52 protein-coding genes are annotated in these 51,889 nt (G+C 59.7%); 45 read left to right on the top strand and 7 right to left on the bottom strand.

The genetic code is table 11. From position 1 onward, the window contains the following. From IT585_01865 to IT585_01815, 11 genes are all read left to right on the top strand, one after another. A partial coding sequence (locus tag IT585_01865; protein ID MCC6961979.1) for a DUF3108 domain-containing protein occupies positions 1 to 516 on the top strand: 516 nt, incomplete at its 5' end. A gap of 1 nt (position 517) precedes the next feature. After that, the gene (locus IT585_01860) at positions 518 to 1,450 is read left to right on the top strand and encodes a hypothetical protein (GenBank protein MCC6961978.1); all 933 of its coding nucleotides are present in this window, start codon (positions 518 to 520) and stop codon (positions 1,448 to 1,450) included. A 24-nt stretch (positions 1,451 to 1,474) separates the two neighbouring features. Further along, the gene (ftcD, locus tag IT585_01855) at positions 1,475 to 3,028 is read left to right on the top strand and encodes a glutamate formimidoyltransferase (GenBank protein MCC6961977.1); all 1,554 of its coding nucleotides are present in this window, start codon (positions 1,475 to 1,477) and stop codon (positions 3,026 to 3,028) included. Further along, on the top strand, positions 3,013 to 3,864 hold the full coding sequence (locus tag IT585_01850) for a PHP domain-containing protein (protein MCC6961976.1): 852 nt from the start codon (positions 3,013 to 3,015) through the stop codon (positions 3,862 to 3,864). Before ftcD ends, IT585_01850 begins: the two co-directional genes overlap by 16 nt. Continuing rightward, complete coding sequence (locus IT585_01845) at positions 3,861 to 5,738, top strand: gliding motility-associated C-terminal domain-containing protein (protein MCC6961975.1); 1,878 nt, start codon at positions 3,861 to 3,863, stop codon at positions 5,736 to 5,738. Before IT585_01850 ends, IT585_01845 begins: the two co-directional genes overlap by 4 nt. Continuing rightward, a complete protein-coding gene (locus tag IT585_01840; GenBank protein ID MCC6961974.1) occupies positions 5,735 to 6,256 on the top strand; it encodes a hypothetical protein in 522 nt (173 codons plus the stop codon). The genes IT585_01845 and IT585_01840 overlap by 4 nt, the downstream gene beginning before the upstream one ends. 41 nt (positions 6,257 to 6,297) lie before the next feature. Continuing rightward, positions 6,298 to 8,220 (top strand): TonB-dependent receptor, encoded by a 1,923-nt coding sequence (locus tag IT585_01835; protein ID MCC6961973.1) that lies wholly within the window; start codon positions 6,298 to 6,300, stop codon positions 8,218 to 8,220. Between the two features lie 10 nt (positions 8,221 to 8,230). Beyond that, a complete protein-coding gene (locus tag IT585_01830) occupies positions 8,231 to 8,779 on the top strand; it encodes an HD domain-containing protein (GenBank protein ID MCC6961972.1) in 549 nt (182 codons plus the stop codon). A 63-nt stretch (positions 8,780 to 8,842) separates the two neighbouring features. Further along, positions 8,843 to 10,189, top strand: a complete 1,347-nt coding sequence (locus IT585_01825; protein ID MCC6961971.1) for an MFS transporter — start codon at positions 8,843 to 8,845, stop codon at positions 10,187 to 10,189. Positions 10,190 to 10,267: 78 nt separating this feature from the next. Continuing rightward, positions 10,268 to 11,716, top strand: a complete 1,449-nt coding sequence (locus IT585_01820) for a peptidoglycan DD-metalloendopeptidase family protein (GenBank protein MCC6961970.1) — start codon at positions 10,268 to 10,270, stop codon at positions 11,714 to 11,716. Positions 11,717 to 11,805: 89 nt separating this feature from the next. Continuing rightward, positions 11,806 to 12,150: a carboxymuconolactone decarboxylase family protein gene (locus IT585_01815; protein ID MCC6961969.1), complete on the top strand. Its 345-nt coding sequence runs from the start codon at positions 11,806 to 11,808 to the stop codon at positions 12,148 to 12,150. Positions 12,151 to 12,159: 9 nt separating this feature from the next. Here the strand turns inward: IT585_01815 and IT585_01810 are convergent, their stop codons facing one another. Together IT585_01810 and IT585_01805 are read right to left on the bottom strand one after the other, a co-directional pair. After that, positions 12,160 to 12,903, bottom strand: a complete 744-nt coding sequence (locus IT585_01810) for a CPBP family intramembrane metalloprotease (GenBank protein ID MCC6961968.1) — start codon at positions 12,901 to 12,903, stop codon at positions 12,160 to 12,162. Then, positions 12,843 to 13,031 carry a hypothetical protein gene (locus IT585_01805; protein ID MCC6961967.1) on the bottom strand — a complete coding sequence of 63 codons (189 nt, stop codon included), beginning with the start codon at positions 13,029 to 13,031 and terminating at the stop codon, positions 12,843 to 12,845. The genes IT585_01810 and IT585_01805 overlap by 61 nt, the downstream gene beginning before the upstream one ends. Positions 13,032 to 13,188: 157 nt before the next feature. On the opposite strand from IT585_01805, the gene IT585_01800 reads away from it, so the two are divergent. Together IT585_01800 and IT585_01795 are read left to right on the top strand one after the other, a co-directional pair. Beyond that, the gene (locus tag IT585_01800; GenBank protein ID MCC6961966.1) at positions 13,189 to 13,692 is read left to right on the top strand and encodes a hypothetical protein; all 504 of its coding nucleotides are present in this window, start codon (positions 13,189 to 13,191) and stop codon (positions 13,690 to 13,692) included. Then, positions 13,689 to 13,979 (top strand): ribbon-helix-helix protein, CopG family, encoded by a 291-nt coding sequence (locus tag IT585_01795; GenBank protein MCC6961965.1) that lies wholly within the window; start codon positions 13,689 to 13,691, stop codon positions 13,977 to 13,979. Before IT585_01800 ends, IT585_01795 begins: the two co-directional genes overlap by 4 nt. Here the strand turns inward: IT585_01795 and IT585_01790 are convergent. Together IT585_01790 and IT585_01785 are read right to left on the bottom strand one after the other, a co-directional pair. Beyond that, positions 13,939 to 16,083 (bottom strand): hypothetical protein, encoded by a 2,145-nt coding sequence (locus IT585_01790; protein MCC6961964.1) that lies wholly within the window; start codon positions 16,081 to 16,083, stop codon positions 13,939 to 13,941. The two genes, IT585_01795 and IT585_01790, sit on opposite strands and share 41 nt — an antisense overlap. Before the next feature lie 149 nt (positions 16,084 to 16,232). Continuing rightward, on the bottom strand, positions 16,233 to 19,277 hold the full coding sequence (locus tag IT585_01785) for a hypothetical protein (GenBank protein ID MCC6961963.1): 3,045 nt from the start codon (positions 19,275 to 19,277) through the stop codon (positions 16,233 to 16,235). A 528-nt stretch (positions 19,278 to 19,805) separates the two neighbouring features. On the opposite strand from IT585_01785, the gene IT585_01780 reads away from it, so the two are divergent. After that, positions 19,806 to 21,167, top strand: a complete 1,362-nt coding sequence (locus IT585_01780; protein ID MCC6961962.1) for a sigma-54-dependent Fis family transcriptional regulator — start codon at positions 19,806 to 19,808, stop codon at positions 21,165 to 21,167. A 326-nt stretch (positions 21,168 to 21,493) separates the two neighbouring features. Further along, on the top strand, positions 21,494 to 22,759 hold the full coding sequence (locus IT585_01775; GenBank protein MCC6961961.1) for a T9SS type A sorting domain-containing protein: 1,266 nt from the start codon (positions 21,494 to 21,496) through the stop codon (positions 22,757 to 22,759). A gap of 1 nt (position 22,760) precedes the next feature. Here the strand turns inward: IT585_01775 and IT585_01770 are convergent, their stop codons facing one another. Then, on the bottom strand, positions 22,761 to 23,174 hold the full coding sequence (locus tag IT585_01770) for a hypothetical protein (protein MCC6961960.1): 414 nt from the start codon (positions 23,172 to 23,174) through the stop codon (positions 22,761 to 22,763). Between the two features lie 94 nt (positions 23,175 to 23,268). Here IT585_01770 and IT585_01765 point away from each other — a divergent pair, with 94 nt between their 5' ends. Further along, positions 23,269 to 24,492, top strand: a complete 1,224-nt coding sequence (locus IT585_01765; GenBank protein MCC6961959.1) for a hypothetical protein — start codon at positions 23,269 to 23,271, stop codon at positions 24,490 to 24,492. Between the two features lie 8 nt (positions 24,493 to 24,500). Here IT585_01765 and IT585_01760 read toward each other — a convergent pair whose 3' ends face one another. Further along, positions 24,501 to 24,896: a hypothetical protein gene (locus IT585_01760; GenBank protein ID MCC6961958.1), complete on the bottom strand. Its 396-nt coding sequence runs from the start codon at positions 24,894 to 24,896 to the stop codon at positions 24,501 to 24,503. 109 nt (positions 24,897 to 25,005) lie between these two features. Beyond that, the gene (locus IT585_01755) at positions 25,006 to 25,386 is read right to left on the bottom strand and encodes a hypothetical protein (protein ID MCC6961957.1); all 381 of its coding nucleotides are present in this window, start codon (positions 25,384 to 25,386) and stop codon (positions 25,006 to 25,008) included. 171 nt (positions 25,387 to 25,557) lie between these two features. On the opposite strand from IT585_01755, the gene IT585_01750 reads away from it, so the two are divergent. The 29 genes from IT585_01750 to IT585_01610 all read left to right on the top strand — a co-directional run. Continuing rightward, on the top strand, positions 25,558 to 26,067 hold the full coding sequence (locus tag IT585_01750; GenBank protein ID MCC6961956.1) for a thioredoxin fold domain-containing protein: 510 nt from the start codon (positions 25,558 to 25,560) through the stop codon (positions 26,065 to 26,067). A 112-nt stretch (positions 26,068 to 26,179) separates the two neighbouring features. After that, on the top strand, positions 26,180 to 26,464 hold the full coding sequence (locus IT585_01745; protein MCC6961955.1) for a GIY-YIG nuclease family protein: 285 nt from the start codon (positions 26,180 to 26,182) through the stop codon (positions 26,462 to 26,464). Between the two features lie 210 nt (positions 26,465 to 26,674). Further along, positions 26,675 to 27,379, top strand: a complete 705-nt coding sequence (locus IT585_01740; protein ID MCC6961954.1) for a methyltransferase domain-containing protein — start codon at positions 26,675 to 26,677, stop codon at positions 27,377 to 27,379. Positions 27,380 to 27,636: 257 nt separating this feature from the next. Next, positions 27,637 to 28,128 carry a helix-turn-helix transcriptional regulator gene (locus IT585_01735; protein MCC6961953.1) on the top strand — a complete coding sequence of 164 codons (492 nt, stop codon included), beginning with the start codon at positions 27,637 to 27,639 and terminating at the stop codon, positions 28,126 to 28,128. Then, complete coding sequence (locus IT585_01730) at positions 28,118 to 28,906, top strand: hypothetical protein (protein ID MCC6961952.1); 789 nt, start codon at positions 28,118 to 28,120, stop codon at positions 28,904 to 28,906. The genes IT585_01735 and IT585_01730 overlap by 11 nt, the downstream gene beginning before the upstream one ends. Before the next feature lie 77 nt (positions 28,907 to 28,983). Further along, the gene (locus tag IT585_01725; protein ID MCC6961951.1) at positions 28,984 to 29,388 is read left to right on the top strand and encodes a hypothetical protein; all 405 of its coding nucleotides are present in this window, start codon (positions 28,984 to 28,986) and stop codon (positions 29,386 to 29,388) included. Between the two features lie 109 nt (positions 29,389 to 29,497). Then, a complete protein-coding gene (locus IT585_01720) occupies positions 29,498 to 30,001 on the top strand; it encodes a hypothetical protein (protein MCC6961950.1) in 504 nt (167 codons plus the stop codon). 513 nt (positions 30,002 to 30,514) lie between these two features. Next, a complete protein-coding gene (locus IT585_01715) occupies positions 30,515 to 31,570 on the top strand; it encodes a hydroxymethylglutaryl-CoA synthase (GenBank protein ID MCC6961949.1) in 1,056 nt (351 codons plus the stop codon). 10 nt (positions 31,571 to 31,580) lie between these two features. Next, positions 31,581 to 32,738, top strand: coding sequence for a thiolase domain-containing protein (locus tag IT585_01710; GenBank protein MCC6961948.1), 1,158 nt, complete (start codon positions 31,581 to 31,583; stop codon positions 32,736 to 32,738). After that, positions 32,735 to 33,130 (top strand): Zn-ribbon domain-containing OB-fold protein, encoded by a 396-nt coding sequence (locus IT585_01705; GenBank protein ID MCC6961947.1) that lies wholly within the window; start codon positions 32,735 to 32,737, stop codon positions 33,128 to 33,130. Before IT585_01710 ends, IT585_01705 begins: the two co-directional genes overlap by 4 nt. Before the next feature lie 6 nt (positions 33,131 to 33,136). Continuing rightward, positions 33,137 to 34,744 carry a methylcrotonoyl-CoA carboxylase gene (locus IT585_01700; GenBank protein ID MCC6961946.1) on the top strand — a complete coding sequence of 536 codons (1,608 nt, stop codon included), beginning with the start codon at positions 33,137 to 33,139 and terminating at the stop codon, positions 34,742 to 34,744. A gap of 73 nt (positions 34,745 to 34,817) precedes the next feature. Continuing rightward, positions 34,818 to 35,609 (top strand): enoyl-CoA hydratase/isomerase family protein, encoded by a 792-nt coding sequence (locus tag IT585_01695; GenBank protein ID MCC6961945.1) that lies wholly within the window; start codon positions 34,818 to 34,820, stop codon positions 35,607 to 35,609. A 479-nt stretch (positions 35,610 to 36,088) separates the two neighbouring features. Further along, positions 36,089 to 37,570 carry an acetyl-CoA carboxylase biotin carboxylase subunit gene (accC, locus tag IT585_01690; GenBank protein MCC6961944.1) on the top strand — a complete coding sequence of 494 codons (1,482 nt, stop codon included), beginning with the start codon at positions 36,089 to 36,091 and terminating at the stop codon, positions 37,568 to 37,570. Continuing rightward, positions 37,558 to 38,076 (top strand): hypothetical protein, encoded by a 519-nt coding sequence (locus tag IT585_01685; protein ID MCC6961943.1) that lies wholly within the window; start codon positions 37,558 to 37,560, stop codon positions 38,074 to 38,076. The genes accC and IT585_01685 overlap by 13 nt, the downstream gene beginning before the upstream one ends. A gap of 101 nt (positions 38,077 to 38,177) precedes the next feature. Beyond that, on the top strand, positions 38,178 to 38,378 hold the full coding sequence (locus IT585_01680) for a hypothetical protein (protein MCC6961942.1): 201 nt from the start codon (positions 38,178 to 38,180) through the stop codon (positions 38,376 to 38,378). Between the two features lie 161 nt (positions 38,379 to 38,539). Continuing rightward, positions 38,540 to 39,268: a flagellar basal-body rod protein FlgF gene (gene flgF / locus IT585_01675; protein MCC6961941.1), complete on the top strand. Its 729-nt coding sequence runs from the start codon at positions 38,540 to 38,542 to the stop codon at positions 39,266 to 39,268. A 14-nt stretch (positions 39,269 to 39,282) separates the two neighbouring features. Continuing rightward, entirely contained in the window at positions 39,283 to 40,071 is a 789-nt protein-coding gene (gene flgG / locus IT585_01670; protein MCC6961940.1) for a flagellar basal-body rod protein FlgG, read from the top strand. 7 nt (positions 40,072 to 40,078) lie between these two features. Then, a complete protein-coding gene (gene flgA, locus IT585_01665) occupies positions 40,079 to 40,873 on the top strand; it encodes a flagellar basal body P-ring formation protein FlgA (protein MCC6961939.1) in 795 nt (264 codons plus the stop codon). Further along, positions 40,845 to 41,459 carry a flagellar basal body L-ring protein FlgH gene (locus IT585_01660; GenBank protein ID MCC6961938.1) on the top strand — a complete coding sequence of 205 codons (615 nt, stop codon included), beginning with the start codon at positions 40,845 to 40,847 and terminating at the stop codon, positions 41,457 to 41,459. The genes flgA and IT585_01660 overlap by 29 nt, the downstream gene beginning before the upstream one ends. 15 nt (positions 41,460 to 41,474) lie before the next feature. Beyond that, positions 41,475 to 42,593, top strand: coding sequence for a flagellar basal body P-ring protein FlgI (locus tag IT585_01655; protein ID MCC6961937.1), 1,119 nt, complete (start codon positions 41,475 to 41,477; stop codon positions 42,591 to 42,593). 245 nt (positions 42,594 to 42,838) lie between these two features. Beyond that, positions 42,839 to 43,513, top strand: a complete 675-nt coding sequence (locus IT585_01650; protein MCC6961936.1) for a lytic transglycosylase domain-containing protein — start codon at positions 42,839 to 42,841, stop codon at positions 43,511 to 43,513. 50 nt (positions 43,514 to 43,563) lie between these two features. Then, positions 43,564 to 44,067, top strand: a complete 504-nt coding sequence (gene flgN / locus IT585_01645) for a flagellar export chaperone FlgN (GenBank protein ID MCC6961935.1) — start codon at positions 43,564 to 43,566, stop codon at positions 44,065 to 44,067. Between the two features lie 3 nt (positions 44,068 to 44,070). Further along, the gene (gene flgK, locus IT585_01640) at positions 44,071 to 45,453 is read left to right on the top strand and encodes a flagellar hook-associated protein FlgK (protein MCC6961934.1); all 1,383 of its coding nucleotides are present in this window, start codon (positions 44,071 to 44,073) and stop codon (positions 45,451 to 45,453) included. An 18-nt stretch (positions 45,454 to 45,471) separates the two neighbouring features. Then, positions 45,472 to 45,810, top strand: coding sequence for a carbon storage regulator CsrA (gene csrA, locus IT585_01635; GenBank protein MCC6961933.1), 339 nt, complete (start codon positions 45,472 to 45,474; stop codon positions 45,808 to 45,810). A gap of 10 nt (positions 45,811 to 45,820) precedes the next feature. Beyond that, a complete protein-coding gene (locus IT585_01630) occupies positions 45,821 to 45,961 on the top strand; it encodes a hypothetical protein (protein MCC6961932.1) in 141 nt (46 codons plus the stop codon). A gap of 3 nt (positions 45,962 to 45,964) precedes the next feature. Further along, positions 45,965 to 47,893 carry a flagellar hook-associated protein FlgL gene (gene flgL, locus IT585_01625; GenBank protein ID MCC6961931.1) on the top strand — a complete coding sequence of 643 codons (1,929 nt, stop codon included), beginning with the start codon at positions 45,965 to 45,967 and terminating at the stop codon, positions 47,891 to 47,893. Between the two features lie 6 nt (positions 47,894 to 47,899). Further along, complete coding sequence (locus IT585_01620) at positions 47,900 to 48,382, top strand: flagellar assembly protein FliW (GenBank protein MCC6961930.1); 483 nt, start codon at positions 47,900 to 47,902, stop codon at positions 48,380 to 48,382. A gap of 66 nt (positions 48,383 to 48,448) precedes the next feature. Further along, entirely contained in the window at positions 48,449 to 50,041 is a 1,593-nt protein-coding gene (locus tag IT585_01615; protein ID MCC6961929.1) for a glycosyltransferase, read from the top strand. Beyond that, positions 50,038 to 51,889 (top strand): glycosyltransferase (locus tag IT585_01610; GenBank protein ID MCC6961928.1); only part of this gene is annotated, 1,852 nt, incomplete at its 3' end. The genes IT585_01615 and IT585_01610, both read left to right, overlap by 4 nt.

The raw sequence follows: 51,889 nt of genomic DNA, 5'->3' as shown, positions 1-51,889 counted from the left end.
GTGCGGGACACGATCATCGCGCAGATCGACGCGGAAGGGATTTTCGCGCACTACTCGAAGCGGATGCTGCACGAGGGGAGTTATAATTCGGAGCGGGAGATTATCTTCCAGCCGGAGCTGAGCCGGGCGATTACGCGCAAGGGCACGGACGATATCGACACGGTAGCGATCGGTGCGTTTTTCCATGACGTGATATCGGCGTTCTACTATGTGCGGTCGCTGCCACTGGAAGTGGGGCAGACGGTTCGGCTCAATTACGTTGGGCACGATTCGGTGTCGGTGTTGAACGTCAATGTACTCAAGCGGGAAACGGTGTCGGTACCGGCAGGAGAATTCAAGTGCATCGTGGTGGAGCCAATGTTGACCTCGGCGGGGGTGTTCAAGCAGGAGGGCGAGGTCAAGGTGTGGCTGACGGATGACCGGTTGAAGATGCCGGTGCTGATGAAGAGCAAGGTGATCGTGGGGTCGATTCACGCCGAGTTGACGGAATTCAAGCTGGGCAATCTGAACTGGTAACATGAAGCAGATCGATCTTGGCCGGCTCAAGGTGCGCTCGATCAAGGGGCGCCATTCGAAGGTGCATCGTTCACAATTCGACCTGAAGCTGGCGAGTGCGGGGGTCGCGGAGTTCGTCGAGTCGTTACCGGAGATTTTGAAGGGCGCCGATTTAAAGAGGCTGGCTGCGGCCTTGGTGACGGCGCAGCGCAAGAAGAAACCGATACTGTGGATGTTCGGCGCGCACGTAATCAAGGTCGGTCTGGCGCCGCTATTGTGCGAGATGATGCAACGCGGCTGCGTGCAAATGCTTTCGACGAATAATGCCGCGTTGATCCACGATCTGGAGCTGGCGTTTTTCGGGCAAACCTCGGAAGATGTCGAAGCGGCATTGGCGGAGGGGGAATTCGGGATGACGCAGGAGACCTGCCAGCACTATGCCGGCGTCTTGGCGATCGCCCGGACAGAGAAGACGGGACTCGGCGAAGCGGCCGGGCGCTATATCAACGGCCGGAGGGCCAAGTACCGGCAGCGGTCGGTTTTTGCGGTGGCGCAGCAACTGGGGATTCCGGCAACGGTGCACGTGGCAGTGGGGACGGATATCGTAAATGCGCACGATTCGTATGACGGCGCGGTGGTCGGGGCGGCCTCGCAGATCGATTTCAAGATTCATTGTCACCATGTCACGCGGCTGAAGAACGGCGGGGTGGCGCTGAATTTCGGGTCGGCGGTGATCATGCCGGAGGTGTTTTTAAAGGCGCTGGCAATTGCACGCAACCTTGATCCGAAGTTCACCCGTTTCACCTGCGCGAATTTCGACATGATCGGGCTTTACCGCCCGCGGAATAATTTTGTAACGCGCCCGCGTTTGCTGGGCGCGACGACATTCGATTTCTCCGGTCACCACGAGATCATGCTGCCTTTGTTATGGGCGGCCGTGCGCGACCGGATCTGATTATCGGCTCGGGAGTTTCTCGTTATGGCAAAGATCGTGGAGTGCGTTCCGAATTTCTCCGAAGGGCGGCGACCGGAGGTGATCAAGCAGATCACCGATGCGATTACCTCGGTGCCGGGGGTGGTGCTGCTGGACGCCGAAATGGACAAGGATCACAATCGCGCGGTCGTGACCGTGGCGGGCGAGCCGACGGCGGTCAAGAACGGCGTGTTCCTGGGGATCAAGAAGGCGGCCGAGCTGATCGATTTGCGGACGCATCAGGGTGAGCATCCGCGGATGGGTGCGACCGATGTGTGCCCGTTTGTGCCGATCAGCGAAATCACGGTGGAAGAATGCATCGAGCTGGCCAAGTCGCTGGCGGAGAAAGTGGGAAGCGAGCTGCAAATTCCGGTCTATCTTTACGACCAGGCGGCGACCCGACCGGATCGAGTGAGCCTGCCTGACATTCGCAACAAGCACGGGCAGTACGAGGGGATCAAGGCGACAATCGCGACCGACGACACGCTGGTCCCGGACTACGGGCCGCGGCGGGTGCATGAACAGGCGGGAGCGATTGCGATCGGCGTGCGGCAGTTCTTGATCGCGTTTAACGCTTACCTGGGCACGAATGACATCAAGGTAGCGCAGCGGATTGCCAAGGCGATTCGGGCTAACTCGGGCGGGTTTGCGTATTGTCGCGCCCTCGGATTCGAGATCAAGGACCGCAATTGCGTGCAGGTGTCGATGAACCTGATCAACTACCAGTTGACGCCGATTTACCGGGTGCTGGAGACGATCAAGTCGGAGGCGGCGCGCTGGGGAACGAATGTGACCTCGACCGAGATTGTCGGGCTGGTGCCGCTGGATGCGATATCGAACAGCGCGCGCTGGTACCTGATGCTGGAGAATTTCAGCAAAGAGCAGATTCTTGAGGCCAAGCTGCAAAAGTCCGCGGAGGAGCAGGGGAGTCGCGGCGGCTTGAGTACGTTCGTCGAGAGCGTGGCGTCGTCGGCGCCGGCGCCGGGCGGCGGTTCGGTGTCGGCGGCGGCGGGTTCGCTGGCGGCGGCGCTGGCGGCGATGGTGTGCCGGCTGACATTGGGGAAGAAGAAGTACGCCGAGGTGCAGGACCAGGCCGACGAGATTCTGAAGCGGGCGGACGCGCTCAAGGATGAGCTGTACGAACTGGTCGCGCGCGATGCGGCATCGTTCGATGCCGTGATGGCGGCGATGAAGCTGCCGAAGGAGTCGCCGGAACAGCAGGCGGCGCGAACGGCGGCGGTTCAGGCGGCGACGATTACCGCGACGCGAACGCCGCTGGAGACGATGCAGAAGGCGCTGGCGGCGATCGGTCTGGCGATGGAGATTGCGAAGATCGGGAATGTCAATTCGATCTCGGATGCCGGCGTGGGTGCGCTGATGGGTCACGCGGCCGTGCAGGGGGCGTTCTACAATGTTCAGATCAACTTGCCGGGGATTGCCGACAAGCGAGTGGCGGCGGAAATCGACGGGGAGGCGCGCAAAATCCTGGCGGCAGCGGAAACTCAGGCGAAGCGCGCGCGTGAAATTGTTATCGAGAAGATCGGATGTCCGGCAAGCTGATTGATCTGCATATGCACACGCATTTCTCCGACGGCCGCTGTACGCCGCAGGAGACGGTGGCGATTGCGGCGGAGCGGCGGCTGGCGGCGATTGCGATCACCGATCATGACTCGCTGGATGCGCTGCCGGAGGCGGAGGGATGTGCCGACAAATTGGGCATTGAATTTGTGACGGGCATCGAGTTGTCCTGCACGTATCAGAATTCCGACATCCACATGCTGGCGTACTTCATCGACTGCAACTACAAGCCGCTGGCGGAGAAGGTGACGTTTTATCAGGCCGAGCGGTTGAAGCGGGGGGAGATGATGGTGAAGAAGCTGAACGAAATGGGAATCGACTTGCGGATGGACACGGTCAAGCGGATGGCGGGATCGGGGGTCGTGGGCCGGCCGCACGTGGCGGATGCGCTGTTGTCGGAGGAATTCGTGCAGACGTTTGACGAGGCGTTCAGCCGGTATCTGGGCTATCACGCGCCGGCGTACGTGCCGAAGACCTTCTTTGATCCGGTGGAGGCGATCGAGCTGGTACACGAGGCCGGCGGGCTGGCGATCATGGCGCACCCGGGGACGGCCAAGCGCGACGACACGATCGATTATTTCAAAGAGATCGGGATGGACGGGATCGAAGTGTACCATTCCAAACATACACCGCAGCAGGTGCGTCATTACAAGAGCATTGCCGAGAAGAAGAATCTGCTCATCTCCGGCGGGTCAGACTGGCATGGCCGTCCCGATCCGCGCGCCGAGATGGGGAGCCAGCGTGTACCTTATGAAGTACTTGTTCGCATGAGAGAATACTTAGCCGCTCGAACTTCCAGCCGCAAGGAGCCATCGTGAGTCTGCATGTTTCTGCCCTCCTAACCGCGTTCGTTTTCCTGGTGATCAATTCCTTCAGTTACGCCTTGCCGACGGCGGCGATGAGCCGGGCGGAGCAATTGGCGGCGGCCCTGGCAGCAATGCAAGAGCGTGCGGCGCTGGCGGGTGTAGAGCCGGAGCAGCCGGCGGCGCTGGTCAAGTGCGGGTTGCCGGCGGTGTTTCAACTGCGGGCCTACGAGAAGTTGCTGGGCAAGCAGGCGGGGATTTCGGAATTCCTGGCGCGGCCGACGGATGCCGATTTTCCGGAGATCTACGATTCGCCGGGCGGGCACTTCAAGATTCATTATACGACGGCGGCGGGGGATCGCGATCGGATCGACGAGAGCTACGGCGATCACAACAGCAACGGAGTCCCGGATTATCCGGAGATTGTTGCGTTGGTGTGCGATTCGGTCTGGGATCATCATATCAATCAGCGGGGCTTCCGCGAGCCGATCAATGACCAGAATCACGGCGGGGGCGATGCGCGCTATGACGTGTACATCCGCGACGTCGGCGGCCAGGTTTACGGTATCACGTGGGCGGATCAGGCCGTGGCGGACGGGCCGATGGTGAAGGCGACGTCCTGGATGGAGTTGGACAACCACTATGAGCAGTACCAGGGCTATGACACGCGACCGCTGGACGCGATGCGGGTGACGGTGGCGCACGAGTTTCTGCACGCGATTCACCTGGCTTACGATGCCGAGGAGTTGTGCACCGACGCGAACTGCACGCCGGCGCTGCAGAATCCGTACTGGTTCGAGATGTCCTCGGTGTGGGCGGAAGAGGACACATACGACAACATCAACGACTATTATTTGTATTTGGAATTCTACCTGGACCAGGTTCACCGGTCACTGCGTTACATTTCCGAGACGGGTCTGAACATCTACGGCGCCGCACTGATGCCGATCTATTTGAGCCAGTTGTACGGGCGCGATTTGGTGCGGCTGGTGTGGGAGCGCTGCGGCGAGGTCCCGGGGGAGAATCTCCTGAGCGGAGCGTTGCAAGGGGCGCTGGACGAGATCAGCGGCGGCGCGGTCGACCTGGAGAAGGCGTGGCTGGAGTATGGAAAGGCGCTCTTTTTCACCGGCACGCGGGCGCGGCCGGGGAAGTTTTTCGAGGAAGCGGCCAATTACGCGATGGTGCCGGATAACGCCGGCAGTCCGCTGCGTCCGTATATCCGGTACTATTCGCAGTATCCGGTGACCAAACAGCAGGCGAGCGACAATGCGTTCTTACCGTCGGAGCTGGGGTTCAATTACCTGGTATTCAGCACCGGCACAATCGACTCGGTGTTTACGATGAATTTCGAGGGGGCGGTGAGCACGCCAATTCCGACCGATTGGCGGATTGCGATGACCGGGTATGACCGTTTCAATCTCAATGCACCCTTGAAAGTTGATCCGACGCACTATCAGAACTTTGGGCTGATTCAAGAGCGCAACCTGACGGCCGTCACGGATCTGCTCGGGGTGGTAACGATTGTGAACCCGGAACTGAGGCGGAAGGACAATTTCTATCGCTTCGAAGTGACCAACACATCGGTGGTGATCAAGGAGAATACGGTAACGTTCGTCAACACCAAGTTCCTGCTCTCGGAAGGCGACGACCATGCCTTCTATGTGATCGTGCAACCGGCAGCGAAGGCGCAGGTCAACATGACGATCTTCAACGCCGCGGGGGAAGAGGTCTACCAGTCGGGGACCTACGAGCCGGCGGCCGGAGAGCGGTATCCGATTCAATGGAATGGCCGCAACAACGACCGGGAAGAAGTCGCCTCGGGGGTGTATGTCGTGCAGGTGCGCATCGGTGACGAGACCACCCACAAGAAGATCCTCGTGATCAGGTGAACGCGCGCCGCGTTGCCGCCATCGGCATCTTTGCCGCGCTGGCTTACGCCGGCTCGTTTGTGCTGCTCGCGCTCCCCAATGTCACGCTGTCGATCCTGATCGTTTTCTACGCCGGCTTCTACCTGGAGAGCCTGGCGGGGATGGCGGTCGGAATCATCGCGGCGCTAATCATTTCATTGTTCAATCCGTATGGTTTGGCGCCGCCGCCGGTGCTGGCGGCGCAGGTCCTGGGGTATGCGCTAGTCGGGCTACTGGGTTCGGGGTCGCGGCGGCTGGTGGATGCTGCGTCAAAGGCCGTGCGATACGTGTGGCTGGTGTTGATGGGAATCGTCAGCGCGCTGATCTATATGACGCCGGTGTCGGTGGCGGATGCGTATCTCTTCGGGCCGTTCTGGGAGCGCTTGGCGTTGTCGGCGCCATTTGTGTTGGTGACCGTCGGCAGTAATGTGCTGTTCTTCGTGATCCTCTTTCCCGTCCTTGCGAAACTCAAAAAGTTGGGTATTTTCCCAGTCAACTAGTGTCGGGGCGCCGGGGCTGCGCTGGTCCGGCACGGAATGTCATGAAACACTCTCAGCGCCATCCCGCCGTTACTTTTGTTGCCGTCGCTCTTGTGATGATCTGCGGGGCTGTATACTGCCCGGCGCAGACGACCGAGGCAATTGGCGACTCAGCAAGGGCGGTGGGGGACACGGTCGAAGTGGCGGCGCCAACCGATACTGCGACGATCGTGTGGCCGCGGGAGTTTCGGGACAGCGTGATGGTGTTGCTGGCCGGGGAGCAGGGCTGGCTGCTCAGGCTCGACCTGCCGCAGGCGACGTCGCGGTGGAAGATGAACCCGGCGCTGGCGCGGTACTCCGTGACGCCGTGGGGAGATTTCGAGAGTTTCTACGCGGCGGGGTTGGCGCCGGCAGCGCTGTCGCGATATGATATGTTCGCTGGGGATCAGTCCTTTGCGAATCCGGTGCCGTTGCCGTACGGGGAGGATTTCTTGCGCACGGAGACGGCGGATTTTGAGATGTTACTGTGGCCCGGGTCGGCGGCGGTGATGGCGCCGTTTGGACGGGCGTTGACGATGGTGCAGCGGCTGGAGCGGATTCCGTCGGACACGGCGCACAGCTCGATCTATGTGACGCGCGGGCGCGGGGGATTTGCCAACACGACATTTCGATTCCAGAACTATTTTGGACCAGTAGGATTTTTGGCGGCGGACGGCAGTTTCCAGAAGATGGACGGGCTATACTTCTCGTCCAACAGCAAGCTGGAACGAATGCGGTTTGTGGCTGCGCCAGATGTTGGGCGGCGACTGAAGCTGGATTTGCTGTACGCGTTCAACCGGCTGAAGGGGGATCGGTTGATCTTTCCGTCGGCGTATGGGTACTCGGGATATAGCAGCGATTACGAGGGGACATATGCGGCGCAGGCGCGGTATTATGCCGGGCCGACGTCGGTGTACGCGTTCGACGTGTCTTACAAGAGCGCGGATCAGAAATTCAACGATGTGAAGTTGCGAACGGCGCAACGATTCAAGGTCGTCGATGTACGGGTGGCGAATCAGCGCGAAGCGGGCCGACATCAATTGGAGTTGGCGGTGGATTCGCGGTATTGCCGCTACACCGATAAGGGGGAGACGACAAACGCCCTATATTACAGTGGCGGCGTGAGCGACATCGTGGCACTGAATGCGAGGACGACGGCTTATGCGCATCTGGCGGTGACGGGATCATCGGACCTGACGCCGCGACCGACGGCGGTAGCGATGATCGTCGGGTCGCTGTCGGAGGAAATCACGGCGAGTGTGACGGCCTCGCATGCGGCGATCGTGCCGACGGCGGAGATGATGTACGGCGTCGACAAGAGTGCGGCAATTGAGGCGGATTCGGTGGATTACCGCCTGCGGCCGAGCGATGATCTCGATATCGGGTCGGCCAGCGGCGTGGAGGCCAGTTTGGAGCGCCGATCGGAGTGGCTGTGGTTGCGGTTGCGCGGCGGGTATTTTCATTTAGAGGAGATGCCGGCGTGGACAGTCAGCTTCGATTCGTTGAAGTACGGCGAGTTTAGCGCGGCGGGGATTGACCGCAACGTTTGGCTGGTCAGTCTGGAGTCACAGTGGCGGATGCATCCGCGACTGGAGGCGGAGGTGAGTTATGGGCTGCGACGGGTGACGACGGCGGGCGAAAATCTGACGTTCGGTCCGGCGCACACGGCGACTGGGATCGTGATGTACAAGTTGCCGATCCGGCGGTTCCTGGTTGATCTGCATTTCGGCGCAGGGGCCAAGCTGCGGTCGGCGGCGGATCGCAACTTCGTTGGAGCGCCGGAGGACGGCGCGTTGACAGCAGACACGTATTTCACTTTTGATCTCAAGAGCTTTCATTTCTTCTTCAACTTCGAGAATGTCTTCGACACGAAGTACACGGTGGCCGGCTTGGATCAGCGCGGCCGTTCGGTCTGGTGGGGCTTTAATTGGGCGTTTCTGGATTAGGAAGAGACGGATGAATCGAACCGAGGCATTGGAACTGGTGCGGGCGAAGGTGGGGCAGGAAAATCTGGTTAAGCATATCATCAGCGTCGAGGCGGTGATGCGGCGGCTGGCGGAGCATTTTGGGGAAGACGTCGAGCGCTGGGGGATGGTCGGGTTGCTGCACGATCTCGATTATGTGGAGACGATGAACGCGCCGGAGCGGCACACCTTCGTCACCCGCGAGTGGCTGGCGGCGTATCCGGAAATCGACGAGGAAATGCAGTATGCGATTCACTGCCACGCCGACCACAAGCCGTGTTTGTCGAGGATGGACTGGTCGTTGTATGCGACCGATCCGACGACAGGACTGATTACGGCGGCGGTGATGATGCATCCGTCGCGCAAGCTGGCGGAGCTGCAGGTGGCATCGATCATGAAGCGATTCAAGGACAAACGTTTTGCTGCGGGGGCGCGGCGCGAGGGGATCGCCAAATGCTCGGAACTGGGCTTGACACTGGAAGAATTTCTCGGTCTGGCGCTCGAGGGGATGCGGTCGATCGCGCCGGAGCTGGGGTTTTGAGCGCGGGCGGCAAGCGCTAATCAGACGCTAACAGGCAGCGGGGCGGTTCGGATAGACGAATTCATGGCAGCAGTCACGGCAACGCGGGAGATGCGTAAGGCGCAGATCGGCTGGATCATCTACGACTTTGCGAACACGATTTTCTCGATGAATATCGTGACGTATTTTTTCGCGTCGTGGCTGATCAATGAGCTGGCGCTGGAGGACATCTATTTCAGCCTGGCGTATTCGGCCTCGATGCTGGCGGTGGCGTTGACGCTGCCGGCGCTGGGACGGCGCGCCGATCACCACGGCACGCGACTTGATCACCTGCTGGTGTTCACGCTGCTGTGCGTCGGATTCACAGAGTTGATTGCGCTGACGGCTTTGCTGCAGTCGCTTTACACGGCGCTGATCGTGGTGATTCTGGTGCTGTTTGCGGCGGCGAATTATTTTTACGAAGGCGGGCTGACGTTCTACAATGCGCTGATCAGCGATGTGTCGACGCCGGAGAACATCGGCAAGATCTCCGGCCTGGGCACCGGCATCGGGTATGCCGGCTCGTTGTGCGGGTTGCTGATGGTTTATCCGCTGTCGACACTGACGATCTGGCCGGGGGTGTCGGGGAGCGTGTACACGTTTCTACCGACGGCGCTGCTGTTTGCGCTGTTTGCGATCCCGACATTCCTGTGGGTGAAAGAGCGACCGGCGGTACAGGGGCACATTCCGGCGCGCGAGAGTTTCTGGGTCGGGCTGCGCCGGTCGTTGAAGGAGACGCGTGATTATCCGGGGCTGTTACGGTTCATGATCGGCAATTTCCTGATCGCGGATGCGGTGAACACGGTAATTCTGTACATGTCGGTGTACTCGCAGTCGGCGGTAGGCTTTGTCGAAACGGACAAGCTGATTCTGTTTGCGGTGTCGACGACGGTGGCGCTGTTCGGTTCGATTTTGTTCGGCTACATCACGGACTGGCTGAAAGCGAAGACGGCGTTGATGATTACGGCGGCGGGATGGGTTGTGTGCTTGCTGGCTGCTTCGGTGGCGGCGTCGAAAGCAGTGTTCTTCGTGATTGGAGGCTTAGTCGGCATCTTCTTAGGGGCGGTCTGGACGACCTCGCGGCCACTTCTCAACAGCCTGGCGCCGGCGGAGAAGCTGGGTCAATTTTACGGAGTGTTGTCGCTGTGCTCGAAAGCGGCAGCCATTGTTGGGCCGCTTCTATGGGGGCTGGTTGTGCTGTTCGGCAAGTCGGACCAACCGCTGGGGCAGGTGACGCTGGATTGGCTGGGGGCGTTGGGAATCGGCGATCCGGCAGCGTTGGCGGGGTCGATTCACCACCGGCTGGCGCTGGTAGCGCAAGTGGTGCCGATGTTGATCGGATTGTGGGTGCTGCGCAAGCTGCCGAATCGGCGGCGGTATCAGGCGCCGTAGGGGCCGGACAAGTCCCGATTGCCAAATTCGGGAATTGCATTATATTCACCTCAGCAACTCTACTTACCGGAGACATTCTTGCGAACCGCGATTTTCATTGTTCTTACTCTATGCTTTGCCGGCAGCGCGCAGGCGACGATCCCGTGGCCGATGGAGCCGTTTGACTCGGCGCAGCCGCTGGGGAACAGTTACGGCGAGTACCAGGACTATGGCGGGTCGCCGTACATGCATCCGGGGATCGATATCCTGCGACCGGCGGGGACGGCGGTCTATGCCGTTAAGGCGGGGTGGGTCAAGGCAGTTCTGACGACATCGGCGGAATTGCACTGGCGCGTGGCGATCGGCGACAGCGCGGGAGCCGACAGTTGCGACGGCTGGTTGTATGCGCACCTGGATGAGCCGACAATCGCCGTGTCGCTGGGGCAGCATGTGGACAGCGGGACATTCTTGGGCAATATCGTGCAATGGCCGGTGGCGGATTTTCACCATTTGCACTTCGTCAAGATTCGCGACGCTGGACTGGTGTGGACGGCGAATTGGCGGTTTGTGGGCAATCCGCTCGACGAGCTGGTGAACATCGATGATTTCGCGCCGCCATTCTTTGTCGACATCAACTCGGGAACGCCGTTTCGATTCTGCCGCGACAACAGCGACACGTACTTCAACGTCGGGGTGCCGATCAATGGGGATGTCGACATCATCGCGAAGGCGCATGACCGAGTCGGGCATCCGACCTGGGTGTTGTGTCCGTACGAGATGGGGTATGAGATTCGCTCCGATTCGGTGATGCTGGGGCCGTTTCTTTCATTTCGATTCAGCGGTGAGTTGTTGTGGGACCAGTCGCAGCACACGGTGTTCAAGAATTCGGGGCCGTGCAATTCGCAAGCCGACTATGACTTTCGTCAATTCTATGAGATCCTCACCAATCACGACAACGATCCGTTGATTACGCCGTACGACATCGGCGGCAAGTGGGCGACGGGGCAGGTGCCGAACGATACTTACACGATCCGCGCCTGGGCGAAGGACCGCTACGGCAACCTGGCGGTCGACAGCATGACGGTAACGACAGCGAACTTCTACACGATCACGCTCAATCTGGCAACGACCGACGGTAATCCGCATGCGCGCGACTTTATTGTGCAAGTTCCGTATACCGGCATCAACGACACGACGGAGACGGGCACGCCGAGCTACACCAGTCAACCGGCGGGGCGTTATCTGGTTGCGGTGGCGAGAAACGGCTACGTGGCGCAGAGCAGCATCCGGGACGTCTTCGGTAACTTGGTTGAAGATATCACGCTGGCGCCAGCAGCGTTTATCAACGGCGACGTCGACTTCAACGGGATCGTGAATGTGTCGGATGCCGTGTACCTGATCAATTATATTTTCGCGGGCGGGCCGTATCCAGTGCCGTGGGCGGCGGCGGTGGCGATCGATGCCAGTCCGAATGTCAGCATTTCCGACGTCGTTTTCCTGATCAACTACATCTTTGCCGGCGGACCGGCGCCGGGGACGCAAAAGTGATTATCAGGTGATGATCGCAAACTGCGCCGCGCACCTGCCATTGCTTTCCTGACCATTCCCCTCTATATTCGGCGCCACAGGAGGAATCTATGTCGGAACGATTGGAGCAATTTCGCGCCTACCGCGAGAAGATGAATGAGCGGATTTTGGCGGAAAAGCACCAGCAGATCAATCGCTTCTTCGCGCTGGATACGCGCACGTATGAGGCGGGGGCGCTGGACGCCCGAACCAAGGAGATGCTGGGGCTGGTGGCCTCGCTGGTGCTGCGCTGCGATGATTGTATCGCGTATCATGTGATTCAGTGCAAGCGGGAAGGCGTGGAGCGCCCGGAGTTTTTTGAGATCTTCAACGTCGGACTGGTCGTAGGGGGATCGATCGTGATTCCGCACCTGCGGCGGGCGGTGGAGTTGCTGGACGAACTGGAGAAGGAGTAGCGGGCGACGTCAGATATCGGCGACGAAGGTCGCGGCGATGTCCTGCAGGAAGTGGGCGATGATGCCGGGATAAAGGGAGCGGGTGGCAAGAAAGAGGGCGGAGAACATGAGACCGTAGACGAAGATGAGAAGAAAGCCACCGAAGCCCTGGTAGAGATGGCCGGAGGCGAAGGCGACGGAGGAGATGAGGACGCCGATCCAGCGGCGATTGCCGGTGAGCAGGGCCAGACGCGTGATCAGATAGCCGCGGAAGGTGATTTCCTCGGAGAAGGCGACGACCACGCAGAGCAGCGCCCAGACCGATCGTTCACCTGAAGTGTGCGGCAACAAGGGGGTGATTTCGGCGATGCTGGCGGGGGCGTGCGAGAGCACGAGATTCTGCAGTAGCATCAAGGCGAAATTCGCGGCGACGAGGAACGTGATGCCGACGGGCAAAGACCACCAACGGAAGCGACCAAGTCCGATGCCGGAGGGGGAATCACGCTCGGAGCGCACGGCGATGGCGACGATCAGCAAAGTTGCCAACTGGAACGCCATGGTCGGCAGGTAGACCTCGGTGATCGGGTTGGCGGTTTCTTGGGCGAGATTGAGTTGGTCTTCAACAAAGAGGAACGACGCGAGCGGCCAGACGAGAGCTAACAGCGTCAGGACGGCATAGGAGATGATCGTCAGGCGGGGGACCGGCGGCGGTTCTACCGACGCAGGCGGGCCAGCACCAGGGCTATCCCCACGATAATCAGAATAATCGGCCACGATTTACGCACCGGCGGAATGACTTCGAGATTGGCGAGGAGAAAGAACAGGCCGATGCCCAGCACGATCAAGCCGCCGGTCAGACTATGACGCCGGAGCGGCTGCGACGGTTCATTCGGTTCGGTCATGGTTGGACGATTCCTCACTGGAAGTTCATGTCGGGGCAACTTACGCGGCGGCAGCCCGGTGCGCAAGCGCAAATTCGCGGTGATGATTGATGTGATCTTCACCTGATTCCCAAGACGGGCGCGGGCGGGTTGATTGCGCGTGAAGGAGGTCGACGGTATGGGACTACGGTTCTACTCATGGATTGCAGAAGCGCGCGGGGAGTCGGCGTGGACGGCTGAAGGCGGTTTGCAGAGGCGGCGGCAGCAGGAGCGGCGGGCGGAGGCGGTGCAAGGGGCGTTGGAACGGCTGGCTCCGGTCGAGCGCGTGATTCTGCAGCGGCACTTTTGGGAAGGGGCTTCGCTGGCGGAGATTGCGCTGGCCGACGGCAGCCGGCTGGAGCGGGTGTTGACGCAGTATCGGGGAGCGCTGCGCAGGCTGGAGCGGTTTTTGGCGGATTTCGCGAAGGAGGAGTTCGGGATTGAGGGAATGGCAGAGCGGTGCGTCATTTGCGCGGCACCAGAGCGCGCAGCGATCGAGGCGCTTCTGGCGACGCGGCGTCCGGGGGAGGGATTTCGGCGGGTGATGGCGGTGCTGGAGTTGCGGTTCGGAATTCGGCTGGTCTCGAAGCAGACGCTGGTCGGACATCTGAAGTACCACTATCGAAAAGGAGCAAGAGAATGAAAGAGAAGGAGAAACGCAACGGGTACGCGGTGAATTTCTTCATCAGCGGTGCGCTGAAAGAGCAGCTGGAGGAATTGGCGCGCCGACAGGAGCGGACCCTGGCGGATGTGATCCGGCTGGCATTGCGGACAGCGGTGCCGGTCCTACGCGGGATGTGGGAGGCGGAAGACCGGCTGGTGGCGGACTGGGCGGCTCGGATCGCCGCCGGATCGGTGACGCCGAAGGTGTTGCGGGCGGCTACGGAGCTTAGTAGCAGGGACGGGGACCGTCGCGGTAGAGATAGTTGAGCAAAACTACGATGTCGATAGCGTTGGCGGTGCCGTCGCAGTTGACATCGGCCAGGTCCGGATCAGGCGTGATGTTGTAGCCGCGATAAAGATAGCGGATAAGCCACAGCGCATCGTTGAGGTTGAGACCGGGTTGGTCATCGAGGTCGCCCTGGAGGCGATTGACGCGCAGGTGCAGCAACGCAGAACCGGAAATCTGGGGCTGGCCGGAATCGGTGAGGCGAACGCCGATGTCGAAATCACCGGCAGTCGTCGGAAAGCCGGAGAGGAGGCCGTCGTCGGAAAGATCGAGACCTTCGGGAAGCGTCACGATGTAAGGTGCCCAGGCAACGGGCGGATGGCCGCCGGCGGCAGAGAGGCGATAGGAATAGAATTCGCCTCGGAAGGCCTCCGAGAGGGTATCGTCTATCGCAGTCAGATCGAAATCGGTTTGCCAGGCGTAGTTGATGACCCAGTTTTCGGGATCGAGATTGCAGGCGTCGGGACGGCCGGGCAAGAGGAAGCGGTAGAATTGCCGGGGGGAATCGGTGACAATACGTTCGACGATGGTCGTGTCGGCCAGGACGAAGGCGACATCGAGATCCGTCGCGAAGATCGGCTCGCCCTGCATCTGGCGCAGTTCAAGTTGCGTCACCCAACCGGAATCGGTCTGGTACGTGGTGAAGCCGTACTCAAACGAGGGGATCACGGGCTGATAGACCCACTGGTCGAAGTAGCGGCGCAGATCGCGACCGGAGACGGTTTCAGCGACGGCGCGAAAGTCCTCGGTGGTAGCGGAGCCGTACTTGTGCACCGATTCGCCATAGGTGCGGAGGATCGCAAAAAAGGTGGAATCGCCGGTCAGATAGCGCAGCGTGTGGAGGACAAAAGCGCCTTTGTCGTAGACGACGCGGTCAAAGATGTAGCCGACGACAGAAGTATCCTCGACATACACCTGCAGGTCGAGGTTAACCAGGTGCGACATATAGTTGCGAATTGCCGGCCAGCCCAAAGTGTGTTCGATCCAGAGGGCTTCGGAGTAACGGGCGAAGCCTTCATTGAGCCAGATATCGTGCCAGGTGCCGCAGGTGATCATGTCGCCCCACCACTGGTGGGCGAGTTCGTGGGCGATCAGCCAGTCGTGGAAGCCGCCCATCGAGGAGCAGGTCTGGTGTTCCATGCCGCCGCCCCAGAGGAATTGTGCATGACCGTACTTTTCGTTGATAAAGGGGTACTCGCCGTAGATGCTCGAGAAGAACTCGATCATCGGGACGACGAGGGCATTACTGGCGCGGTACTGGTCAATTTGCTGCGGGAACAGCCAGAACTCGACGGGCATGGTTTTTCCCTGATCGTGCAGGGTGTCGGCGTAGTGAGCGTAGTCGGAGATTGCCAGACTGACGAGGTAGGTCGAGATCGGATACGATTCGTGCCAGTGGGCGGTGCTGGTGCCGTCACCGTTGTCGACGAGAGAACGCAGGCTACCGTTGGAGACAACAGTGAGCGTGCTGTCGATGGTGACGATCATATCGACGGAATCGGCCTTGTCAGACGGATGATCTTTGCAGGGCCACCAAGTGCGGGCGAAAAAGGGCTCGGACAATGAGCTGATGACGAAGATATCCTGATAGCGGGCGAAAGTGAATGAACCAAAGCCCTGGTTGCCGGGGTTGCCATGGTAGAAGACGGTCACCGCAAATTCGGCGCCCGATTGCAAGCCGGGATAGTCAACGGTCAGAAGATCGCCGGCGAAGGTGAAGGTGGCGAGAGAGCCGGCGGCGCGAACGGAGTCGACGACCAGGTCGCGGTAGAAGTCGAAATCAAGCGCGGTGAGGGGAGAACCAAGCGCGCGGCCGACGATATCGACCTGGCCGACGATCGTCTGGCGGAGCGCGTCGATCTCGAGGTCGAGACGGTAGTATTGGGCGTCATAGAGTTTCTGGTTGTCCGTCAGCGGATACTGTTGCAGGCGTGTGGAGAGCGCGGACAAGCGTTGTTGATGCTGATGGATCAGCTTCTCGTCCTGAGGGAGGTACGGCGCGGGCTGAGCCAGGCTGGGGTTCGCGGCGCGAAGGAGCAACAGCGCGAACAGAAGTAATGGGACAGAGCGGAGTGAAAACGGCATGATCGAAATACTCATTCAAGATAACGCTGAAGCCGCAGTATCCGTTCAAGGAGTCGAATTTGCAATGCAAAAAAACGCCGCGCCCGGGACGATCCGGGCGCGGCGCTGAAAGGAGTCAAAGATTGACTAAGCTTTGACCGAGGTGCCCCCTAAATGCAGCCAGCCGGAGCCGGACCGCCGGCGAAGATGTAGTTAATCAAGTACACCGCGTCGGAGATCGAAATCGCTTTCGATCCGTCGGCGTCGCCGAGACAGGTCTGAGCCGGAGCCGGACCGCCCGCGAAGATGTAGTTGATCAAATACACAGCGTCGGAAATCGACCATGCACCGGAGTTGTCGGCATCGCCGCACTTGCAGAGTGCGCAAGCCGGAGCGCCGGTATAGACGTGAGCGCACAACCAGGCCTTGCCGCGATCCAGAATATTCTGGAAGTCGGCCAGGGAGGTCGAGCCTTCGGTGCCGGCGAAGATGACCGCAAAGCGCAACGTGTCATTGGTGGCGCCGTTGACGGTCGCATTCTTCTGGATGATCAGCACCGAGTTCAGGTCCTCGGTCGAGTCGGTGACGCTGTAACCGGAAGTGGCAGCCATCTTGTTCCACAAGGTGTCGTTTTCGTAACCACCGAGCGGATAGACGGTCACGTCGTTCTCCCAGACGAAGCCGCCGGCCATGGCTGTATTGTCGCGACGAACGCCGCGCATACCGGCATAGCGGTTCTGATTGGCACCGTACTTGCCGCGCTGGTAGACAGCCTGGCGCGAGGCGTCGGAACCGCCGACGTTGTCGGAACTGTCGTCCTGGACGTCAAGGTCGAGGGCATACGCGATCGTCAGGTTGGTAACGCTGCCGGTCGGGTTCTTGGCACCCTTGAACAGCCGGTACGAGGCGAGGATCACCTTGGCGGTATCGGGGCTCTTGGGGGCGTAGTAGTCAACGATGAACCCGAGGGTGGTGTCGCGGTTGGAACCGCGGCCGGAGGCGATCCGGTAAGTGCTGAAGGTGGTCGAATCGTAGGTCGTATTCGACTGCGCGTACAGGTAGCCGAACGGATTGTTGGCCGATGGCGCGCTGCCGCCGCCCTCGAAGATTTGATAGCTCATATTGGCGGCGGAGTTGCCGAGCACCAACGAGCCGTCAAACATCGGTTCGGTCTGATCGGAGAAGAAGTAGAACGACCGACCGGTTTCCTGATGCGAGTTGCGGCCTACCTGCGCCACGTTCATACGGACGAGGCTGGTGCGGATGGCGGCATCCTGCGGCAGGAAGAAGTTGGTAAACACGAAGAATTCCACCGGCACCTGGAACTGAGTCGGACCTTCGTAGCTGAAGGTGATCGTAGCCGAGTAGTAGCCTTCGGTCGCGATCGGGCCGGCGGTGACCAGCAGGGTCTGCGAATTGGTGCAGCCCGCGGGTACAGAGCCGCCAGCGGGCACGCTGAGCCAGCCGGAGCCGGAGTTGTAAGTAATCGTCCGGGTCCAGGTGGCCGACGCGTTACCGGAGTTGGTCAGCACGAGATTCTCGCTGTCTTGGCCGCCCGGGGCCGCATGCAGCAACGGATAGACCAATCCGGCCGGATTGGCGGTGACGTTGCGGTAGGTGTCCATCGGGAAGCAAGCCCGGCCGAGATACATGATCGGGCTGTAGGTTTCGGCGGTGGCATCGTTACCGACTGCCGAACCGGCATCCTTATCGTTCATGTACTCGATGTACAACGAGTCGGTGGAGTGCGGTGCGACGGTGGCAAAGTTGTCGTCGTCGCAGTTACCGGCGGTGCAACCGTCGGTGCGCGAGTTGGTCAGGTTGACCGGCGGGCCCCAGGTTTCACCATCGGTGGAAGAAGCCTGGGCGTAGATTTCGCCGTTCGGGAAGCCGCCCGCCGAGCAGTCGGTCAGAGCCGGCGTGGACGGATTGGTGTCACCGACGTAGCGGGTGTAGACCACATAGAGGGTCTTGGTAGCGCCGACGGTGCACTCGGCCAAACTGGCGCGACAGACGTTGGATTCAAAGGCCTTCATCTCGCAATTGTCATGGACATTGTTGGCGTCGATGATCAGCGAGATACACTGATTGCAGTCGTCGTAGTGGTACAGTTTGCCTTCCTGATCGGCAATCTGACCGGCGACGGAATCGTAGAAGGCGGCAGTGTAGACGACATGGAAGCAGCCATCGGAGGTAAACACGCAGTTGGCCTCCTGATTGGCGCGTTCCTTGGTGCCGGTCGCGTAGTTGGTGATGTTGACGACCGGACCCCAGGTGACGCCGAGGTCGGTCGACAGGCGATAGGCCGCATCGTTATTGGCGCGGCTGCCGACGTTTTGGCGGGACTTGGTGTAAGCGATTGCGACCTTATTGGAATTCGGGTCCTGGGCAATCGAATACGAGATCGCCTGCGTGGAGTCAATGAACTTGCCGCAGGAGGTGTAGGTCGTGAACGGCGTGCCGGTGCCGCGATAGTAGGACATGGCGCTAAAGTCGGAACCGGAGTTGCCTTCCATAGCGACCAGGTGGACGACCGGGTTCAGGCTGCCGTCGACGTCGCCGGCGACGCGCGGCCAGATATAGGGTTCGGTTGTCGAGCCGGACCAGATGTTCTCGCAGGTCGGGGCCGTGGAGGGCACGTCGACCATAGTGAAAGCACCGGCGCCGGAGGCAAAGTCGAGAGCCGAGGTCGAGCGGTAGGCGGCGAAAGACGCGCCATAACGCCAGACCGGCAGAGCCGAATTGCTAATTTGATCGACGTTGCACATGTGACCTTCGCGGGCATCGGAAATCACGAGGCCGCCGGGAAGGTCGAAGAACGTGGCGATGGAAGGCCGATAGCTGCCGTAGCGAACTTCACGCAGCGTATTGGCGACCAATTTGTGCGTCCAGACGAAGTGGACGCGGCCATCGCCGCCCTGGACGATCTGATGGCCCATGGCCGAGTTATGCTGGATGTCATAGGCGGAGTTGCCAATGACAATACCGGGGGAGGCCATGAAGCCGAGGGCGGTCGAATTAGAGCCGCCCGACTTGACGGGACGGTTGAGTTGCTGTAATTGGACATCAGTCAGCGGACGCTTCGAGCTTTCGGCGACGATGTCGCGCGGATCGATACCTGTGGCGGAGTTTGAGGATTTGGCGGCAAAAGCTGAAACCGACAACAGGCAGGCCACGTAGAACAAACTCACAAGGATCAGTGTGAGTTTTTTCATACTGTGTGCTCCTTTCAGATTAGTGAGTAGAGAAACGTTGCAAATTCGTAAACACAAGTTGCTTGAACGCTGTCTGTTAGGAGTTGATCACCTCCCTCAGGGAGCGCCCAGACTGGACCGTTGATGGCGCAAGCATAGTGCTTTCCTGACTCGAACTTTGGTATTCGTTGGTCTCAACACCCGAATAGTGGTTTAGAGGAGACTCTGGGGGAGGGTGATCGTAACGGGTACGGCAGGTTCAGGCGAAACCGGGTTAGTAGTCTACGAGCCGTAGAAATTCACCAGTTACGCACTCACTCACCCCGAGGCGTCTCAGACGGTAGTAAGACCTATTGGTTTTTCTGCTGTACACCTTGAGTATAATCTCCTCCCAAACAGGTGTCAATTTGTTTTTTTCGGGGCCGAGAACGGCCACTCATGGTATCGGAAGTTATGGCGCGGCATAAAGGGAAATTGCACGTATCGCCTTGGCATCGGAAAACGATTGTTGCTTGTTTTCCACCACAAAGATAGATAGAATCTGCAGTGATGGCGAGTCTGCGATTATTGATAGTCGATGACGAATCCAATCAGCGCGAGATGCTGGGGGGGTATCTTAAGCGGTTGGGGTACAGCATTCAGACCGCCGAATCGGGGGAAGCGGCGCTTAAACTGCTTGAGTCCAAAGCATTTGAGATCGGGCTCTTTGATATGAAAATGGCGGGAATCAGCGGGCTGGAGTTGTTTCAAAAAGTGCACGCTCAGGACCCGGAGATGCAGGTGATCATGATCACGGCGTTCGGGAACGTTGAATCGGCGGTGGAGGCGATGCGGGCGGGGGTATTTGATTACATCTCCAAGCCGGTCAATTTGGAGGAATTACAGGAATTGATTCGCAAGGCGGGGGAGCGGCACTACCTGCTGGCGGAGAATCGGCGGCTACGGGAACACCTGGAGTCGATCGAGGCCCCGGAAATTGTCGGGGTGTCGGCGAAGATCAAGTCGCTGCTGTCGGAATTGGCGCGGGTGGCGCCGACGGATGCGACGGTGCTGATTACGGGAGAGTCGGGAACAGGGAAGGAGCTTCTGGCGCGGACGATTCATCGCCTCTCGCCGCGGCGGGAAAACCGATTTGTGGCGGTGAGTTGCGCAGCGATTCCGGAGACACTGCTGGAGTCGGAGCTATTGGGTCATGAGAAGGGAGCGTTTACGGGGGCCGAGAAGCGGCGGTTAGGGCGGTTTGAGCTGGCCTCGGGGGGAACGCTGCTTCTGGATGAAATCGGCGAGTTGCCGGTGGCAATCCAGGTGAAGTTGCTGCGGCTATTGGAAGAGCGAAAGTTCGAGCGGCTGGGTGGAGAGGAAGAGGTGACGGCGGATGTGCGGTTGATTGCGGCGACGAATCGGAATTTGCAGGATGAAGTGAAAGCGGGGCGATTCCGCGAGGATTTATTCTTCCGCATCAACGTGGTTCATATCCACATTCCGCCGCTGCGCGAGCGGCGCGAGGATATCATGCCACTGGTGGAACATTTCCTAAAGCTAACCGGTGCGCGGCTGAATCGGCCGATGAAGCGATTGACGCCGGCGGCGAAAGACTTGCTGGTAGGCGCGGAGTGGCCGGGGAATATCCGCGAGCTGGCAAATGTGATTGAGCGGGCGATCGTGCTGGCGCGCGGGGAAGTGCTGGACGTTGACGATTTTCCGCAACTGCGCGATACGGTGAGCGCGGGCGGGACGGGGGCGATTCCGTTGAATCTGACGCTGCGCGACCTGGAGAAGCAGCATATCCTGAACGTGCTGGCGGCGAACGAATACAGCTTGCAGAAGAGCGCCGATGTGCTGGGGATCCACCGCAATACGCTGCGGCAGAAGATGAAAGAGTACGGCATCGAGAAGCCGGACGGCGAGTAGGGCGGGCGTCAGCAGATATTCGCAACAGTGTCAAAAGGCAGCAGGTCACACCCCGCACGGTTGGCTGAGGGTGTTCTTCCTTAGATTTGAGCGTGCGGGCCAAGACCTGCCGCAACGGTGTGGAGGGGTTGGTAGCGGTGGGGACTCAAGAGTGTGTCGAGTTTCGCGTTGGGGAGTGCGTCCGTGAAATTGAGTGACGGGGATGCTGGAAACCCGACCTACTTAGTTAGAGAGAACTGCCGTCCAGAAAGGGTGAATCTTTTCGTCGACTAAATCCGTAGATTTTGCGGGCTGGGCAAGTGGAGAGGTATCGACAAGGAGGAGCCATGAATCCCCGGATGATGATCGGAGCCGCCGTGCTTCTGGCAATGAGTTTTGGCGCAACGTTCGCCGAGGAGTGGACGCGGGTCGGCGAGGTGCCGGCAGGGGAATTCCTGTCATTGTATGCCAGCGACGATCGGCTTTATGCGGGTGGGGCGGGAGTCGTCTACATCTACGACGGCAATAGTCGAAGTTGGACGGCAACCGCGCCGATTTCCGAGACGGCGGATCATGTGGCGGCGATCATTGCGGTCGGCAATCGTTTGTTTGCAGGCGCCTACTACGAAGGTGTGTTTGAATCGACGGACGGTGGCGCGAGCTGGACGCCGCGCAACGGCGGGTTAACGGAGTTGGGCGCGAACGTGCCGAACGAGTTTGCCGTGCGCGGGGACAGCCTGTACATGGCGACCGAGGGCGCGGGAGTGTACGTGCTGAATTTGGCGGGAACCGCGACGTGGACGCCGTATCGGGAGGGGCTGGATTTCGGCGTGGAGTGGAACGTGGCCAGCCTGGTCAACAGTGCCGGGAGATTGATCGCGGGTGCCGGCGCGAACGGCACGATTGCCGCGCGAACGAGCGGAGCGATGGAGTGGCAGAACCACCAGTTTTCCGAATTCAGCGGCACGCCGTTGAAAATGTTGGGCCTGGTTGCGCAGGACGGGACGGTCTACGGCGCAGCATCCGACGGGCTTTACCGCAGCAGCGACAACGGCGAGAAGTGGGAACAGTATTTGACCGGGATTGGCGAGATCGGCAACGCTGCGGTAGCGCGGGGCGCGCATCGAGTTTGCGCGGCGGTCAACAAATTGGGATTGGGAACACGGATCTACCAGTGGACACAAGACACGTGGACGCAGATCGACCAGTTGAACCTGGTCGTGACGTGGGACATGACGATTTTCGGCAATCGTATGTACCTGGGGCGAGCCGACGGCGTCTGGTATACCGATCTTGATGTCACAGACGCGCCGGGCGATGATCCGGTGCTACCACGCGCGATGAGTTTGGAGCAGAATTATCCGAACCCATTCAACCTAAGCACGGCGATCGCTTTCACGACGATAAGGCCGGGAAAGGTGCAGTTGAGCGTGTACAACGTGCTGGGGCAGTTGGTGGCAACGCTGGTTGATCGCGAGGTTGCGGCGGGGACGCACACAGTCGCATGGAACGGATTGAATGCGAATGGGGAAGCGGTGCCATCGGGCATCTATTTCTACCGCCTGACCGCCGACGGCGTCACGCAGACACGCAAAATGGTGGTACTGAAGTAGGCTATTGCCCGATCTTCGGGGGCTTGGTCAGACGCGACTTGACCCAGATATCGCCGAGCAGCAGTTCGGCGATTTCGTTGGCGGCCTCGACCTGGGCGGTCGGAACGAGAATCACGTAGCCGCCACCGCCCGGCGCGTAGCTGCCGTCGCCCATCATGCCGGAAATGCCGAAGTAGCCGGCTTGGGAGATGACCTCGGCCTCGATCCCGTTGTCGCGCAGCCCTTCGGCAACCATCTCGGCGTAGGAATTGGCGGTCAGGATTCCGATCGGCACCCAGCCGGCTTCTTCGAGCGATCTCTCATCGGAGTACTCAACTTCTTCCTCGAACAGCTGTTCGACCAACTCCACATCGCAATCGGGGCAGCGGGTGATCTCAAGATTGTATTCAAAGCGGCACTTGGGGCAGTACGGCATAAATCTTCTCCTTGGGTGGAAGTCACTTCAGCGTATCAGGCACGGAGTATTTTGTCAATATTAAACACGGGAGTAGCTGCGCGCCGGAAAATTGTTGCGGTGGAGGGCGTGGCCAACGCTATTTTACGAAGAAATCCTGATTGCCGGGCCCGGCGTGCGCGCCGGACTGAGGGGAGCATTGCCGATGGACAGCGACATCTACGATGTGCTCAAGACCTGGAGCACCGAAGAGATTCTGCACGTTTGTGCGTTTGAAAAGAGCCAGTATTCGTTTGAAGGTGTGGCTGCACTGGAGCAGCTTCTGCGTGAGCGCGGGGTGGCGGAAGCGGAAGTCGCCGCGTACCGCGCGGCCGGATTAAGGCGGGTCCGCGCGGATGCCGTCTGTCAATCCTGTGATGTCGAGCTGACGCTGGATCGCGGGGACTTGGAGGCGGGGGAATTTACCTGCCCGGAGTGCGGCGAGTCGCAATACGTCAAGTACCCGCGGATGGCGCGATCGACGCCGGAGGGCGAATACGAGGAAGTTGCCGCAGCGGAAGCAGAAGAGACCGACGAGACGGCTACTGGAGGAGAGCCGGCGGCCGGGCTGGAGCCGGCAGAGATCGATATCAAGAAGCATCCCGAAGCGGAGGTCAACGAGTGTGGCAGATGCGGGGCCGACCTGACGGCCATGGAGGTGTACTCGCATCGGGGGCAGTTCTTGTGCGCCGCGTGTTTTGAGAAGGCGGTCAGCGAAGCGCCCGCCGTTGTCCCAGTGGCAGAGGAGGTATCCTCGGACGAGGACACGGAGGCCGAAGCAGAGGAGGCAGAAGTTGACCTCAACGAGACGGCCGAGGCGGAGACGGGAGTCGAGGAGGGGGAGTTGGCCGAAGCCGAAGAGGAGTCAAATGATCAGCCGGCTGAAAGTGCAGTTGATGCAGCGGCCGCGAGCGATCGGGTCGGAATCAGGGGCGGGCTATTGGTCCTGATGGTGAATCTCGTGCTGATTTTCGGCATGCAATTGTTCGAGATGTTGATGCTGAAGATCTACCGGGATGCGACGATGATGGTGTTCGGGCTCGGTCATCTGGCAACAGTCGGATTTCTGATCTGGCAATTGGCGGCCTGCAAGCGCAGCTTCAAGCTGAATTTCTTTCTCTACCTGACGATGCTGGCACTGCTTTTCCTGGCGCTGACGCTGCTGAATCCACCGCTGGACAGCGGTGCGCGGATGCAGGATTATCCGCTGTTTTCGCTGATGCGCCAGATCGTGATCATCATCGTCTGGGCGTTTTATTTCACCAAGTCGGACCGGCCGGAGTTGACGCTGGTGAAGTAGCGGCCGGCTCAGTTGTCCGATTCGACGGTATGGGGCACGTTGTCCTCGTTGGTCCAGCGGACCGTGGAGCCTTGCGCGACGGTGAGGCTGGGCAGCGTGTTGCCGGTGATTTCGACCGCACGGGTTTCGATGGTTCCGGTGGCCGTGACGGTGATAATGCCCGACATGCCGACGCCGCCGGGACCGCCATGGAAGCGGCAATAGTAGCGGACAGTCTTGGCGGCATTAAACGTGTGCTGGTAAGCATCGCCGTTGTTCAGGGTGGGCGAGACGAATTCGCGTGTGCCGCCGCCACCACCGCCGCCACCGTTGCCGGGGTTGGTACCATTGTCGGAGGAGCAGGCGGTAAGTGTCGCTAAAAGGGCGACCAGCACGCCCAGTCGCATCAGGTTTGAGAGTCTCATCTTCTGACCTCGCTTGAGAAGTGAACCGATCAAATTGCGAGATACAGAGACCTATGTAGTCGATTTCCGTACAAGCGAAAGACGGCGGTGTTTTGGTGAGAAGCGGGACTCAGGAGCCGCTGATGGTGACCTCGGGAGTGCGCGGCCAGGTGACCCAGAGGGTGTAGATGCCGAGGGTGGTGCCGAGCGGGAAGTTGATCAGGTTGAGGATCGCGGCGATGATGAGCCAGTTGCGGGCCCAGGGGCGATGGCGCAGCGCGCCGATGCCGCCGATCAGGCTGGGGATGAAAAAAAGGGCGACGAACATGAAGACGAGCAAGCCGACGGCAGTGGTGATCGCGAGCGGGAACCAAACGTCGTCGAGGACGCCCGGCAGTGCGCCGAGCGCGGCGATCAGCAGGCCACCGACCCCGAGGCCGAGGACGGCGAAGCCGGCCCAGACCAGGTGGAGGATGGCGACCAGGCGATAATGATTTTCGTAATCGGTCATTGGTGACTCCGGTTCGATGCAATTTTGGACGTACTCCGGTAGATAAGACTGGTTGGGGACGGAAAATGTTTCAGAGAATGCGCGGTCGGCGCAAAATCGGGGTTGACGTCCATGATGGCCGGGGGTAGTATTAATGGTGGGCGGGCGAGAAAGGGAAGATTCACTTTGGCAATGGGTGGTCGATTGAGGTTTTGCAGCGCTCTGGCAGCGCTGGTCATGTTATCGGTCGGGATGGTCGGCTGCGGCGATGATACCGTAGCGCCGGAGTACCAGTACGGGATTGCGCCGCTGGCCGACACGATTCATTGGCAGTCGACGAGCGTCATCTGGACGGGCGCGAATGCGAAAACGGCATCGATTCTGATCGTCGGCGCCGACTGGTGCGGTTGGTGCGAGAAGTTGCGGGAGGAGACGCTGACCGATCGCAGCGTGATGGGTCTGGTGGAGAAGTATTTCGCGGCGTGCATTATCGACGGCGACAGCGACAGTCTGATCACGGTCGGTGATTCGACGATGAGCTGTCACGATGCTGTGCGCGCGGTATTTGGTGTCAGGGGATATCCGACGACGATTTTTTTCGACAACGACGGCAGCGAACTGCAGAGAGTTCCGGGCTACTACGATGCGGAAAACTACGCGAACCTGCTCTGGCAAGAGGTGGAGCGGGCGCGGGCAAACTGAGTTGAGCGCGAGCGTGGTGGTCAGGGGAGCACAATCGTTGGGTTGGGGCAGAAGGGGCAGCGTTATTATCAAGCGATGTCATCCCCGCGAAGGCGGGGATCCAGGAGGCAATATGAAAGCGGGCTACGTCTACATCCTGGCGTCCAGACGTAATGGGACACTTTATGTCGGTGTAACATCCGACCTCAAGGGGCGAGTGTGGGAGCACAAGACCGACATGGTTGAAGGCTTCACGTCGAAGTATGGCGTACACATGCTGGTTTACTATGAGGTAGCTGGAGACATTCGTAGTGCCATCACGCGGGAAAAGCAGTTGAAGAAGTGGAATCGGGGTTGGAAGCTGAGACTCATCGAAAGTTTCAATCCAACATGGCGGGATCTATATGAAGATTTGTGAAGTGGCGGCGTAAGGGGCTGGATTCCCGCCTCCGCGGGAATGACGAGTGTTATCGCGCGAATGGCGGGGTAGGCGAGCGGAGGGAAAACCGAATTCCAGGCGCTTGGGGCGAGACGGTCAGGTAAGGCACGACTCTGCGGAATTTCGATTGACTATGTCGCTGCGTTAACGTAGACTAATCGAGCGAATAATCCACGATGGAGAAAATGTATGCCCGAGTGGTTTGAAACGATGGCCGATCCGCTGTGGCTTCTTCCGGACGAACAGGGCCAGGAGGAGGCGCAGTTCATCGCGCAGGCGCTGCATTTGCGCAAGGGGCAGGCGGTGCTGGATGCGCCGAGCGGCGCGGGGCGCATTGCGATTCATGTGGCACAGCGCGGCTGCCGGGTCACGCTGCTGGATCTGCGGGCGACGTTCCTGCGGCGGGCGCGGCAGCGGTTTCGGCGCGGGGGACAAGTTGGCCGTTTCGTCAGGGGCGATCTTCGGGAACTGGATTTCGAAGATGAGTTTGACGCGATCTACAATTGGCTCGGGAGTTTCGGGTATTTCCCGGACCGGGAGAATGCCGAGCTGGTGGTGCATTTTGCGCGGGCGCTGCGGAAGGGCGGGCGGCTTTTGATCGCGCAGCCGAACCGGGAATTCATTCTGCGGCATTTCATGCGCAGAATCCCAGCGTACAATTGCATTTCGCACAACAGTTGGGATGCGAAGCGCAAGCGGGTGATTTCGCGGCGTTACGTGGACGGCGTGTACGACCCGAAGAATATTTCCTCAATGCGGTTGTACTCACCGGGAGAGATGATGCGGCTATATCGGAGCGCCGGGCTGCGGCTGGAGGCGATCTACGGATCGCTGGAGGGGGATGCCTACTGCAAGGCGAGCCGGCAGATGTATGTGGTGGGGAGGAAGGGGTAGCCTGACGCTACTTCTTCAGGATTGTCAAGTATTCCGTAAAGGCGAAAAGCCGGTTGCGCTTGTAACCAGTCATTTCACGCAGGATCTGCAGCGCGACGAAGTCACGAATCAAATCGGACGCAACTTCGATCGAGTGTTCAGTTCCTTGTTCTCTGTAAAGCCTCAAAAGTAGAATATAGACTCTCATCTTTTACTTTCGGTGGAAGGGGGGACGGCTGAGGAACGACACGGTAGGAGCTGGGTTTGCCGGCCCGGATATGTTGCGGCTACTGTCGAAGGGTAGGCAGACCCGACCCCTACGGAAGTGCAGAGGCGAAATTGGCTCGTTACGGTCAGCCTTGGACTTTTTTCTTGACATATATCCGTTACGGATATATGTTGCCGGCGTGAAGAGAGACAAGGTCAACACGCCGCTCACGCCGGCGGTGCTGCATATCCTGCTGGCGCTGTCGGCCAGAGAGCGCCACGGGTACGGGATCATGAAGCAGGTCGCTTCCGATTCGCAGGGAAAAGTCAAAATGGGTCCAGGAACGCTCTACGGCTCGATCGGTAGAATGCTTGAGGCGGGGCTGATCGCCGAGAGCGACAAGAAGGTCGATCCCGAACTGGACGATGAACGCCGCGTCTACTACAAGATCACCGGGCTCGGACGCAAGACGCTCGCCGCCGAACTGGAGCGCTACCGCGAGGTTGTCTCGGTGGCCAAGTTGAAAGGGCTTTCGCCGGATGCATCGGCCTATGGCTTCTGAAAAATCGATCCAGCGTTGGCGGCGGCGGTATGCGCGCCTGATCCGGCTCTATCCGACGCCGTACCACCAACGGTTCGGCGAAGGGATGCAGCAGACGTTTTGCGACCTTTGTCGGGAGCGCGTTGCGTCGCGCCGAGGGTTGCTCGGGATTATCCTCTGGATATTTGCTGAAACATCGATAGGAATCATCAGGGAGAACTGGACGTCGGTCATTATGAAGAAAAACATCATTCGCATTGCGATGGGGGCGGCGCTGATACTGCTGATACCGCTGGTGATGACGATCATCGACAGGAACAAGGCGGAGGGTGACGGTTGGCACTGGTCGGTGGGGGATTTCATTTTCGGCTACCTCATGCTGTTTGGATTCGGGGTGGCGTACGAGATGGTGGCGCGGCGGTCGAGCGATACCAAGTACAAGGTCGCGGTGGGAATCGCGGTCGTCGCCACGTTTTTACTGCTGTGGGTCAATGCCGCGGTGGGGATCATCGGGGATGACCATCCGATCAACATGCTGTACGTGCTGATCTTCGCAATCGGATTTTTCGGCGCGATCATTTCCCGATTGCAGCCGCAGGGGATGGCGCGGACGTTAATTGTGATGGCGGTCGTGCAGATGGTGATTCCGGTGGTTGCGCTCTTATTTGCGCCGAAAGAGGTCTACGACAACCCGCCGGGATTGATCGGGGTGTTTGTGCTCAATGCGGTGTTTGCGATGTTGTTTGTCGGATCGGCGTTGTTGTTCCGGCAGGCGGCGGCCGAGCGCGAGGGGGCGTGAAAACTGATTGACGGGGGAGAGAAGGGGGGGTAGGTTGTAGATCGCTCGAATAGAACCTCAGTCAAAAGGAGTGTGAAATGGGAGGAGCCGGCTTTGCTCTCTTCATTCTGGGCCTGCTGATCTACATAATCTACAAGTCCATAACCGGCTATCGCGAAAGACGACGGGGGACGCGACCGGCGCCGGTCACGACCGAGAAGATCAAGAAGATGATGAAGCAGCTACCGAAGCATCTGCGCACGCCAGCGGCTGTGGTCCGATCAACCTATGATCTCTTCGGCGGCAGCACAATTCGCTTCAGCTATCGACCCGGCGATCCGCCCGGAGAGGAAGATCCCATTCCGACAACGATTCGCATCATCATTGACGAAAAGCTCTGCTTGTATTTTTATAAAGACGATTCAAGTGCGGTGCAGTGGGTCTACGACGGCTTTGAGGCGGGAGACTACACGAATGATTTTCGCGATGAAATGGTCAGATAGCGCGAGCTTGAAGGGCAATGAAAACTGATTGACGGGGGAGAGAAAGGGGAGTAGGTTGTAGATGGAAGGGGGCGAGTGGGGGAAGGCAAAGGTAGAGGTGGAGTGAATCGTGTTCGCAAGCATGCAAATTCCAGTCACATTGCGGCCAAGCCGTACGCGTACCGCCCTCTTGTTTTGCGGCTCACTGATGTTTGTCATCCTCGGTGTGTGGATGGTTCGTGAAGGCTTGGTAGTGGGATACCTCAGTATCGGTTTCTTCGGCCTCGGCTTAATAGCATTTGGACTCAATTTTCACCCAAGAGCAGCGTATTTGCATCTCTCCGAGGATGGATTCACTTATTGCCGGGGGTTTCTTCGTCACACTCATGGATGGTCAGACATCCAGGAATTCGGCGTTGTCATTTTCAAATTCAATCGGATAGTAGCTTGGAATTTCGCACCTGATTATCCGGCGAGCCGAGGCGGGCGGGCATTCTCGAGGTGGATTGCTGATTTCGAAGCAGCGTTGCCAGACACCTACGGTATGAAAGCAGAGTATCTGGCGGAGTTGATGGAACGTCTGCGTTTGAGGTATTCCGCCGCGCCTCGAGCCGGTAGCCCACCCGGAGCGTAGTCGATCTTTGCGTTGTCACATTGAGAGCGCTGCGGTGTGATCAAACCCCGATTGACTTGCGATCGTTGAGCGAAGGGTGGGAAGGGCAGCGTCGTCAATGTGGCCCCACCCTGCGCTTGTGATGCGAGAAGAAGCAGTGCCTCGTTTAGCGTGTCTGCATCATCGGCTGGAGTTGACAGGTCATGCATCGCTTCGGGTGGGCTACCGGATGCGTTATGGCGGCGGGCCACATCCCGCATGTTTGACTACACACGTGCTTCCTTGGATTTCGTCGTGCGGGACAAGACCTGCCGCAACGGTGTTCGCGGTGGTGTTGGTGTAGTCGGAGTCGGGCAGCCTCTTCCTTTCCCCTTGACTATCAGAGCGAAAAAGGTAAGATTAGCGTTTTCGCCCAAGACTGGCGTAGAATTATCATCACGGCGGGGGCGGTGTCAGTGAGGGAGAACGCGCGTATGGAATCGAACGCTCATTTTGGAATTGAACGCTTATTATTATAGATCATCGAGGTAACCTATGTCCCGAAAAGTCGGCATTGTTGGTTACGGAGCCCACATCCCGCGGTATCGCATCAAGGTCGAGGAAATCGCCAAGACCTGGGGCGCGGATGCTCCGTCGTACAAAAAGGGTCTCGAGTTGTGGGAGAAATCTGTCCCACCACCCGACCAGGATACGATCACGCTGTCGGTGGAAGCTGCCAAGCGTGCATTGAAGCGCGCCGGTATCGCCGGCAAGCAGATCGGTTGCATGTATATCGGCTCGGAGTCGCATCCGTACGCCGTGAAACCCTCCGGAACGGTGGTGGCCGAGGCGATCGGCGCGGTGCCGTTCTGCCGCGTGGCGGATTTTGAATTCGCCTGCAAAGCGGGCACCGAGGGCATGTTCGTGGCGATGACGCTGGTGAAGGCCGGGGAAATCGAGTACGGCATGGGGATCGCGGCGGATACCTCGCAGGGCGCGCCGGGCGATGCGCTCGAATATTCGGCGGGCGCGGGCGCAGCGGCGTTTGTGTTTGGCGCGAATAATCTGGTCGCCGAGTGCGAGTTTACGACCTCATATATGACCGACACGCCGGATTTCTGGCGGCGCGAGCATGAGTTTTATCCGCAGCACGGCGGCCGCTTTACAGGCGAGCCGGCATACTTCAAGCACACGCAGGGCGCGGCGCTCGACTTGTTGAAGAAGTCGGGGATGAAGCCGGGCGATTTCCAGTGGGCGGTGTTTCACCAGCCGAACGGGAAGTTCCCGCACCGCGTGGGGCAGATGCTGGGATTCAAGAAAGAGCAAATGGAGACGGGCCGCTTGACGCCGCGTCTCGGCAATACCTATTCCGGCGCATCGCCGATCGGCTTGACCGCGATTTTGGATCACGCCAAGCCGGGCGACAAGATTTTCATGGTGTCCTACGGTTCCGGAGCGGGCTCGGACGGCTTCATCTGGAACGTGACCGACCGCATCAAGGAAGTGCAGGATATCACGACCAAGACGTTTACGCTTCTCGACGAGAAGAAGTACTACGTCGATTACGGCACCTACGCCAAGTTCCGGCGGAAAATCTTGAAGAACGCTTAGGAGTGAGATCATGAGAGATGTAGCAATCATCGGCGTAGGGCTGCAGAAGTGGGGAGAGTTGTGGGAGAAATCCTTCCGCGATCTCTTCGTCGAAGCGGCGCTGAACGCATTAGCAGAAACCAAGGTCGACAAGCTCGACCACATGTATATCGGCTGTATGTCGGGCGGGTTGTTCGTCGGGCAGGAACATATCGGCGCGATCATGGCCGACTATCTGGGGCAGCGCTATCTCGGCGCGACGCGGGTCGAGTCGGCGTGCGCCTCCGGCGGCGCGGCGTTGCGCGCGGGATTCATCGACGTGGCCTCCGGTATGAGCGATATCGTGCTGGTGGGCGGTGTCGAGAAGATGACGGATGTCTCCGGCGACGGCGCGACCTACGCGCTGGCGACGGCGGCGGATCAGGAATATGAAGTCTACAACGGCGCGACGTTCCCGGGGTTGTATGCCCTGATGGCGCGCGCGTACATGGAGAAATTCGGCGCGACGCGCGACCAGTTGTCGGCGGTGCCGGTGAAGAATCACGAGAATGGGTTGAACAATCCGAATGCGCAGTATCAGATGAAGATCTCCGTCGACGACGTCAACAAGTCGGTGATGGTGGCTGATCCGCTGCGGATTCTCGACTGCTCGCCGATCACCGACGGCGCGGCGGCGCTGATTCTGTGTCCGCTGGAGATGGCGAAGAAGCTATCAGACAAACCGGCGATTAAGATCATCGGTTCGGCGATGGCCTCGGATACGATCGCGCTGCACGATCGGCGCGACTTCACGACGCTCGATGCGGTGAAGATGTCGTCGATGGCAGCGCTGAAGATGGCGGGGAAGGCCGTGCACGATGTCAACGTGACGGAAGTGCACGATTGCTTCTCGATCGCGGAGATCATCGTGTCGGAGTCGCTCGGGTTCTTTGCCTGCGGCAAGGGCGCAGCAGCGGCAGCCAACGGCGAGACGCGGATCGATGGGAAGTTTCCGATCAATCCGTCGGGCGGCTTGAAGTCGAAGGGGCATCCGGTCGGAGCAACCGGTGTGGCCCAGGCGATTGAGATAACCTATCAGCTTCGGGGAGAAGCCGGCAAGCGGCAGGTGAAGAATGCGCGGGTCGGCATGACGCAGAATATGGGCGGCTCGGGCGGCAGCTCGGTTGTGCATGTGATGGAGGTGGCCTGATGTTTCCGGCGAGATATCATCGAGAGATGCCGCATCGCTATCGAATGGAAGCGAGCAAGTGCAAGAAATGCGGCGCGGTGTATTTTCCGCACCGGCTGATCTGCCGGGAGTGCAAGGGGCGCGAATTTGAAACAATTACTTTATCTGAGCGCGGTAAGTTATTGAGTTACACGGTAATACATACACCGGCGAGCCAGTTCAAGGACATCGCGCCGTATGCGCTCGGAATTTTGGAGACGAAGGAAGGTGCGAAGCTCACCGCGCAGATTGTAGATCTGCCTTACGAGGAAATCCGGACCGGCATGGAGCTGCAGATTGAGTTCCGGCGGGTCCAGACCGACGGCCACGAAGGCGTGCTGGCCTACGGATACAAACTCGTACCGGTGATGTAGGATTCGATGTATCGGATCGAATCGAAGATCGACACCAAAGCGCCCGAGTACAGACAGAACTATGAAGACAACAAGCGGCTGCTGGAGGAACTCCGCGGCCGCTTAGAGAGAGTGCGTCAGGGCGGGCCGCCGCAGGCTGTGGAACGCCATAAGGCTCGCGGCAAGATGACGGTGCGCGAGCGGTTGGCGAAATTGTTCGACGACAACACGCCGTTTGTCGAACTCTCGCCGCTGGCGGCGTACGATATGTATGACAACGAGGCGCCGGCGGCCGGCATGGTGACCGGTATCGGTGTCGTGCATGGTCGGGAAGTGGTTGTCGTGGCCAACGACGCCACAGTCAAGGGCGGCACCTATTTTCCCATCACGATCAAGAAGCACGTGCGGGCGCAGGATGTGGCGCGCAAGCATCATCTGCCGTGTATCTACCTGGTGGATTCGGGGGGAATTTTCCTGCCGGAGCAATCGGGGACGTTTCCCGATCGCGATCATTTCGGAAAGATATTCTATAATCAGGCGACGCTGTCGGCGCTGCGGATTCCGCAGATTGCCTGCGTGCTGGGCTCGTGCACGGCGGGGGGCGCATATGTGCCGGCGATGTCGGACGAGGCGATCATCGTGCGCAAGCAGGGGACAATCTTCATCGGGGGACCGCCGCTGGTGAAGGCGGCGACCGGTGAGGAAGTCTCGGATGAGGATCTCGGCGGCGCGGATGTGCATTGCCGAATCTCCGGAGTGGCGGATCATTACGCGCAGAACGACGAGCATGCGATTCAGATTTGCCGCAACATCGTGGAGACGCTGGACCGGTCGAAGAAGTTCCAGTTGGATCGCGCCGAGACCGAAGAGCCGCAGTACGATCCGGATGAGTTGTACGGGATCGTGCCGACCGACTTGAAGAAGCCGTTTGATGTGAAGGAAGTAATCGCGCGGCTGGTGGACGGGAGCCGGTTCCAGGAGTTCAAGGCGCTGTATGGAATCACGCTGGTGTGCGGATTTGCGCGGATTCATGGGTACCCGGTGGGGATTCTGGCGAACAACGGGGTATTGTTCAGCGAATCGTCGCTCAAAGGCGCGCACTTTATCGAATTGTGCGCGCTGCGGAAGATACCCTTGGTCTTCCTGCAGAATATCACGGGATTTATCGTCGGCAAGAAGTACGAGCATGGCGGGATCGCGCGCGACGGTGCGAAACTTGTGCACGCGGTCGCGAACGCGCAGGTGCCGAAGTTCACGGTGATCGTGGGTGGATCGTACGGCGCGGGGAACTACGCGATGTGCGGGCGCGGGTATGATCCGAATTTCCTCTGGATGTGGCCGAACGGCAAGATTTGTGTGATGGGCGGGGAACAGGCGGCGGACGTGTTGTGGACGGTCAAGAAGGCGCAGTTGGCTAAGAAGGGGGTGGCGATTACGCCGGAGATGGAAGCGGAATTCAAGAAGCCGACACTGGAGAAGTACGAGCGGGAGTCCTCGGCGTATTACTCGACCGCGCGGATTTGGGATGACGGGATTATCGATCCGATTAAGACGCGGGAGCTTCTGGCGCTGGCGATCGCGGCGTCGCTGAATGTGCCGATCGCCGAGCACAATTTTGGAGTGTTTAGAATGTAGCAGCCTCTCCGCGGCTCCTCTCCCGAACAGGGGCGGGGCATGCGAAGAGGGTGTGACTTTTGCAGAGGCAGATATGAACGGAAGCAGGACAGTCCGCGTCGAGACCGTCGGACCGATCGGCAAGGTGGTTTTCTGCCGGCCGGAAGTACACAACGCGTTTAACGCGCAAGTGATCGATGAGATGACGTTTGCGTTCAAGCGGCTGAAGACCGACCAGGATGTGCGGGTGGTGGTCTTGACGGGCGAGGGAAAATCGTTTTGCGCCGGCGCCGATTTGAACTGGATGCGGTCGGTGAAGGATGCGGCGTACGAGGACAATCTCGACGAAGCGCGGCGACTGGCGGAATTGTTTTACGATATCTATTCGTTTCCGAAGCCGGTGATCGGGCGGATCAACGGCGCGGCGATCGGCGGTGGGACGGGATTTGTCGCGGTGACCGATATCGCGGTGGCGGCGGCGAGCGCGGTGTTCTCGTTCAGCGAGGTGAAGATCGGCGTGGTGCCGGCGTGCATCTCGCCGTACGTGATCAAGCGGGTCGGCGAGGGACGGGCGCGGGAATTTTTCCTTACCGGCGACCGACTGTCGGCCGAGCGCGCGCTGGAGGCGGGGCTGGTCAATCGCGCCGTGCCGGATGATCTATTGGACGCGACGGTGACGGGGATCGTGCAGCAGTTGCTGTCGTCGGGGCCGGAAGCGATCAAGGTGTGCAAGAGCCTGTTGCAGAATGTGCCGGAACAGACGGTGGATGAATTCAAGGAATACACGGCGCGGGTCATCGCCGATTTGCGGCAGTCGCCGGAAGGGCAGGAGGGGATGGACGCGTTTTTGAATAAGCGGAAGCCGAAGTGGGTGATTGAGGAGTAGGGAGAGGGCGCTCGCTCCGCAGGAAATGCACCCTCACCCCCGGCCCCTCTCCCAGGAGGAGAGGGGAGGAACAGGCGTCGCGCGGGATTGCGTGGAGCGATAGCGAAAGCCCACCGCAAGGCTTCGTGCCTCGGCAGGAATTGCACCCTTACCCCCGGCCCCTCTTCCAGGCGGAGAGGGGAGAAACGGGCGTCGTGCGGGATTGCGTGGAGCGATAGCGAGAGCCCACCGCAAAGCTTCGTGCCTCGGCAGGAAATGCACCCTCACCCCCGGCCCCTCTCCCAGGGGGAGAGGGGAGAAACGGGCGTCGTGCGGGATTGCGTGGAGCGATAGCGAAAGCGCAGCGCAAGGGCTCGTGCCTCGGAACCCACCGCAATCCCTCGTTCCTCGGGACGGTACGCAGGCGGTGGGGCACCGGCGGGGGACTTACTGGTGGGGGGGTAGTGGTGAAGATTTGTTGATTTCTGATAGAAGGGCAAATGCTGAAGAAAATCCTCGTCGCGAATCGCGGCGAAATTGCGCTGCGGATCATGCGGGCGGCGCGCGAGATGAACATTCCCACCGTCTCCGTTTATTCGGAGGCGGATAGCGACGCGCTGCACGTTCGCCGGGCGCAGGAGGCGGTACTACTGGGTCCGCCGCCGGCGTCCGAGAGTTACCTGGCGATTGACAAGATCATTGCGGCAGCGAAAAAGACGCGCTGCGATGCTGTCCATCCGGGTTACGGATTTCTGGCGGAGAATGCCGAGTTCGCGCAGGCGGTGCAGAATGCCGGGCTAACTTTCATTGGGCCGCAGCCACGGGCGATTCGAGCGCTGGGGAATAAGCTTGGCGCGCGTTCGATGATGTCGAAGGCGAACGTGCCGACCGTGCCGGGGGGCGAGATCAAATCGGGGACGATCGAAGATTTCAAGAAGCTGGCGAATTCAATTGGTTATCCGGTCTTAGTCAAAGCGGCCGCTGGCGGAGGCGGCAAGGGGATGCGCATAGTCAACGACGAGTCGCATCTGCAGGACGCAGTCGAGGCGGCGCAGCGCGAAGCGAAGTCGGCATTCGGCGACGCGACGGTTTATCTGGAGAAGTACCTGGCGCGGCCGCGGCATATTGAGGTGCAGGTGATCGCCGACCAGTTCGGGCATACGGTGCACCTGTTCGAACGCGAGTGTTCGATTCAACGACGGCATCAGAAGATTATAGAAGAGACACCGTCGACAGCACTCACGCCGGAATTGCGGAAGAAGATGGGGGAGGCAGCGGTGGCGGCGGCGAAGGCCGCGAGCTACATCTCGGCCGGGACGGTGGAATTCCTGCTCGACAACGGCAATTTCTATTTCCTCGAAGTCAACACACGCATCCAGGTGGAGCATCCGATCACGGAGATGGTGACCGGCATCGACCTAGTCAAGGAGCAATTTCGGATTGCTTCGGGGGAGAAACTCTCGTTCACGCAGGAGGATGTCAAGGTGCGCGGTCATGCGACCGAGTGCCGCATTTACGCGGAAGATCCAGCCACGGGATTTCTGCCGTCGCCGGGGAAGATCGTGTATTTGAGCGAGCCGAGCGGCGCGAATCTGCGGATCGACAGCGGTGTCTACTCCGGCTGCGACGTGCCGATCTTCTACGATCCGATTTTGTCGAAAGTGATTACCTACGGGCGCAATCGCGAGGAATCGACCGATCGGATGGTACTGGCGCTAAAAGATTATCGCCTGATCGGAATTAAGAACAACGTGCGTTTCCTGATTGCCTGCTTGAACCATCCCGAGTATCGCGCAGGGAATATCTTCACGGGCTTCATTGACCAGCATTTCCCGGAATGGTCGGAGCCGGAGCCGCGTCGCGAATTTGATGTTGCGGTGGCAGGTGCGGTGCTGGCCGCGATGCACCGGCCGGCCGCGGCTGACGCGACGACGCAGGAATCGGTATCGCCGTGGCAAACGCTGGGCGGATGGGAGCTGTGATGGATCTGAAGTTTCTTGTGGGCGAACAGTCGATCGAACTCAAAGCGGAGCGAAACGGCGAGCGGTTGCTTCTGTCAACGGCCGGGGAGCGGCGCGAGCTGACGGTGACGGAGTGCGGTCACTGTGAGTACCTGCTGCGCGTTGGCGAACAGGTGCACCGGGTGGTGGCAGTGAAGAACGGCAGCGCTATCCATGTGTTGACCGATAACGAAAGCTACCGCTTCGAACTTCCCGCCGGCAAGGATGGCGACGGTTTCGGCGCGGAGCATGGCGATCACGGCGACAAGTCGAAGATCGCGGCGCCGATGCCGGGCAAGGTGGTCAAGGTGTTGGTCAAGCCGGGGGACAAGGTTGCGCCGAAGCAGAAGCTGGTGATCGTCGAGGCGATGAAGATGGAGAATCCGCTGATCGCGCCATTTGCGGCGGAGGTCAAGGCAGTAAATTGTGCCGACGGGGAGCTGGTGGATTCCGACCGCGTCTTAATTGAGTTGGCGAAGCTCGAATAGCACGTTAACCTACAAATCCCTTGAGATTTCCCGCTATCTTGTAAGGAATGCTGGGCGGCCTGCCGATAACCTAAATGGACAGGTATAGGAGCAAGGCTGCGATGCGCGAGAATCGTACAATCACCAAGTGCAAGTACACGGACGTCTGCTATTTGGCGGAAGCGCTTCAATGCTATGGGTATAAGCTTGATTGCATCCTTTACACCAAGTCCAACGGCAAGCCGGTAACGCCCGAAGAATTCCACTCCGCGATCAACGAACTGATCGACAAGACCAAGGCCGAAGACCTGCACAAGCTTTAGGAAGCTTCCGCCGCCCGCAGCGGAAGAGTTTTCTCTCCAGCTAGTCTCACTTCAGATTTTCCTACCAAGGCACAGTCGCGCAAACCCTATTCGCACAAAGCCTTAGCAGTTGTCTGCGAGAGTTGGCAGACCGCTTGCAATGCCTGCAGCGGAGAATTGCCATGCTGAAAGGAATCTACAACACCGCCGCTTCGATGGTCCCTCGGCTGCGCAAGCAAGAGGTGATCGCGAACAATCTGGCCAATGCCGAGACAGCGGGCTACAAGAAGGATTCACTGTTTCTGCGGGTCTTCAAGAAGGAGCAGGGAATTTCGGCCAAGCTGATTCAGCCGTCCTGGGAGGTACGCATGATTGACAAGATTTATACCGATTACAGCGGCGGCGCGCTGGAAGCGACGGGCTGCGATCTCGACCTGGCGCTGCAGAGCGACGGGTTTTTCGCGGTGCTGACCCCCAATGGCGAGGCGTACACGCGCAACGGCGCGTTCACACTCGGCGCCGACGGCACGCTGACGAGTTCCGACGGTTACCCGGTGCTGGGCGACGGCGGCCCGATCGTGCTGACGCAGGACAAGGTAGCGGTCGGCAATGACGGACAATTGATGGTGGACGGGCAGACGATCGGCAAGCTGCGGATCGTGGATTTTGAGGATCCGCTGCAGTTGCAGAAGACCTCGGGCACGCTGTACACGACCGACGGCGCGACGACGCCGATCACGCCGGCAAACGTCAACGTGCGCCAGGGTTACCTGGAACGCTCGAATGTGGACATCCTGAAGGAGATGGTCGACATGATCGACACTTACCGGATGTTCGAGACGGGCCAGAAGATGATACAGATTCAAGACGATACGCTCGGCAAAGCGGTAAGCGAATTGCCACGCGTGTAGAGGAGTGAAGGCAGATGATTCGATCGCTCAGAACGGCCGCATCGGGCATGAGTGCCCAGCAGATGAACGTCGACAACATCGCGAACAACCTGGCCAACGTCAATACGACCGGCTTCAAGAAATCAAAAATCGAATTTCAGGACATCATGTACCAGTCGCTGCGCAAACCGGGCGTGACCTCGATCACCGGCGCGACGGTGCCGACGGCGCTCGATATCGGGTACGGCACGCGGCCGGTGGCGACGACGCGCCAGTTTTCGGTGGGCGAGCTGCAGCAGAGCGGCAACCCGCTCGATTTGGCAATCGACGGCGACGGGTTCTACCAGATTCAGCAGGCCGACGGGACGATTGCCTACACGCGCGACGGCTCGTTCAAGCTGTCTGCCGACGGGCGCGTCACGACCTCGGACGGGTTGTTCCTGACGCCGGATATCACGATTCCGGAAGATGCGGTCTCGATCGCCGTGGGGTTTGACGGCCGGGTATCGGTGGTGCAGACCGGTTCGAGCGATCCGCAGGAGATCGGGCAGATCGAGCTGGCGCGGTTCATCAATCCGGCGGGGTTGGAAGCCAGGGGGCACAATCTCTTTGTCGAGACGCCCGCCTCGGGTGCGCCGATCACCGGCGCGGCCGGCGAGGATGGACTGGGGCGCATCAACCAGGGTTACCTGGAGATGTCGAATGTCGACGTGGTCACCGAGATGGTGAACATGATCGTGGCGCAGCGAGCATACGAGATCAACTCAAAAGCAATCCAGACCGCGGATGACATGAGCAGTCTGGTCAACAATCTGAAACGGTAGGCGGACAATGCATCGCATCACACAGGGACGTGTCATTGCGAAAAAGGCAGCCGGATTTTTGAACGCCGGTTTTCACGCGGTCGCCGTGTCGCGGCGGATCGTCATCTCCGATTTCGGCCGCAAGCTGACGATCGGGGCCATGCTGTGGCTGATGATGATCTCGCTGGCGCACACCTGGGCGACCGGGAATACGCAGGCGCAGATTGAGCAGGCCGTGCGCAAGCTGCTGACCGATACGCGCTACGAGTATATCGTCGCGCTGAACCAGACCATGACCGGCGCGCCGGAGCGTTACGATTCGCTGCGGGTCGAGCCGGTGGGAGATGCACTGCCGTTCGGAAACTGCTGGGTGCGCGTGTTCTTCTACACCGACAACGCGGTGGTCTACACGGCGACGCTGAATGCCCAGGTAAGCTGGTACCAGGAGATGTTCGTGAGTACGCGGGCGATACCGCGGGGCGAGCCGCTGACGCCGGATTTGTTCACGGTGTTGCGGCGCGAGGTGACTTCGACCGCCGATCCGGCGATCACGTCGCTGGACGAAATCGACGGGCAGGAAGCGGCGCGGACGATCCCGCAGGGGAAAGCGCTGACCTTCTCGATGGTCAAGCCGGAAGAAGTGATCAAGCGGGGCGACCAGGTCACGATTTTCTATCAGAGCGGCAATTTGCAAATCACGGCCTCGGGCGAAGCGCGGGAAGCCGGCGCGCGCGGCGAGGTGATAAAGATAAAGAATCTGGCTACGAACAGAATAATCTCAGCCGAGGTGCAGGATGAACAGACGGTCAAAGTCATCCGCTAAGCTGTCGGCGATCGGTTTCGTGCTGGCGGTGCTGACGCTGCTGCTGGCGTTGCCGCTGTCGCTGAAGGCGCAGCGGGTCGGGACCGACGGGTCGTTTTTTACCGACATCAAAGCGCACCGGGTCGGCGATCTGCTGACGGTGCTGGTTTACGAGAACACGGAAGCCTCGAACGAGTCGGCGATGAAGACGGAGGAGAAGAGCGAAGGCTCGACGCGCTCATCGGGAGGCGTGGGACCGCTCAACTTCATTCCGCTGTTTTCCGCCGACAACGCCAATGACAACACCTACGACGGCAAAGGGACCAATTCCCGCCGCGGTTCGATTCGCGCCCGCATGACAGTGGAAGTCGTCGGCGAACGGACCAACGGGGATTTGGTGATCCACGGTTCGCGGGTCCTGGAGATCAATTCGGAGAAGGAGACGATGACGTTGTCCGGCCTGATTCGCCGGGCCGACATCAATCCCGACAACACGATCGACTCCTACAACATCGCGAACGCCAAGATTGAATACACCGGCAAGGGACCGGCCGCTGACGGTTCCAAACCTGGCTTAATCACCAGGGTTCTCAATTGGATCTTCTAATGGAGCATGGATGCTATGCGCATTTTGCGACTGCTGATCATCGGATTGATCATCTTCGTGCTGGTCAACATTGTCTCGCTGATGGAGGCGCGCGCTGACGTCAGAATCAAGGACATAGCCCGCGTGAGCCAAACCGGCGAGGTCGACCTCGTCGGTTATGGTTTAGTGGTCGGGTTGAACGGCACCGGCGACGGCAAGGGCGCGCTGTTCACGGTGCAGTCAATCACGAACATGCTGCAGCGGATGGGCATCACGGTGGCGCCGGAGAAGATCAAGATCAAGAACGTGGCCGCGGTGCTGGTGACGGCCAAGTTGCCGCCGAGTTCCATCAGCGGCGACAAGCTGGATGTGACGGTTTCCTCGATCGGGGATGCCTCGACGCTGGAAGGGGGAACGCTGGTCATGACGCCGCTGGCTGACCGCAACGGTACCATCTACGGCTACGCGCAGGGGAGCGTGTCGATCGGCGGATTCAACGTGCAAGTGGGCGACAACAAGATTGTCAGCAACTATACATTGGTGGGGCGAATCCCCAACGGCCTGGCGCTGGAGCGCGAACTCAATCGTGATTCCGACACACCGAATCTGGTCAAGCTTTCGCTGTACAATCCGGACTATACGACCGTCGAACGGGTAAAGCAAACGATCAATGCGAAGTACGCTCATGCCGCGACGGTGGCGGGTGACGGCGCGCTTACGATCACGCTGCCCGAGGGGCTGAGCGGATCGGACGGCAAGGCCTATTTCATCGCGGCGATCGAGAATCTCACAGTCACGCCGGATTCGCGGGCGCGGATCGTGATCAACGAGAAGACAGGCACGATCGTCGCCGGCGGCAATGTCACGATTGCGCCGGTGGCGCTGGCGCACGGGAACATCACGATCGAGGTGCGGTCGATCCCGGTGATCAGCCAGCCGGAGCCGTTCGGCAAGGGGGAGACGGTACAGACCCAGGATACGCAGGTGGATGTGACCGAGGAAGAAGCGCGGGTGGTGTACTTCGAAGAGCGCACAAACATTTCTGAAATTGCCGCCGCGCTGAATGCGATCGGCGCATCGCCGCGCGACATTATCGCGATCTTCCAGGCAATCAAGCAGGCCGGGGCGCTGCGCGCCGAACTGGTCGTGCTATGATCAAGCTGAACACGGTGGCGTCGCCGCTTAAGCTGGAGTCGGCTAACCCCGCGTTAGGCGAGGCCGCCCAACGGCGGATCAAGCTCAAGAAAGCCACCGAAGCCTTCGAGGCGATCTTCATCGCGCAGTTGCTCAAGAACATGCGTTCGACGAGCTTTACGAACAAAGAAGAGGACGGCTTCGGCAAGGACATCATGCTGGCGATGGCGGACGAAGGGGTGGCGCGACAATTGTCCAAGACCGGCATGTTCGGGGTCGGCAAGATCCTCTACCAAAACCTGGTCAAGCGGCTGGAAGAAAAACCAGCGACCACGACGGGACTGCAGATTACCTCGGAGCGCCACATCGACGGAATTGCGCCGGCGCGTGCGAGTAAGCCGACGGTGATCGAATCCGCGACAAAGACAGCCGCCCCGGCGGTCAGTCTGGCGGACCCGGAGCAGACGACGCCGGCGGCACCGGCGCCAACGCCGGCAATGAAGCCGGCTGATCCAAAGGCGCAGAGCAGTACGACTCCGAAATCGGCGGCGGTGGCGCGACTGGACAAGTATATCGAGCATATTCGCGAGGCCGCACACGAGACCAATCTTTCCGAAGACTTACTGAAGGCCGTGATCAAGAACGAATCGAACGGCGATACCACCGCCGTGTCGCCTTCCGGCGCGGCGGGGTTGATGCAGTTAATGCCCGACACAGCGCGCGCGGTGGGGGTGAGCGATCGTTTCGATCCGCGTGAAAATATCCTCGGTGGGGCACGGTACTTGCGACAGATGGTGGACCGTTACGGCGATCTGAAAACGGCACTGGCGGCGTACAACGCCGGGCCGGGCAATGTCGACAAGCACGGAGGCGTACCGCCGTTTCCGGAGACGGAAAATTATATCCGACGGGTGCTTAGCGATCTTTCCGGCGACCGATAGGTTAATAAATTCCCGCACTGTCCGACAATGAGAGTGTAAGAGGAGTCACATTGGAAGCGAAGATTCTCAAGCTGATAAAATTGATCGGGGAAGAGGTGCAGATCTTCGAGACGTTTCTGCACTATCTCAATTTACAGCAAGACGCGCTGGTGGCCAACAACCTCGAAGCGTTGCAGAGCGTGACGCGGGATCAGGAAGAACTGGCGCTTAGGACGACACGCGTGGAGACGGAACGTCGGGCGCTGGTGGAAGAGATTTGCGGTGAGCTGCGGCGCGACCATTCCGATCTGACCTTGAGCGAATTGACGAAGCTGGTGGCGGAGCCGCAGTCGAATCAGATTCAAGCCTTGCAGACGACGCTGCTGGCCTTGCACGAGCAAATTGCGACGATCAAGGCGCGCAATGATTTCTTGATCAGAAAGTCGATGGAATACATCAACACCACGATCGCGCAGTTGGGTTTGACTGAGCAGGTCAACCAAACGACGTATACCGCGGATAGGACCAAGGCCGCACCGGCTGCCAAGACGGCGCTGGTCGATCGGAGAGCATAGGAGATGTCAGGACTGTTTTTCGGGCTGGAGCTGGGCAAGCGCGCCTTGATGGCGCAGCAGACGGCGCTGAACACCAGCGGGCACAACGTCGCGAACGCGGCGACGCCGGGCTACTCGCGACAGCGGGTGAGCCTGACGCAGACCCTGCCGCTGGACACGCCGCAGGGCAGTATTGGTTCCGGCGTGATTGCCCAGAGCGTCCGGCACGTGCGCGACCTGTTCCTCGGCGCGCAATACCGCAATGACAACGGCAATCTCTCGCGCTGGCAAACGACGCACAAGTCGCTGGCGCAAATCGAGCTGTTTTTCAACGAGCCGGGCGACAAAGGCTTGAACCAGTTGATCCAGGACTTCTGGAATAGTTGGGAGAACCTGGCGACGAACCCGACGGCGCGCAGCTCGGTGGTCGAGAAGACCAAGGTGTTGATCAATGCGCTTCACGAGCACGCCAACCAGTTGTCCGATCTGCGCACGAGCGTAGATGCTGACGTCAAGAACCGGATTCAGGAGATCAATCTACTGTCGACGCAGATTGCGGCGATCAACCGGCAGATTGCCGGCTCCGAAATCGGCGGCGGCATGGCCAACGACTTGCGCGACCAGCGCGATCTGCTGATCGACCAGTTGTCGAGCATCGTGCAGGTACGCACGATCGACCGCGACAACGGGTCGGTGGCGGTGCTGATCGGTTCGATGTCGCTGGTCGACGGCGGCGACAACCTGAAGATTGAAACCAAGACGTTGGAGCAGGGCGGGGCGACCAAGACCATCGCGGTCTGGGAAGGCACCAACTTCGAGATCGATTTTTCCGGCGGCGAGGTCTATGCCAATCAGCAACTGCGGGACAAGACGATCCCGGAGATGCAGGCGAACCTGGACACGCTGGCGCGGACGATTATCGAGCAGGTCAATGCGATTCACCGGGGCGGGATCGGCGCGACCGGTTCGACGGGGGTGGATTTCTTTGATCCGACATTTCTGACGGCGCAGACGATCGCGCTCAATCCGGAGCTGGAGCTGGATCCGAATCTGATCGCGGCTTCGCTCTCGGGCGAGCCGGGGGACACGCGCAATGCGCAGGCGATTTCCGAATTGCGCAACGCGCGGGTGCTGCTCGCCAATTCGGTTTCGGTGAATGAATTCTATGCCAATATGGTCGGAACCCTGGGCATCAAGACGCAGGAGGCGGAGACGCTCAAGGACAATTATGACCTGTTGGTTACGCAGTTGGACAATGCCCGGCAGTCGGTGCAGGGAGTCTCGATCGACGAGGAGGTCACCGAGATGATCCGTTTTCAACGGGCTTACGAGGCGGCGGCGCGCGTAATCACGTTCGTCGACGGCGCCCTCGACACTGTCATCAACGGCATGGGTATGACCAGATAACAAACCACGGAGGGTGGATTGTTAATTCTAACACGGAAGTTAGGAGAGTCCATAACCATCGGTGACAACATAAAGGTCACCGTTTTGGGGATTTACGGACGGCAGGTGCGCCTCGGGATCGACGCGCCCCTGAAGGTAGTCGTGCACCGCGAGGAGGTGTACGTCAAGATCCAGCAGGAGAATCGCAAAGCCGCGCAGGCGGGGAAGAAGGACTTGATGTCGGTGGTGACGATGCTCAAGAACAAGTTCAAGGGCGACATCAAGCCGGACCTTGACGCCAAGTCGGAACTGGAGTATCGCGATTCCAAGAGCAAGAAGGAACGGAACGACGATATACGACCAGAAGGAAAGCCGTAGGGAAGCAGGAATGCGCGACGGGAAAGATACCGCGGTGACGCGGCGCACGACGGGCGCGGACGATCCGAAGATCAAGGATCAGACGCGGGGCGGCGACGACAAGCGCCAGCCGAATCCGATGGATGAAGGATTTGTCTTTTACGAAGACTAAGCTATGCGGGTAACCCACGAAATGATCGCGAATCAGGTTGTCTTCAACCTGACGCGCAATATTGATCGGTTCTTCAAGCTGCAGAACCAGATGTCGACGAATCGGCGCATCAATAAGGTGTCGGACGATCCGATCGGCACGATCAAGGATCTGTCGTACCGCGAGCGTCTGAGCGAGATCACGCAATTCAAGGCCAATATCTCGATCGGACAAACCTGGCTGGCATCGACCGATCTGGCGCTCAACGACGTCAACGTGGCGATCCAGGACGCCAAGGCGCTGGCCGTAGAAATGTCGAACGACACCTATGACGCCGTGGCGCGAGAGGCGGCGGCGAATGAGATCCAGTCGCTGCTCGAGCAGACGCTGGCAGCGGGTAACTCGCAATTGCAGAACAACTACCTGTTCGGGGGCTACCGCACGCGTACGAAGCCGTTTGAGTCGGCGGCCAACGGCGTTGTCTATCGGGGGGACGACGGGAACATCTCGTACACGATCGATTCCAAAGCCAAGGTGCAAATCAATACGGTCGGCTCGAACCTGCTGACCAAGCCGTTCCAAGTGATCGGCGCCACCAGTAATCTGAATGCGGGGATCATCGGCGCGACACCGTTGGCCACGCTTAACGGCGGGACCGGCATCGACCTGGCGCCGGGAACCTTCACGATTCGCGACGATAATCTGGGCATCACGGCGACCATCGACGTCAGCGCCGCGACGACGGTTGCCGACGTACTGACGGCGATCAACACGCAATTGACCGCAGCCGGGATCACCAACCTGACCGCATCACTCGGTCTGGAAGGGAATAATATCCGCTTCGTGGCGGTGGACCGGCCGGAGATTGCGCTGACGACACCGTTGGCGAACCTGAATCAGGGCGGCGGCGTCGATATGCAACCGGGGCGCTTCGTGATCCGTGACGGCGCGAGCGCAATCAATGTGACGATCGATCTGACCGGCGCAATTACCGTCGGTGATGCCATCACGGCGATCAACACGCAGTTGGCGGCGGCCGGGGTGAATAACGTGACGGCGGCGCTCAACGGCACCAGCACCGGCATCAATATTACCGACAGCAACGGCACTCCGCTGGGGCTGCTGGTGGAAGAAACCTCAGCAAACGAAAGCACCGCGGCCAATCTGGGATTGAACGGTTCGATCAATCCAATGCTGGCGGGAAATCCGCTCAATCCGGAACCGTCGTTTACCGTGGGCGAGAGCGCGACGGGGGAGACGACGGCGGCCGATCTCGGTATTGTCGGGCAGTTCACTTACAACCGCGTTGGCAGCAGCCTGACCCCGCAAATTCAGCCCACGACGCTGTTGTCGCAGCTGCAGAACAATCTCGGAATCGCTCGCGGCCAGTTGCGCATTGCGCACGGCGAGGCGAACGTGGTGATCGATACGTCCAATCCGGCGCTGGTGACGGTGCAGGATTTTCTCGACGCGATCAACAACTCCGGGCTGGCGATCACGGCCTCAATCAACCCGGCCGGAACCGGTATCCAGGTTGCCAATAATGATCCGACGCGAACGCTGACCATTGCGAATACCGACGAGAACCGGGCGGCGACGTCGCTGGGGATTGCGGGCGCGGCGGACGTGCTGGGCACGATGATTCTGCTGGTCGATGCGCTGCGCAGCGACGACCGCCAGACGGTATCGGAGCTGGTCGGTACCCTCGATTCGGCGCTGAACGTGGTGCTCAATGAGCGCGCTTCGGCGGGAGCGAAAGTGATCCGGATGGAGACGACGCTAACGCGGCTGGAAGAATACGAAGTCAATTACACGAAACTGCTATCGGAAGTGGAAGACGCAGACATCACCAAGCTGATCACCGATCTGGCGATGCAGGAAAACGCCTATCAGGCGGCGCTCAGTTCGGCGGCGAAGATTCTGCAGCCGTCGCTTCTGAATTTCATTGAGTGAGGAAGAATGGAACTGCAAACGCGGCAATTCGGAGTGATGGAAATCGGCGAAGAGGAAGTGCTGATGGTTCCCAAAGGCTTGCTCGGCTTCGAGGGTCTCGAACGGTTCGTGCTGGTCGATGTCCCCGAGTGCCGCCCCTTCCGCTGGTTGCAGTGCGTCGACGCGCCGGAATTGGCGTTTGTCGTCGTCAGTCCGGTGATCTTCTTCCCCGATTACAAAGTGGTAGTCCATGCGAAGGAAGTGGCCGACATCGGTGTGGCCCAGCCGAGCGACGTCGAGGTCTACGTGATCGTGACGATCCCGGAGCAATTCGAGCAGATGTCGGTCAACCTGCAGGGCCCGATCCTGATCAATCGCGGGAACAACAGAGTCAAACAGATCGTGCTGACCGACAGCGCCTACTCGGTACAACATTCAATCGTGCGCCAGTTGGAACGCCAGCAGTTGGCGCCCAGCGCGAAGCCGGCCTCGCCGGTGCAAATCGCATAGTCGCAGCCGTCATGATCCGATGGATTCCGATCAGAGCTGCGGCGCGCAGTGCAAATAGGAGATTGCATGAGCCCAGAAGTTCGGACAAAGTCCCCCGTACAGCCCGAGACCGCCGGCGCTGAGCTGGCCCGCCTGCTCGACCAGGCGACCGATGCGATTCAGAATCGCGACTATCAAGCCGCCGCCAAGCTGCTGACGCAGGGGTGCGCGCGGGCACCGCAATCGGTGGAGATGCATGTCCACGCCGCGCTCGTCCTGCGCCAGAGCGGGGACCTGCCGCAGGCGGAGAAACATTTCCTCAAGGCACACCACCTCGATCCCAAGAATCTCGAAATCCTGCACAATCTGGCGATTGTCGCGACCGAGCAGCAATTGCTTGAGAAAGCGAAGGAGTACCTTCACCGGGCCCTGTTGTTGGAGCCGGAAAACAGCGGCGTGATCAATGATCTGGCCGTGCTCGAGGAGCAGTCGGATAACGATCCGGCGGCGCGCTTGATGTACGAGCGCGGGCTGAAGCTGCCATCGGCGAGCAAACGCCTGTTCCAGAATTATCTCGATTTTTGCCGGCGCAGCAACGATCAGGAGAGCTTTGAGCGCGGCTGCGCGCTGTACACCCGGCGCTGGGGGCGCGATCAGAAATTGATGACGTGGGCAGAGCAGAGTGCAGGCCCAGCAACGGATGACAAGACTTCGGTGCAGGCCAAGCCGGCGGCGCTGAAGCTGGCGTTTTTTGCGACGCACCGGATGTTCATCGATCCGGTGATCGAACGGCTGAAGCGTGACCACGAGGTAACGGTTTATTCCACGCCGACGGCGGAGGAGATGAGCGCGGCGCTGGAACGGTGTGACTTAGCCTGGTTCGAATGGTGCGATCAATTGTTGATCCAGGCGACGAAGCTGCCGAAGACGTGCAAGATCGTCTGCCGCCTGCACAGTTACGAGGTTTTCACCGAACTACCGCGGCAGGTGGAGTGGAGCAAGGTCGATCATCTGGTGTTTGTCAATCGCTCGGTGCAGGATTTGCTCGGGTTCAACGTGCCGGTCACGATTCCCCAGTCGGTGATTTTCAACGGCGTAGATTGCGACCGTTTTGACATTCCAAAGAGCAAGCCGCTCGGGAAGAAGATTTGCTCGATCGGATACATCAACTACAAGAAGAATCCGGCGCTGCTGTTGTATTGCTTCAAGGCGATCCACGACTACGATCCGGGTTATACGTTCCACATTGCGGGCGAGCACCAGGATCCGCGCATCCAGGTCTACTTCGCGCACCTGCTGCCGCGGCTGAACCTGCCCGTGCAGTTTGACGGCTGGGTGGAAGATATCCCGGCGTACCTGTGCGATAAGGACTACGTCATTTCGACTTCGCTGTTCGAGTCGTTCCACTATTCGATTGCGGAAGGAATGGCCAGCGGGGTGCTGCCGCTGATTCACGATTGGCTGGGGGCGGAATATTTGTATCCGCGGCAATACATTTACTCGACGCCGGAAGACTGTGTGCGCTTGCTGCAAGAGCTGGAGCGCGCCGACCGGCGAAAGTTGGGACGCGACTGTCGCGAGCACATCCTCAAGAATTTCGAGCAGAATCAGCAACAGGCGAAGATTGAGCAATTGATCGCGACTGTCGTTGGCCGCGACCGGGCGAAGGGAGTTGCGTGAGCAAGAAGACCAAGGTGCAGGAACAGCCGCAAGCCCGACCGGTGCTGTCCGGCGGGGTAGAGGCGGTATTTGCGTTATATGACAGCGGCGCCTACGCCGAGTGCGTGCAATTGACCGCACCGCTGCGCGACCAGCCGGCGGCGGTGGGCGAAGAGACAACCGCGCAGGCGCTGGTGATCGGCGGCTGGAGTGCCTATCGGCAAGGGCGGATGAACGCAGCGCAGACAACAGTCGAATCGCTGCGAGCGGCCAAGACTGCGTCGCGGTCGCTCGATCGGCTGGAGATCGTGACGGCGGCATCATTTGCGCAGTCGGTCCATTGTCTGCAGTTGTGGCGCAAGTATGCGGCGGGCGCGGAATGGCAACGGGAGCTGAGCAGCGCGTTCGGGCAACTGTTGTATGAATGCCGCGATGCGATCGTGGCAGCGGCGGAAACGGCAGCCAAACGCGCCGATTATCCGTTGGCGCAGTCGATCCTCGAGCACGCCACTGCGTGTCGCCAGGACATTGCCGAGTTTTACATCGCGCAGGGCGAGATGTGCCGGCGGCGCGGCGACCGAGCGGGGCAACGGCGAGCGATCAGCGCCGGGCTGGTGCAGGCGACGGAGAAGCGCGACCTGGCCAAGCTGGGGCGCGATCTGGCGGGACCGGAGCGCGTGTCGCTGTGCATGATCGTCAAGAACGAGGAGAAGTTCCTACCGCAGTGCCTGAACAGCGTGAAGGATTTCGTAGACGAGATGATCATCGTCGACACGGGTTCGACCGACCGGACGATGGAGATTGCCGAGAGCTTCGGCGCCAAGGTCTATCAGCATCCGTGGCAGAACGATTTCTCGTTGCATCGCAACCAGTCTCTCAGCTACGCAACTGGGGAATGGATCTTCATCCTTGACGCCGACGAAGAGATGGTGCGCGAGGACCTGGACAAGTTGCGGCTGGCGCTATGTATCCCCGACACGAACATCTTATCGATTTCGGTGCACAACAAACATACGCGCACCGGCGAGTTTACCTCTTTCTTGCCGTCGGTACGGTTGTGGCGGCGCAAGCTCAACTTGCGTTACGAGGGGATCGTGCACAACGAGCTGCGATTGCCGGCGAGTGAGCCGATCCTGCGCGTCGATGCGCGGCTGATCCACTACGGTTACGGGCTCGACTGGACCGAGATGACCAAGAAGATCGCCCGCAGCAAGGAACTATTGCAGGCGCAACTCAAGGAGAATCCGAATAACGCATTCGCCAATTTCAATTTGGCGCAGTTGCTGCGCGGCGAACATCAGTCGCCGCCGGAAGACGTGTGCCGGCAAATTCTGGATCACGCGGGCCGCGCCGTCGCCAATACCAACGCCGACGATGCGAACCAACGGCATATTCACTTGATGGCGCTCGACCAGATGACTTCGGCGTACTTCTTCTTGAAAGAATTTGAGCGCGCCGAGCAATGTGCGCAGCGGGCGTTAAAGTACGATCCCAATTACATCGATCCGCTGTTTGCACTCGGACACATCCACGCGGCGCAGCGCGATTTTCCGAAGGCGATTGCGTCCTATCAGCGCTATCTCGCCGCGGCGGATGCATATGATCCCGGCAAAGAAACGACGAATTACATTCTGATTCACGCGGCCGATCAGGTCACGGCGCTGTTCAGCTTGGGACTGATCTATGAAGATCAGGAGCGGCTGGACCTGGCGGAGCAGTATTTCCGGCAAGTGGCCGAGCGCCGGCCGGATCATCTCGACGTGCAGACGCATTTGGCGATGGTCTGTTTCCGCAAGGGCGATTTCGCGGAGGCGCGGCACCTGGCGGAAGGACGGTTGGCGACGGAGCCTCACGATGTGACCGCGCGGT

This window comes from Candidatus Zixiibacteriota bacterium (genome assembly GCA_020853795.1).
In the GTDB taxonomy this organism is placed as follows: domain Bacteria; phylum Zixibacteria; class MSB-5A5; order CAIYYT01; family CAIYYT01; genus JADJGC01.
The sequence above is the reverse complement of the archived record's forward strand: the minus strand, read 5'-3'. Positions and strand labels throughout refer to the sequence as shown.

What these genes read in the sequence shown, in the direction of transcription:
- IT585_01860 (MCC6961978.1), top strand. Translation starts at nt 518, where the DNA reads ATGAAGCAGATCGATCTTGGCCGGCTCAAGGTGCGCTCGATCAAGGGG.
- ftcD (MCC6961977.1), top strand. Translation starts at nt 1,475, where the DNA reads ATGGCAAAGATCGTGGAGTGCGTTCCGAATTTCTCCGAAGGGCGGCGA.
- IT585_01850 (MCC6961976.1), top strand. Translation starts at nt 3,013, where the DNA reads ATGTCCGGCAAGCTGATTGATCTGCATATGCACACGCATTTCTCCGAC.
- IT585_01835 (MCC6961973.1), top strand. Translation starts at nt 6,298, where the DNA reads ATGAAACACTCTCAGCGCCATCCCGCCGTTACTTTTGTTGCCGTCGCT.
- IT585_01830 (MCC6961972.1), top strand. Translation starts at nt 8,231, where the DNA reads ATGAATCGAACCGAGGCATTGGAACTGGTGCGGGCGAAGGTGGGGCAG.
- IT585_01825 (MCC6961971.1), top strand. Translation starts at nt 8,843, where the DNA reads ATGGCAGCAGTCACGGCAACGCGGGAGATGCGTAAGGCGCAGATCGGC.
- IT585_01815 (MCC6961969.1), top strand. Translation starts at nt 11,806, where the DNA reads ATGTCGGAACGATTGGAGCAATTTCGCGCCTACCGCGAGAAGATGAAT.
- IT585_01805 (MCC6961967.1), bottom strand. Translation starts at nt 13,031, where the DNA reads ATGACCGAACCGAATGAACCGTCGCAGCCGCTCCGGCGTCATAGTCTG.
- IT585_01800 (MCC6961966.1), top strand. Translation starts at nt 13,189, where the DNA reads ATGGGACTACGGTTCTACTCATGGATTGCAGAAGCGCGCGGGGAGTCG.
- IT585_01795 (MCC6961965.1), top strand. Translation starts at nt 13,689, where the DNA reads ATGAAAGAGAAGGAGAAACGCAACGGGTACGCGGTGAATTTCTTCATC.
- IT585_01790 (MCC6961964.1), bottom strand. Translation starts at nt 16,083, where the DNA reads ATGCCGTTTTCACTCCGCTCTGTCCCATTACTTCTGTTCGCGCTGTTG.
- IT585_01785 (MCC6961963.1), bottom strand. Translation starts at nt 19,277, where the DNA reads ATGAAAAAACTCACACTGATCCTTGTGAGTTTGTTCTACGTGGCCTGC.
- IT585_01780 (MCC6961962.1), top strand. Translation starts at nt 19,806, where the DNA reads ATGGCGAGTCTGCGATTATTGATAGTCGATGACGAATCCAATCAGCGC.
- IT585_01775 (MCC6961961.1), top strand. Translation starts at nt 21,494, where the DNA reads ATGAATCCCCGGATGATGATCGGAGCCGCCGTGCTTCTGGCAATGAGT.
- IT585_01770 (MCC6961960.1), bottom strand. Translation starts at nt 23,174, where the DNA reads ATGCCGTACTGCCCCAAGTGCCGCTTTGAATACAATCTTGAGATCACC.
- IT585_01760 (MCC6961958.1), bottom strand. Translation starts at nt 24,896, where the DNA reads ATGAGACTCTCAAACCTGATGCGACTGGGCGTGCTGGTCGCCCTTTTA.
- IT585_01755 (MCC6961957.1), bottom strand. Translation starts at nt 25,386, where the DNA reads ATGACCGATTACGAAAATCATTATCGCCTGGTCGCCATCCTCCACCTG.
- IT585_01750 (MCC6961956.1), top strand. Translation starts at nt 25,558, where the DNA reads ATGGGTGGTCGATTGAGGTTTTGCAGCGCTCTGGCAGCGCTGGTCATG.
- IT585_01745 (MCC6961955.1), top strand. Translation starts at nt 26,180, where the DNA reads ATGAAAGCGGGCTACGTCTACATCCTGGCGTCCAGACGTAATGGGACA.
- IT585_01740 (MCC6961954.1), top strand. Translation starts at nt 26,675, where the DNA reads ATGCCCGAGTGGTTTGAAACGATGGCCGATCCGCTGTGGCTTCTTCCG.
- IT585_01735 (MCC6961953.1), top strand. Translation starts at nt 27,637, where the DNA reads ATGTTGCGGCTACTGTCGAAGGGTAGGCAGACCCGACCCCTACGGAAG.
- IT585_01730 (MCC6961952.1), top strand. Translation starts at nt 28,118, where the DNA reads ATGGCTTCTGAAAAATCGATCCAGCGTTGGCGGCGGCGGTATGCGCGC.
- IT585_01725 (MCC6961951.1), top strand. Translation starts at nt 28,984, where the DNA reads ATGGGAGGAGCCGGCTTTGCTCTCTTCATTCTGGGCCTGCTGATCTAC.
- IT585_01715 (MCC6961949.1), top strand. Translation starts at nt 30,515, where the DNA reads ATGTCCCGAAAAGTCGGCATTGTTGGTTACGGAGCCCACATCCCGCGG.
- IT585_01710 (MCC6961948.1), top strand. Translation starts at nt 31,581, where the DNA reads ATGAGAGATGTAGCAATCATCGGCGTAGGGCTGCAGAAGTGGGGAGAG.
- IT585_01700 (MCC6961946.1), top strand. Translation starts at nt 33,137, where the DNA reads ATGTATCGGATCGAATCGAAGATCGACACCAAAGCGCCCGAGTACAGA.
- IT585_01695 (MCC6961945.1), top strand. Translation starts at nt 34,818, where the DNA reads ATGAACGGAAGCAGGACAGTCCGCGTCGAGACCGTCGGACCGATCGGC.
- accC (MCC6961944.1), top strand. Translation starts at nt 36,089, where the DNA reads ATGCTGAAGAAAATCCTCGTCGCGAATCGCGGCGAAATTGCGCTGCGG.
- IT585_01685 (MCC6961943.1), top strand. Translation starts at nt 37,558, where the DNA reads ATGGGAGCTGTGATGGATCTGAAGTTTCTTGTGGGCGAACAGTCGATC.
- IT585_01680 (MCC6961942.1), top strand. Translation starts at nt 38,178, where the DNA reads ATGCGCGAGAATCGTACAATCACCAAGTGCAAGTACACGGACGTCTGC.
- flgF (MCC6961941.1), top strand. Translation starts at nt 38,540, where the DNA reads ATGCTGAAAGGAATCTACAACACCGCCGCTTCGATGGTCCCTCGGCTG.
- flgG (MCC6961940.1), top strand. Translation starts at nt 39,283, where the DNA reads ATGATTCGATCGCTCAGAACGGCCGCATCGGGCATGAGTGCCCAGCAG.
- flgA (MCC6961939.1), top strand. Translation starts at nt 40,079, where the DNA reads ATGCATCGCATCACACAGGGACGTGTCATTGCGAAAAAGGCAGCCGGA.
- IT585_01660 (MCC6961938.1), top strand. Translation starts at nt 40,845, where the DNA reads ATGAACAGACGGTCAAAGTCATCCGCTAAGCTGTCGGCGATCGGTTTC.
- IT585_01655 (MCC6961937.1), top strand. Translation starts at nt 41,475, where the DNA reads ATGCGCATTTTGCGACTGCTGATCATCGGATTGATCATCTTCGTGCTG.
- IT585_01650 (MCC6961936.1), top strand. Translation starts at nt 42,839, where the DNA reads ATGTTCGGGGTCGGCAAGATCCTCTACCAAAACCTGGTCAAGCGGCTG.
- flgK (MCC6961934.1), top strand. Translation starts at nt 44,071, where the DNA reads ATGTCAGGACTGTTTTTCGGGCTGGAGCTGGGCAAGCGCGCCTTGATG.
- IT585_01630 (MCC6961932.1), top strand. Translation starts at nt 45,821, where the DNA reads ATGCGCGACGGGAAAGATACCGCGGTGACGCGGCGCACGACGGGCGCG.
- flgL (MCC6961931.1), top strand. Translation starts at nt 45,965, where the DNA reads ATGCGGGTAACCCACGAAATGATCGCGAATCAGGTTGTCTTCAACCTG.
- IT585_01620 (MCC6961930.1), top strand. Translation starts at nt 47,900, where the DNA reads ATGGAACTGCAAACGCGGCAATTCGGAGTGATGGAAATCGGCGAAGAG.
- IT585_01615 (MCC6961929.1), top strand. Translation starts at nt 48,449, where the DNA reads ATGAGCCCAGAAGTTCGGACAAAGTCCCCCGTACAGCCCGAGACCGCC.